The sequence below is a fragment of the Mesorhizobium sp. WSM4871 genome (assembly GCF_055811295.1).
Window position 1 is genome coordinate 53,920 of the sequence record NZ_JBVVPU010000008.1, and the last position, 55,756, is coordinate 109,675.

The following is a 55,756-nucleotide window of genomic DNA, read 5'->3' on the forward strand; positions in this document are numbered from 1 at the left end:
CCGCCGCCGGAGCGCTATGAGGGATGCCGAATTGCAGCCTGATCCGGCGAGAACGACGAAACGCTCCTGATTTGACACTTCAGAGTCCAAACAAGATGAAGGCCCGGCCCGGCGAGGTCACGGCGGTGCTGCGCCGTATTCTCGCTGAAAACAGCCGTGACTATTACTGGTCGTATGCCATTGCCATCGTCTGCTCGCTGATCGTTTCGGGCACGACCGCCTTCACGGCCTGGATCATGGCTCCGATGGTCAACGAGATTTTCTATGAACGCCGCGGCGACGCGATCGTTTGGATCTGCGCCGGCTTCATGGGAGCCTTCATGCTGCGCGGCTTCGCCGGCTACGGCCAGGCGGTGGCGCTGGCCAAGATCGGCAACAATCTGGTGGCGCGCTACCAGAAGCGCATATTCGGTCATCTAATGAAGCTCGGGGTCGGCTTCTTCAACGACACGCGTTCGGGCCGGCTCGCCGCGCAGGTCAATGAGAACGTCGGCGGTATCCGCGACCTGTTGTCATTGACGTTGACATCGATCACGCGCGACGCGGTGACGCTGGTCGGTCTTCTCGGCGTGATGATCTATCAAGATCCGGTATTGTCACTCAGTTCGCTGCTGATCGGACCGCCGCTGATCTGGGCCGTTGTCTACCTTACCCGTCGCGTACGCAGGATCACCCGGGAATCCGTGCTGATCAACTCCCAGCTGATCGGGGCCGTGCAGGAAGCCACGCAAGGCATCGCCATCGTCAAGGCCTTCACGATGGAGGAGGAACTGGCGCGTCGCATTGGCCTCATGGCCGACACTGCCGAGCAACGGAGCAACAAGATCGCCCGCGTCTCGGAACGGCTGTCGCCGATTTCCGACATGCTAGCCGGGCTCGCCGTTACGGCCGTCATCGCCTATTCCGGCTACAGGGCGCTGATCCTCGGACAGCCGCCAGGCGCGGTCTTTTCCTTCATCACCGCGCTTATTCTGGCCTACGATCCGGCGCGGCGCCTGGCACGCATGCAGGTTGGCATGGAGCGGGCGCTGGTCAACGCCCGCATGATATACGAACTGCTCGACACCGAGCCGCATCAGGGCGACGCGGTCGGCGCGGTCGAGGCGAAAATCACCACTGGCGAGGTGCGTTTCAACAATATTTCGTTCGGCTATGCCGCAGATGCGCCGGTGATCAGAAATCTTAGCTTCGTCGCTGCCGCCGGCAAGGTGACGGCCATCGTCGGCGCGTCCGGCGCCGGCAAGTCGACGCTGGTGGCGCTTTTGCAGCGTTTCTACGACGTCGACAGCGGCACCATCGAGATCGACGGCCAGAACATCAAAGAAGTGACCAAGCAGTCGCTGCGCGGCTCCATCGCCTATGTCTCGCAGGCGCCCTATCTGTTCGAGGGCACCATCCGTGACAATATCCGCTACGGCCGGCCGAGCGCCACCGACGCCGAGGTCGAACGCGCGGCGCAACAGGCCGCGGCCGACGATTTCATCCGCCTGCAGCCGAATGGCTATGACACGCCGGTCGGCGAAAACGGCGTGACGCTGTCAGGCGGCCAGCGCCAGCGCGTATCGATCGCCCGCGCCATCGTGCGCAACGCACCGATCCTGCTGCTCGACGAGGCGACCTCGGCGCTCGACAATGAGGCGGAAGCGCGCGTCCAGCAGGCACTGACCCAGGTGATGGAAGGGCGCACAACCATCGTGATCGCGCACCGGCTGTCGACGGTGGTCAATGCCGACCAGATCATCGTGCTGGAAGAGGGCCGGCTGGTCGAACAGGGCACGCACGCCGCGCTGATGGCCGACCCGCACAGCGTCTATGCCCGCTTCCACCGGGTACAGGGCAACAAGGGGCTGGGGCTTGTCGACGACGCCAAGCCTATCCAAAATGCCAAGTCCATCCAAACTCCGGTGCCGCAACCACCGGTGCGACGCGCAAAGAAGGCGGTCGGGAGAATCTTATGAGCGGCATGTCTCCTAATGATACAAGCGATATGGGCCTAGTGGTGGTGGGTGCCGCCGGCCGCATGGGCCAGGCGTTGATCCGCGCCATCCACACGATCCCGGGCGCGCGCGTCGCCGGCGCTGTCGAGCGGTCCGGTTCAGCCTATCTCGGCAGGGATGCCGGCGAGCTTGCCGGCATCGGCATCATCAATGTGACGATCGGCGACGATCCGCTGCCGGCCTTCGCCAAGGCCGACGGCGTGCTCGATTTCACGACGCCGGCGGCAACAGTCGAATTCGCCGGCTACGCGGCGCAGGCGCGCATCGCCCATGTCATCGGCACCACAGGCTGCTCGGATGACGACAATGCCAGGATCGCAGCGGCGGCGCGCCACGCGACGATCGTCAAATCGGGCAATATGAGCCTTGGCGTCAATCTTCTGGCGGTGCTGGTCGAGCAGGCGGCGCGCGCGCTCGACGCCGACGATTTCGACATCGAGATCCTGGAAATGCACCACCGTCACAAGGTCGACGCACCGTCGGGGACGGCGCTGCTGCTCGGCGAAGCGGCGGCGGCCGGACGCGGCATTCAACTTGCCGGCAACGATGTCCGGTCACGCGACGGTCACACCGGCGTGCGAAAGGCCGGCTCGATCGGCTTTGCCACGCTGCGCGGCGGCTCGGTGGTCGGCGATCACTCCGTGATACTGGCCGGCACCGGCGAGCGTATCACGCTTGCCCATCATGCCGAGGACCGGGCGATCTTCGCCCGCGGCGCGGTCAAGGCCGCGCTTTGGGCGCGTGGCAAGAAGCCCGGACTCTATTCGATGCGGGACGTGCTCGGGCTCGCCTGAGAAATCCAGAACCATTTGTCTTTACGCAATTCCGGACGGAAGACCGCTACACACTTTTCCCGGAATTGCTCAAACCTGAAGGAGCAGAAATGTCGAGAACTCTCGTGCTCGTGCGGCATGGCCAGAGCGAATGGAACCTGAAGAACCTGTTCACCGGCTGGCGCGACGTCGACCTGACCGAGCAGGGCCACAAGGAGGCCAAGGAGGCCGGCGCGAAGCTTAGGGCACGCGGCCTGAAATTCGACATCGCCTTCACCTCGGCGCTGATCCGGGCGCAAAAGACCTGCCAGCACATTCTCGACGCGGTCGGCCAGAGCGAGCTCGAGACCATCCGCGACCAGGCGCTGAACGAACGCGATTATGGCGACCTCTCCGGCCTCAACAAGGACGACGCGCGCAAGAAATGGGGCGAGGAGCAGGTGCATGTCTGGCGCCGCTCCTACGACGTGCCGCCGCCCGGCGGCGAAAGCCTGAAGGACACCGGCGCGCGCGTCTGGCCCTATTATCTGCACGACCTGCAGCCGCATGTGCTGCGCGGCGAGACCGTGCTGGTGGCGGCGCATGGCAATTCGCTGCGCGCGCTGATCATGGCGCTGGACGGCAAATCGGGCGAGGAGATCGTCAAGCTGGAACTCGGCACCGGCGTGCCGATCGTCTACAAGCTCAATGCCGATTCGACGGTGGCGTCGAAGGAAGTGCTGGAGAGCTGAGCGCGATCAGGCTGGAACCCTGCATTCAAAAAATGCGCGTTGACACTCATCGTTTGCCCGCTTAATGAGCGCGCACCAGCCCAGATGGCGGAATTGGTAGACGCGCACGGTTCAGGTCCGTGTGCCGCAAGGCGTGGAGGTTCGAGTCCTCTTCTGGGCACCAAATTCCCGTTTCGGACCGTTCGATACGGTTCAGAAGCCCAAAAAAGCCCGGTTCGCCCGGGCTTTTTTGTTGCCTGATTCCAGGGTCGTCCGCACCAGGCTTTGCCGTTGGCGGTTGCAATCTTCCCTTACGGCATATTTGTCACAGATCGATTTTGATCGGTTTATCCACAACCTCCGATATTGATCCTGTGTTTTCGCTGTCGCTAATGTGCCGCCCATTGCGTGATTTGGCGGGGAACAGGGCAAGCCACGCGATGTCGCCGGCTACTTTTCAGTGGTCAGCGCGGCGGACCTGAGCTTGGCCCTGCGGCTGGCAGACTACACTACAGCCGCAGGGCCTTGACCAGCGATCTTGGTGGGGGGCGCCGGCCGCCGACCATGTACTGAGAGAAACTGGAGCCGAAACATCTGAATGAAGTACGCCGGCTGAACACTGCTGACGCAGAGAGCTGGATTCTGCTTACGCAGGGGAATGACCCGAAATGGGTCAACAAAGTTGGCACCGCAATTGCATCTCTGGGCTTGGGGCCTGGGGTGGAGGGCTCGTCGCTTCGCGAATGACCGACGAGCCCTCTCTGATTGTCGGCGCTGCGGCATCCGCCGCTTTGCTTGGAGATCAATAATGCCAAAATTCGTTGTCGAAGAAATACACGGTAGTACGGTCACAGCGTGCCAAAGCATTGTTGCGCCCTCGGCGTTCAAAGCCGCCGCCAATGCGACTGGTCGCCTGGTGACGCTATGGTCCGGCGAGCCGGCTTGCGTGCGCGTCACTGAATTCGGGATGAGCCGCTCGTTCACCTACGCTTATTGCGGCTCTTTTTAGGGTGGGTTGCTGACAGCCACCAGCACGCCAGCGCCGGGCGCGCCCGCGAATCCAGATGTACTGCTAGAGCCGGATAGCGCTCAGGATTTCTCCTGGTCCGCAAATCCTGGCAGGGATTTGTGCAAAGTGAGCTGAACCGCGTTGAAGAACTGTCGGACTTCATGGCGCGCGGCTTCGGCTTCATAGCCTCGCTCGAGCGCGACCGAGAGCAGGTGGCTGGCTGTTTCGCGCCAGAATGCGGCTGCGTCCTCGCCGTGAAGCCGGTCGATGGTGTTGGCGATGAGCCGCACAGTGGAAACCTCTCGACTGATCGGGAACGCGACAACTGACATTGACGAAATAATCCTGGCGCCATGAATCGAGAATTAATCTTCGATACAAGGCGTACCGCCAAAATTGGAAACGGATCGTTAAGGCCGCGCATGGCGATGCCCGGACAGGGCGCTGTCAGCGGTGGGCTTTCTTCTTTGCTTCATGTTCTGGTGAGTATGCGCTGCGCGAAAGCCGCCCGCCGCCTGCAAGCGGCGGGCTTCTCCTCCTCCCACGCTAAGGTCAATCCAATCTTGACGATCTTGCGTGCGCCTGGATCAACGGGAACGGCGCGATGGACGCCATCATCTTCACACCAAGCCTATCCCAAACTTGAGACAGCCTTGAACGTTCCCTGGGTTAGCCTTCAGTCCATCCCGAACCCGTCTTTCATGGGACTTAAGTCCAGCCTGTCGCGCGCAAAGGGCGGGAGGATGGCGCCACCCGGAACTGCAACTGCTCATCCTCGTTGCTCACTGCAAGTTACGGGAGGAGCCCACCTATGGACAAGAGTGTTTACCAAGCCCGCTGGCTACTGATGCCGATCGTCGCTGTCTCCATGACGTTCCTGGCGATTGGCATGCTCGTTAACTGAGGGCCGATTTCAATGGTATCTGCGCAGCTACGTCCCTTCCTGCGCCGATAGGGTTCGCACCGCCATGCCGCAGCGGCGGTGCGAACCCTCAATTGCCGCGCGCCTTGCGATCAACATTCGGACGATGCAGGGTCGGGACGCGCTGAACGGACGGCAAGCGCTAAATCCGACCGGACATCGAAATGAAGTACGCCGGCTGAATATCCCTTGGGAACATTAGAGACCTCTAACGGTTCGAGTTATGGCCGGTAGTGCCCCTACACTTCCTGCCAGGATCGGGTCACAGACCTGATCGAGCCCGCGCTTCTCCGCCGGAAGCGCGGGCTCACTGTTTTGGTTTGAATGGACTTGCCGGCGCGCCTTCCGACACCTTCGGCCCTTTAGGCGCCATGTCGGACCTAAGGCCCAATCAAGCCCGGCAAAGGTCCTACCGCGTCAGGACCAAAGCCCAAGTTGGGAACATCGTCGGCAAGGGCACGTTCGCCTCCAGGTGTCCGCATCAACGCCATCGTTCAGAAAGCGAGCCACGAGTGATGCAAACAGCGGTGGGCTCGCGTCAAGGAGAGAGAACCATGAGAATCCCCCTTTCGACTTCACTTGCAGGCCTTTTGCTTCTGGCGGGCGTCGGTGCGGTTGCCGCACAGGACGTAATCATCGAGCCTGGGCAGGAAACGGTTGTACGCGAATACGTGAAGAAGCAGCCGCTCGCCTCGGTCAAGATACCCGGGGTGGAACTGAACATAGGATCCCCCATTCCCGATACAGTCGAGCTGCATGAAGTGCCGAACGTGAAATATCGCTATGTCGTTGTTGACGACCGGACCGTCCTGGTCGATCCCGGCACGCGCAAGATTGTGAAGGTCTTGCAGTGAGATGACCGTGCAGCGAAATAACGCCACCGCCGCCCCTTCCGGGGCGGCGGTGGACTTAGCCTCAGGAGACCAAGATGCCTTATGATTTGATGGAGGCCATGTTCGAACGGAGGAATGAGGGCGCCCACATTTCGGGCGTGTACGATGTCCGCCGCAAGCAGAAGGCCAACCTTGCGCCTCGCAGACTGGGCGAGGCGATCCAGTTTGTGGCGTTAGCCGCACCCGAGCGCTACGTCGTGCGATCCGCCACCGTGGCCTTCGGCGAAAGTGCGGACGACAGCCTGCGCGCAAACGAATGCGCAAGGATCTGGGCCAAATACGGAATGTCGCTTCTGGATAGAATCTGAAGCCGACATCACATGCTGGCACTGCTTCACTTGTTGGCAGCACCAACTGTTCTAAATTTCGAGACACCCCAAGCTGGGGACGCTAGGATACGGCCGGGTGAAGCTCGGACATCAATTGAACCGTGCGGTACGTTGAGAATTTCTATCAGCGGTGGAGCAGGCTTTCGCTGGCCTTGCAGTTCCTCATTGCCGGCGGCATCGCTCTCCTGGCTGCAATGCTGATGGTAGGCTTGTGGGTGACATCGCAGATCAGGGAAGCCGTTATCCGCAATTCCGCCGGCACCACCGCACTTTACGTCGACAGCGTGATTGCGCCGCTTCTGCCGGACATGCGCAAGAACGAAGCGCTTAGCGACAGCGTCAAACGAGCGCTTGACGAGACGTTGGACCAGGGTGCGCTTGGAAAAAAGCTGGTCTCGTTCAACCTGTGGGGTCGTGATGGCAAGATACTCTACTCCAAAGACCCACGGTTGATCGGCCGGGTGTTCGAGCCGAGCGCGAACCTGTTACGCGCTTTCGGGGGAGATGTATTTGCCGAATTCGACAGGCTGGACGACAGCGAGCGGCAGCAGAAGGGAACGACTTCGCGTCTGCTTGAGATTTACAATCCGGTGCGCGAGCCATGGTCGGGCGATGTGGTAGCCGTTTCGGAATTTTATGAAGTCGCCGACGAGTTCCAGAAAACCCTGAACGCGGCCCTGTGGTCGAGCTGGCTTGTCGTGGGAGGAGCGACGGCGGCGGCGCTGGCAATGTTGTCGGGCATCGTGCTTCGCGGCAGCCGCACAATTCACAGGCAGCGCCTGGCGCTTGAAGCAAAAATAGCTGAACTTCAAGAGCTGCTGTCGCAAAACTCGAAGTTGCGCCATCGCGTGCAGCGCGCCTCGCGGCGTGCCACGGCGATCAACGAGCGCTACTTGCGTCGCATTGGCGCCGATCTCCACGACGGGCCAGCTCAGCTTGTCGCACTGGCGGCGCTTCGGGTGGACAGCCTTCACCTGGTCGATCCTGCCGCGCCGTCGAAAGATCGCAAAGCAGAAATCGCGGACATTCATCACACGCTGGACGAGGCAATGCGCGAGATACGCGCCATCTGCAACGGCCTTGTGCTTCCACAGATCGAAACCGCGGCAGTTGGGGACATATTGCGGCTTGCCGTTACCGAGCACCAGCGCCGGACGGCGTCCTCGGTATCGCTCACCCTTCCTGCCAGGCTCCCGGAACTCGGAACATCCGAAAAGATCAGCATCTATCGTTTCGCCCAGGAGGGTTTGAACAACGCATGGCGCCACGCCAACGGCAAGGACCAGGCGGTCAACGCCTCGATGACGGGCGGCAAGCTCCAGATTGAAGTCTCGGATGGCGGCTCCGGCTTCGATCTGGCATCAAGCGAAGGGCTCGGACTTGCCGGGCTGAGGGAGCGAATAGAAAGCATCGGGGGCCGTTTCGAAACCTCTTCCAGCAGCAAGGGTACGCGGTTGACCGTCACCCTATCGATCGAGGAACAACAATGAGCGCTGTCGTTCGCATCACTATTGTTGACGACCATCCGCTTTTTCGCGAAGGCGTCGCACGCAGCCTCCGTGAAATCGGTGGCTTCGAAATCGCCGGTGAAGGAGCCACCGCTGCGGATGCCGAAAGGCTCGCCCGGATCGAGCAGCCGGACGTAATGCTGCTCGACATAAGCATGCCTGGCGGGGGACTGCAGGCCGCCGCGAACATTTTGGCAAAGTCCCCGAACCAGAAGATCGTGATTCTTACCGTATCGGAGGCAAATGCCGACCTGGCACTCGCGCTCAAGACAGGTGTTCGTGGCTATGTTCTAAAAGGGGTCCGCTCGAGTTCATTGGCCGAGATATTGAAAAGCATTGCTGCCGGAGAAAAATACATCCCGCCTACGCTTTCGGCTCAATTGTTGAATGAACTGATCCAGCCCGAAACCCGGAAGGTCGATCTCATTGGGCAACTCTCGGACCGTGAATTTGGAATATTGTCGCTGGTAGCGGAGGGATTGAGCAACAAAGAAGCCGCCAAGAGGCTCGCGCTCCAGGAAAAGACGATCAAACATCACATGACGCGTATTCTCGCAAAACTTAAAGTTCGCAATCGCACAGAGGCCGCGCTTTTAATGCATGAGTCCAGGAACAGGCCGGTTGACATGATGCACCAGCCTGCCCCGTGAATTGCGGTTGGTGTACCGACAGGCTCCCGAACGGGCAGACATCAAAATGCTTTTAACCGCTTCACGTCGGAAGCTTTTACGGCGCGATCGATAATGGTGCGGCCGAGCGCGTCCTTCATTCTGAACCGTCCAGCCTCGACTCTCTCGCTGATACCGTCTGGATGGACAACCTCGATAGCGTTGCCCTGAACCGTCACCCTGTCGCCGGTCGCCGGATTTACCTTGGTTTCCCCGCCGCTCTTGCCGGCGCTGCTTCCATCGTCGCCGCCATCGTCGCTGTCACCGCTGTCATTGCCGTTGGAGTTGCCATTGCCGCTATTCCCGCTCCCGCTGTTGCCGTTTCCGCTATTGCCGTTTCCGCTATTACCTTTGCCATTGCCGCCTGCGCCGCCCTTTGCGTAAGCAGCAGCGGGTCCAATCTTAGGAAAGGTTGAGTGGTCGAGTTCAACAATGCAGGGCACGAATGTCAGCATCGCTCCCAGCGAAGCAGGAGCGATGAACCGGCAAAGCCAACGTAATGAGGGAACGGGCATTTTGCTTCTCCCTGTGATGAGCACGGAAGCACAATCGGACCGCCGGCTTCATGCCCATAGTAATTGGCTAATCTAGCGCTGGAACTTTGTCACCGGTCCCTATACGCCATCTGGACGCTTGTATAGGAAATCCGTCAAACGTTAAAATCAACTTGAAACGCCCTTTCTTCCGGCTTTGTTCCTCGCCGGAGATCCTTCCGGCATTCCAACCCCGAATAGTCAGACCTTGGTCGTAGCTTGATATGCCCAGAAGTCCGAGACCGTCGGTCTAAAGGCCCGGTGCGGGAACGCTCCCGTGAGACTGGCGTTACGGGCTCTGTTTAAGCGATGGCCCTATGGACGAGAAAATGTGGCAGTCCTCCTATGTCAACACTGGCAATGGCCTGGGCACCGCGATTGCCGTGCTCGTGGTCGGGCTCATGGCGATCGGTGTTGTGTTCCTGATTCTAGGTGGTGCGCTCTACCTGAATCAATGACCGACGGGCGCCCGCTCTCGACCGTGCCTGCCCGAGCCGTTCTTACCCAAGACAGCATCCCGGCGAGGTGAGTCTGTATGAATTGCGGATGCAGAGCCCTCGGCAGGGCCTGAAACGATCACCGCAGGCAAACTGCTTGCATCATGGAGGAACCAGAGGGGTGGACGACCAGCGACGCAAACGGTGAGCAGGGTCTATGATTCTCGTTTCGACGCCGCCAGCGGCGTCAGAGCCCTTTTGTCAGCAGGGGTGCCTCGAGAGAGCATTACCGTGTTCTGGCCTCCGGATGATGAAGCAGGAATCGTTTCGGCCATCTCCGTCGTGGGAGCGGCCTTTGGCGCCTCGATTGGTCTGCTTGCAGCCATGTCGCTGGCGGTCTATGGCGCGATCCCGTTCGAAGGAGGATGGCTGGCAATGGCGGTTGTCGGTGGCGTGGTCTGCGGAGGCTTTGCGGGTGGGGTTCTCGGCACGTTCGCCGATGCCCCAAAGGAACCCGGCGAAAAGAGCTCCCCTCAAAGCATCGTCCTGGTTGTTGCAGAAGTCGAGGAACAAATCGCGGCGGAGTGCGGCGTCTGCCTTGGCACCGCGATACCCCGGGCGGAATATTCACGACAGTCGGTATTTTCGTAAAGTCGGGCAGCGCCGCCGCGGCGGCCACGGGCGGTGACAGGGATATGGGCGACGCCAAAGGCCCGCCAACTTTGTCATGGTGTGCCGCCGCGCTTTCGGGCCTGCACGATTTTCGCCACTCGCAGCATCGCTCCTCGATGCGGTCCGACCAGTTCGATAAGCATCAGCGCCTCGTTCATGGTGACCCCGGTCTCTCGGGCGAGCGCGTCCGCCTGAAGCTCCTTCTGGCGATCAAGGTCGGCCCTTTCGTTGTCCATGCCCGCCGCCTTCCCGCGATGAAACCCGCCAGGCATGTTCCCAACAAATTATGTCAGGTACATTTCCGTTACCTAATATAATCCCGCAGATTGGATCGTGTTCCGCGCGTGCCTTCCATGCGTTTGAGGTTCGCCGAGCTGTTGACGCCGACCTGGTCGGGATGGGACCGCCGCCCTCACCCCAGCCCGATCCTTTCCGCTCCCTGCCGGAACAGCGCCTCGGCGTCCGATTGCCGCCCGCCGGCGTCAAGCAGCATGTCGCTTTCCTGCCGCCGAATGGATAATGTCGCGAAACAACGGGGCGGCGATCCATGACAGCTATCTTGCTCGGAGGGGTCGTATTTCTCTGCCTCTCCGGTACGGCGTCGATCGGGATGCTGTTGCGTGCCTATCTGCCTGACCATCATCTGAGCGCCGACTCCAGGGATGTGATCAAGCTGGCAACGGCGGTGGTCGGAACCTTGTCTGCACTCGCACTCGGGCTCCTGATCGCCTCCGCCAATGCCAACCATAACAGCGCCGAAACGGAGTTGAGGACGTCTGTTGCCCGCCTGGTGCTGCTTGATCGCGTCATGGCGCATTACGGCCCGGAGACTGAAAAGGCACGCGGGCTGCTTAGAAGGCTGGTCGAGGTCCGGTTGCGCGATGTCTGGGGCGATCCGAACGATGCCGACCAGTCGCGCAATGCGGCGGCTGATGAAGCAGGCATCGAGCCTGTACAAGACGAACTGCGGGGCCTGCAGCCGCTGACCGATGCTCAACGGTCGCTGCAGGCGCGAGCCATCCAGGTCGGCGGGCAGATCGCCGAGGGCCATTGGCTGTTGATCGAAACGCGCGGTGAAGGGCTCCCCTGGCCATTTCTTGCGATTCTGGTCTTCTGGCTGGGCTTGCTCTTCTTCACCTTCGGTCTGTTGGCGCCGGTCAATACGACCGTCATCTGCACGCTGCTTGTTTGCGCGCTTTCAGTTGCCGGCGCGGTTTTCCTGATCGTCGACATGTCCCATCCTTACCTTGGATTCATCCACGTTTCGGATAGCCCGCTGCGCGATGCGCTTCAGCGCATAGGACGGTAGCGACATCCTCGAGTGCCTTCCGACCGGGACACGGTCAAGCACTCCGCCTCAGCCCAGCCCGATCCTTCTCGCCCCCTGCCGGAACAGCGCCTCGGCGTCGGGTTCGAAGCGGAAGGTGCCGATGAAATCGTCGGCGCAGTAGCTTGGGTGAGTCTTGCGCAGCGCGGCGGCGAAATTTCGGGCCTCGTCCTGCCGTCCGGCCAGCGCCAGGCAATGCGCGGCGATGGCCAGGATGATGACGTGGGCGTTGGGGCGGGCGGCGGCCTTCAGCGCCCACTCGGCCGCCTCGTCGAACTGGCCGAGCCGGGCAAGCGCCATGGCGCGGGAGCCGAGCATGCCGAACAGCAGCGGATCGAAGGGGCTCAAGTGCCTGGAATGATCGGACGAGCCGATCGCCGATTTCGGGTCGCCCGACTGGGAATGCACGAAGGAGAGCGCGTAGTGGCCGAGCGCGAAGTTGGGGCTGAGATCTACCGCCCGTTCCAGTTCGATCAGCGAGCCGTCCTGCTCGCCGCGCAGCCACAGCGCCCGGCCCATGGCCCAGTGCGCGGCCGGGTTGTGATCGTCGACCAGAAGGCTTTGCCCGGCCGCCTCGAAGGCCAGCGCGCTTTCCTGATCGCGATCGCCCCAGCGCTGGAAGGCGCTTTGCCAATGGGTGAAGGACAGGCCGGCATAGGCGCGGGCGAAAGTCGGATCGAGCTTCAAGGCCATGTCGAAGAAATGCCGGGCCTGCTCGTTCTCCGTGCGGGTGAAGCGGTACATATGCCAGAGGCCGCGATGGTAGGCCTCCCAGGCGTTGAGCGAGTTCGGCGCCTTCAGCATGGCGCGGTTGCGCTCGACCGTCTCGATCTCGTTCGAGATCGACGAAACGATGGCGTTGCCGATCTCGTCCAGCACGGCAAAGATGTCGTCGGGCCGGCGCTCGAACGTCTCGGCCCAGACGATCCTGGCGGTGCGCACCTCGACGAGCTCGATGCTGACGACGACGCGGCCCGGCTGGCTGCGCACCGCGCCGGTTGCGACATAGTCGACGTTGAGCCGCCGGCCGGCATCCTCCGGCGCAATGTTCCTTTCCGCCAGCGCGAAGACCGAGCCTCGCGCGATGACGAAGAAATCCCTGAGCTTGGCCAGGCGGGTGATGATGTCGTGGGTGAAGCCATCGGCCACGCCTCCACGAGGAGAGCCGATGCCGGCTTCCTCGACAAACGGCATCACCGCCAGCGAAGCCCGGCGCAACGGGACGGCATCGGGTTCGGTGAGCGCGACCGGGGGCGACAAACTCACCATCGAGCGCGCGCAGGGCGTGGCTACCGACGGCCGTTCCCTGATCGCCCGCCAGGCGTTGCGGACAGGAGCAAAATCCAGATCCTCGGACTGGAAGAGCAGTGCCGCGGCGGCAAGATGCTCCTCGCAGGCGCCGATCTGGCCGCGCCTGGCCAGATTTTCCAGCAATGCGACATGCGCGCGCCCATCGAAGGGCGCCAGCGCAAGCCATTTCTCGATATGGGCGGACATGCTTGCCGAGCCCGCCGGGAGATTGGTGACGAGATGCTCCAGAATGGCGGCATGGCATGAGGAGAAGCGCCGGCGCTGCGCGGTCACCCAGCTCATGAAATACGGGCTGCGGTCGATCTCCAGGCCTTCGAGGAAATCACCGGCGAACTGTCCGGACAAGGTTTGCAGCTGCTCCAGATCGAGTGTCTCGACGCCCTTGGCGGCGGCTGAGGCAATGTCGATCGCGTCGACGAAAATGCCGCCGAGATCAAGCGCGACCGTGTCGCCCGAGGTCTCGACCCTGGCGGGGTCGTCGAGAATGCCTCTGAGCTTGCTCAGGCACCAGCGAAGCTCACCCCTCGGGTCGTTCGGCACATCCCACAGAAGTTCGCACAGGCGGCTGCGGCTCACGGGATGCGGGGCCAGCGCCAGATAGGCGAAAAGAGCGCGCAGCTTGCGCGACGCCGGAAGCTGCACCGTGGCGCCGTCGCGGACGACGGTCAGCGGCCCGAACAGGCGCACGCTAAGCCCTGGCGTGCCGCCATCCAGGCTCGATCGAGTGGATTCCACGTGCGTTTCCACGCCTGCTCCCACGCTGGCCGTCGGCCGCTATTCTATCACCGAAAGCGACAAGGCGCACCCGGCGGCGAATTTCCGCGCCGGACGCGACCGTTGTCGACTTGGCCCGGCCGCATTGCCGGCAAGTCGAGGAAGTGTAGCGCGGCAAGGTCTCGAAATCTCGCCGCCCAGTCCGCCGGTCTGTAACCGGGGCGTGACCACGAACCATGACAACAAGATCGAGGAGATCAACATGTTGCATAAACAGAAAATCAGAACCACGGCCGGCCGCGGCCGCCTGTTCGACAGCATTCTCGACACGGTCGGCGATACGCCGGTGATCCGGATCAACAATCTCGGCCCGGCCCATGCGACGATCTATGTGAAGGCCGAATTCTTCAACCCGGCGGCCTCGGTGAAGGACCGGCTGGCGCTCAACATCATCGAGGAGGGCGAGCGCAGCGGCGCGCTGAAGCCGGGACAGACCGTCGTCGAGGCGACCAGCGGCAACACCGGTATCGGGCTGGCCATGGTCTGCGCGCAGAAGGGTTATCCGCTGGTGGTGACGATGGCCGACAGTTTTTCCGTCGAACGGCGCAAGCTGATGCGCATGCTGGGCGCCAAGGTGGTGCTGACGCCGCGTGCCCAGAAAGGCTTCGGCATGTACAAGAAGGCGGTGGAACTGGCGGAAGCCAATGGCTGGTTCCTGGCCCGTCAGTTCGAGACCAAGGCCAATGCCGCCATCCACGAGGCGACGACGGCGCGCGAGATCATCAACGATTTCGCCGGCGCGCGGCTCGACTGCTTCGTCACCGGTTATGGGACCGGCGGCACGGTGGTCGGCGTCGGGCGCGTGCTGCGGCGCGAGCGGCCGGAGACGCGGATCGTGCTGGCCGAGCCGGCCAACGCGCAGCTCATCGGCAGCGGCACGGCGCAGGAGCGCGGCGCCGGCGGCGCGCCCGCCGCCAGCCACCCGGCCTTCGAGCCGCACCCGATCCAGGGCTGGACCCCCGATTTCATCCCCAACGTGCTGCAGGAGGCGATCGACGCCAGCCTCTATGACGAGGTGATGCCCATTCCCGGCCCGGAAGGCATGAAATGGGCCAAGGCGCTGGCGCAGAAGGAAGGCATCTTCACCGGTATTTCCGGCGGCGCCACCTTCGCTGTGGCGCTTCAGGTGGCTGAGAAGGCAGCGCCCGGTTCGGTGATCCTGTGCATGCTGCCCGACACCGGCGAGCGCTACATGACGACGCCGCTGTTCGACGGCATCGAGGCCGAGATGGACGCCGAGGAGATTGCGCTTTCGCAGTCGACGCCCGGCTGCCAGTTTCCGGCGTGACGGCGACATATAGGGAGCGACCTGCATGGACACGCCGTCTGGATTCGCCGCCACGACCGCCGAGGAAACGCTTGACCCCTCGGACTGGGCCGATGTGCAGGTCCTGTCGCATCGGATCGTCGACGATGCCGTCGCCTACCTGCGCGATGTCAGAGAGCGGCCGGTGTGGCGGGAGATGCCTGGAGATGTGAGGGACTTCTTCACCGCGTCCCTGCCGCAATCGCCAACGCCGCTGACGGATGTCTATGACGACGTCGTCGAAAGACTGATGGCCTATCCGATGGGCAACATCCATCCGCGCTTCTGGGCCTGGTACATGGGGTCGAGCAATTTCACCGGCGCTCTCGGTGATTTCCTGGCGGCGATCCAGGGCTCCAATCTCGGCGGCGGCAACCATGCCGCCGCCCTGATGGACAGCCAGGTCGTCGACTGGCTGAAGCAGATGCTGGGCTTTCCCCAGTCCGCCAGCGGCACGCTGGTCAGCGGCGGCTCGATGGCCAACATCATCGGGCTGACCGTGGCGCGCAACGCCAAGGCCGGCGTCGACGTGCGCGAGTATGGCGTCGCGGCAATCGCCAAGCCGTTGCGTTTCTATGGCTCGGACCAGCTGCATTCCTGCCACCGAAAGGCGATGGAAGCGCTCGGCCTCGGCAACCGGGCGCTGCGGCGCATCCCGACCGATGCCGGATTGCGGATGGACATCGACGCGTTGCGCAAGGCGATCGCCGAGGACCGCAAGGCAGGCTTCAAGCCGGCCTGCGTCATCGGCACGGCAGGCACCGTCAACACCGGCGCGATCGACGATCTGCAAGCGCTGGCAAGGCTGGCCGCGGAAGAGGACCTCTGGTTCCATGTCGACGGCTGCATCGGCGCCCTGATCGCCATTGCGCCGGAAAATGCGCCTCTCGTCGCCGGCATCGAACGCGCCAACTCGATCGCGCTCGATCCGCACAAATGGCTGCACGCGCCGTTCGAGGTCGGCTGCGCCCTGGTCAGGGACGGCGCCTCGCACCGCGATACGTTTGCGGTGACGCCGGAATATCTGGAATCGACGCCACGCGGGCTCGCCTCCGGACAATGGCTGCATGATTACGGGCTGCAGACGTCACGCGGTTTTCGCGCACTGAAAGTGTGGATGGCGCTGAAGGAGCACGGTGTCGAAAAATTCGGCCGGCTGATCGACCAGAACATCGCCCAGAGCCACATTCTCGCCGGGCTGATCGAGGCCGAGCCGACGCTCGAGCTGACGGCGCCGACCAGCATCAATATCGTCTGCTTTCGCTATCGCGGCGACGGGCTGGCGGGCGACGAGTTGACAGGTGAGGCGCTGAAGGCGCTCAACACCGAGATCATGCTGAGGCTGCAGGAGGAAGGCATCGCCGCCCTTTCGGACACCACGGTGCACGGCCAGCATTGCCTCAGGGTGGCGATCAACAATCACCGGACCCGGCGCGAGGACCTGGACCTGCTGGTGCGGGAAACGGTTCGACTCGGGCGGGAGATTTCGAAGTCGGGCGCCGCCGGCTAAGGATCCCCAACCAAGCAATCGCCTCCGAAGCTGCCGGGCATCTCCCCCTTGCGGGCAGGGCAATCGCAGATGAAAAGCCAAGGCTTTCGCTTTACGATGGACCCCCACCCCTAGCCCCTCCCCACAAGGGGGAGGGGAACTTCCGTGGCGCTAACCTCGGCAAATTGTCTCTCTTTCGGCGCCAAAGAGGGAAGTAAAGACGCGCGGCAGCGTTCCCTCCCCCTTGTGGGGAGGGTTAGGGTGGGGGTCCTCTTCACAAAAAATCCATCTGCGATTGCCCTGCCCGCAAGGGGGAGATCGGCTGTCTTTTCTGCTTTCGCCAATCACCAACGCGCGACAAATCACGCCTCGATCCAGACCGTCTCGAAATGCTGCTCGAGCGACTGGTGCTGCTCGCAGCCATGCACGCCCTTGCGATAGGTGCGGAAGACCGAGCGCCAGTAGGGCTGGATGATGATGCCGGAATCGCGCAGGTTCTGCTCGATCTTGGCCATGATCTCCTTGCGGGCGGCGGCATCGGGGGTGGCCAGCGCCTTGTCGAGAAGAGCGTCGAATTCCGGATTGGCGTAGGCGCTTTCGTTCCAGGCCGCGCCCGATTTATAGGCAAGCGCCAGCACCTGGACGCCGAGCGGCCGGCCGAGCCATTCGGTGCAGGAGAAGGGGTATTTGCTCCAGTCGTTCCAGAAGGTCGCCGCCGGCAGCACGGTGCGCTTGACCTTCAGCCCGGCCTCGCGCATCTGCGCGGCAATCGCATCGCCGCTCGTCTTCTGCCAGTCGACATCGACCGAGATGAGGTCGAATTCATGATCGGCCTTGCCGGCCTCGTCGAGCAGCTTCTTGGCCTCGTCGACCTTGCGCACGGCCGGCCCGATATCGGCATATTCGGCGTGCATCGGCCCGACATGGTGGTTTTCCGCCGGCTTGCCCCGATTGTCGATGCCAAGCATCAGCACCGCTGAATTGTCGACCGCGAGCTGGGCGGCGCGCCGCACCTTGACGTCGTCATAGGGCGGATTGCCGACATTGAAGCGCGCGACCAGGGTCGAGCCGGTGGCAAGTTCCGAATTCTGAAGCTCCATCTGTTCGGTCTGCGACACCGTATCGGCGGCGGTTTCGTGGTTGGTGTCGATCTCGCCCGATTCGAAGGCCGACAGCATGGCATTGGGATCGGAGCCGTAGTCGACCCATTTGATGCCGTCGAGGTAGAAGTCGCCCTTCCACCACGGCTTGTCCTTGCGGCGGACCTCGGCGCCGGTCTCGGCGTCCCACGACACCAGTTCGCAAGGTCCGGTGGTGATCGCCAGCGCCTTCAGCGGATCGTCGCCACCCTCGTAGGAGCGATGCATGATCAGTCCGGGATAGTCGGCCACGCCGGCGATCAGCGAAATGTCGGGCTTCGGCAGATTGAGCTTGATGGTGAAGTCGTCGATGCGCTCGATGCCGCCATCGACGGCTTTCTTGGTGTCGGGGTTGATCAGCGCGCCCAGCCGCGCGGCGACCGAATTGCCGGCGACGGAAGCATCGCACCAGCGCGTGACGTTGTGGACGACATCGTCGGCGTTGAAGGCGTCGCCGTTCGACCAGGTGATGCCCTTGCGGACATGCAGCGTCAGCGTCTTGGCGTCATCGCTCGTCTCCCAGCTCTCGAGCAGCCACGGCTCGAAGGTGAAATCGCGGTTCCAGCGGACCAGATATTCGTTGCACTGGCGGGCGATGTTGGACATTTCGACGCCGTCGAAGGTGCGCGGATCCTTGAAGCCTTTGACGTTCATGGCGACGCGCAGCACGCCGCCGCGCTTCGGCTCCTGCGCCCTGGCCGGAGAGGGCGCCAGGCCGCCCAGCGCCAGCGCGCCGGCGGCGCTGACGCCAAGGGCTGCCATGGTGGCGAGATATTCGCGCCGGTTCATCTGGCCCTTCTTGAACCCGTCGGCGACAGGTTCGGCCTGCGGATGCAATGACCTGCCGGTCAACATGAACTTCATCGTCGTTCCCCTGTTGTTGGGCGCCCCGGCCGACCGGCAGACGCGGGGGACGGGTGCGATCGCCGGAGCGCCATTGCCTGGGAGGGATGATAGGGCGGGCTGCCGCGAGGGAGTGTTCGGACTTCCGCAGTTCTTATGCGCCGTTCCGCAAACGGAAGGTCCCCTCACCCGGATTGCCGACCAAATTGCGAAGGGCAATTCGGGGTAATCCGACCTCTCCCCGAGGGGAGAGGAGGTTGCCAGCGTTGATGCCAGCCTCTTCTCCCAGCGGGGAGAAGGTGGACGCGAAGCGGCCGGACGAGGGGGCCTTGGCGACCTCAGTAGGGCCAGTCGCCTTTGCCCAAGGCTGCGACCGCCGCGACGATGCGGGCGAAGGCTTGGCCGGCCCGCGGCACGGTCTTTCGGGCGCGCAGGAAACTGTGCACCAGGCGCGGCTCCTCGCGCCACCAGGCGCGGCCGCCGGCGGCAAGAATGCGGTCGCGATAAGCCTCGCCGTCGGACGACAGCGGATCGCATTCGGCGGTGAGGATGAAGGTCGGCGGCAGGCCGGAGAAATTGCTGTCTAGGAGCGGCGAAAAGGTCGGATCGTCGGGCGACTGCGTCTTGGCGGAGCGGACGTTGCGGTAGAACTCGATATCACTGAGCGTCAGCAGCGGCGCTTGCGCGTGCTCGACATAGGAGCCGGTGCTCTCATCGCCGCCGAGGCCGGGATAGATCAGCACCTGGCCGATCGCCTGGCGAGAGTGGTTGCGCGAGGCCTGCGCCACCCCTGCGGCAAGATTGCCGCCGGCGCTTTCGCCGCAGAGCACGATCGGCAGGTCTGACGTCGCAGCGGCCCATTCGAACACGGTCAGCGCGTCGTCGAAGGCGGCCGGATGCAAATGCTCGGGCGCCAGCCGGTAGTCGACTGAGAGCACGTCAAAACCGGTGCCGGCGCAGATCTCGGCGCAGATGTCGTCATGGCTGTCGAGCCCGCCGAGGATGAAGCCACCGCCGTGATAATAAACGACGATCGCCTGTGGCGTCCCGCCCGCCATCCGGTAGCGCCGGACCGGGATCGCGTGGTCGCCGGCGGCAACCGTGCCATCGCTGGCCTCGACCCCGGCCGGATAGGCTTCGCGGAACGCCCGGCACATCGCGTCATAAACCGCGCGCTGCCTGTTGATCGGCAGGCCGGAAATCTCGGGCGGGTACCAGCCATTGATCCGGTCAATGTAGTCCCAGAGCTCGGGATCGAGCCGGGTGGCGTATTTCTCCCGGCCGGTCTTTCCGGAGCGATCGACGTCAATGGCCATCGCAGTCCGCACAGTATCAGAGCTCGGCATAGAGCCGGGCCGCATTTTCGTAAGTGAAGCGCAAAGGCACCGAGCCTTCGACCTGCCAGGCGGCTACGCTTTCGCCGGAGAGCAGCCGGCAGGCGCCCTCGGTGTCGGTGACCGCGCCGCCATAGAGCCGGTTGGCAAGGTTGAGGACGGCGGTCTGGTGCATGGCCGCGCTGCCGCTGCCGCAGGCGTCCTTGACCAGAAGCACGCGAAAGCCCGATGCGACCGCGTCCCTGACGGTGGCGTCGATGCAGGCCTCGGTCCAGACCCCGGCGACGACCAGCCATTCGACGCCACGCGCCTTGAGCTCGCCCGCCGCGGGGCCGCTGCGGAAGGCGCTGGCCTCGGCCTTGATCCGCAAGATTTCGCCGGCCATCGGCGCGACCTCGTGACAGATCGCGGTCAGCGGGTCGTCCTTGTCGGAGAAGGCCGACTTGCCATCGGCCTCGACCGGGTGGAACGGCCGGTGCTGGGCGCCGAGGTCGACGATATAGGCCCAGTGCCAGAGCGGCACGCTATTGGCCCGCGCCGCCGCCTGCAGGCGCTGGACATTGGCGAGGATTTTCTCATAGCCGTCGACGAGATAGCGCTGGTCCTGCCGGTGCTCCTCCTGGAGATCGATGAAGACGGCGGCCACGGCGCCGCGTTTGATGGAGAGGGGCGTTTTCATGCGGATGCGCCTGGGTTGCGGGCCAACGCTGTTCCTTGCAGCGAGCCGGCGCAAGCCGTGGAGATTGGCTGAAGCGTCCCCACCTTCGTCATCCCAGGGCGAAGCAGGAGCGAAGCTCCGTCGCGGAGACCCTGGGATCCATGCCGTGACCTTGGCCGTGGAGTGCAGGGGAGCAGAACCTGCATCGTTGCGTCGCCTTGATGTAACGGCATGGATCCTGGGGTCTGCGCCGCGTCGCTGCGCTCCTTGCTTCGCCCCAGGATGACGAAACGATGGGCGTCCGCGCTCGTCCCCAAGAGATACGCAACCCGCATCAAACCTGTTTCTCCAGAAAATCGTCCTCATAGGGGAAGCGCGACAGAAGCTCGGTGCCGGTTTCGGTGATCAGTATCTCGTCCTCCAGCTTGACGCCTTCGCGGCCGCCCTTCTCACCGATATAGCTCTCGACGCTGACCACCATGCCGGGAACGATGATACCATCGCGGCCATAGGTCTCGTAGTCCATGGCATGGGCAATGAACGGCGTCTCGCCATGCATGCCGACACCATGCATGACCGAGGTATAGCGCTGGTCGACAAAACGATCGGGAATCTTCCAGGCCTTTTCGGCGATCTCGCGAAACGCCATGCCAGGCCTGACGATCCCGATGTTGTGCTGAACCTGGTCATGCGCCATGCGGTAGAGCGATTTCTGATAATCGGTCGGCTTGCCCGGCCCGCAACGGAAGGTGCGCGAGAAGTCGGAATAATAGCCGTAGCAGCCGATCGTGTCGGTATCGAGCGCCAAAAGCTCGCCGGGCCTGATCTTGCGCCCGCTCGCCTCGTTGAACCAGGGATTGGTGCGCTGGCCGGAGGTGAGCAGCCGGGTTTCGATGAACTCGCCGCCCTGGCGGATCACCTCGCCATACATGATGGCGAACAGGTCGTTTTCGGACACGCCGGGCTTGATCGCCTCGCGTACCGCCGAGACGGCGGCTTCCGCACCTGCCATCGACACTTGCAGGCATTTCACTTCCTCGGGCGTCTTGACCGCGCGCACCGCGAGGATCTCGCCCTGGCAATCCCTGACCTCGCAGCCGCGCTTTTCCAAGGCGAGGGCCTGCAAATGGCTGCAGCGGTCGAGCCCGAGCTTCATCGAACCGCCGCCGTGCTGCTTGAGAAGTTCGGCGATCTCGTCGGCGAAGGGACCGGCGGTTTCGTCGTCGCGGCCCGATACGGAAGACCAGACCAGCTTGGAGGGCCGCGCCTCGTCGATCGTGTCGAGCACCATGGAGACATGATAGCTCTGCGGATATTCGAACAGCACGATCGGCCCAACGGTCGGGATGAAGAAGTAGCGCGTCGAGTTGCGCAGGAAATAGCCGAACATGTTGCGCGAGCCGGTGGCGTAGCGCTGGTTGTAGGGGTCGAACAGGACGACACCGCCATAGCCGGCCTCGCGCATCCAGGCGCGCAGTTTGGCCAGCCGCCCCTTGCGCAGTGCGTCGGCGTCGATGAAGGACGGTTCGGTGTCCGACAGCCACATGCCGCCTGCCGGGTCGGCCGCCGCGGGGTGGCGCATGCGGTCTTTGAAATCCACATCCTCGGTGCTGTCGGGATCGAAAACGACGATGCTCATGGGCGCCTCCTGGAAGCCCTGAACATAGTCGCGCATCATGAGGAGCTTGTGCGGAACACCGCAGATGTCGTGCGGAATACCGCAGCTGCTTTACCTTCCGGCAAGGTCGGTGACTGGCCGTAAGCCCCCACGCGTTCGTCATCCTAGGGCGGAGCAACGCGAAGCGGAGCGCAGACCCTGGGATCCATGCCGTGATATCCGCCGAAGAACGCAGCGGGTCAAAGTGGCTGATCGAGGAACGAATGCGGGATAGGTGATGTTCGATTCTGGTCCGCCTTCGTATGCCACAGATGTCACGGCATGGATCCCAGGGTCTGCGCTGCGTCGCTTCGCTCCTTGCTTCGCCCTGGGATGACGAAGGGAGAGATGTTGCGGCCAATCTCCAAGGTTTGCGACTATTCAGGCGCTCCTAATGCCGCCGCATAACCTTCGGCGCATGTCCATGCTCCTCGCGAAACGCCCGCGCAAAGCTCGACATCGAGGCAAACCCGCAGGCCAGCGCCACGTCGCGCACCATCAGCTTGGAGTGCGCCAGGAGATCGGCGGCGCGCTTCAGCCTGAGGCGGCGGTAGTAGCCGTTGGGCGAGATACTGAGCTCAGCGCGGAAATTCCGCTCGAGTTTGTCGGAGGAGACGCCGAGCCTGGCGGCAAGGTCGGTCATGCCGAGCCGCTCCTCCACCGCATCCTCCATGATGGCGATGGCCGACAGCACCAGTTCGTTGCGGACGCCGGTGCGCAGGCGCAGCGGCATCAGCTTGCGGTCGACGCTCGAGCGAAGCGGGCTGTGCACGAACCACTCGGCGATGCCGGCGGCAAGCTCGGCGCCATAGTCCGATGCAATGATCTCCAGCATCATGTCGAGGCTGCCGACGCCGCCGGCCGAGGTGAAGCGCTTGCGGTCGATGACGTAGAGATCGCGCCTCAGCTCGATATCGGGAAAGGCCTCGGTGAAGGCGGCCTGGCTGGTCCAGTGCAAGGTGCAGGCATGGCCGTCGAGCAGGCCGGCACGAGCGAGAAAGAACGCGGCATCCGCCACCGCGCCGATATGGGCGCCGCCGCGCAGGCTCCTGCGGATCCAGTTCACCGCGTCCTCGGCGACGAGATGATCGGCGTCGCCGCCCGAGCAGACGACGATGCGGTCGACTTTCGGCGCATCGCCGGCGGAAAAGCCCGGCTGGATGACGACGCCGTTCGAGGCCTCGACCGCGCCGCTGTCGGCGCCGACGATGATCCAGCGATAGCAATTTTTCTTCGCCAGCACATTGGCGGCGCGCAACGGCTCAATGACCGAGCTGAACGCCATCATCGGGAAGCCGGGGAAGACGAGCACGGCGAAGGTGAGGGGGGCTTCGGTGGCCGGTGGTTGGTCGCGTTGTCGGTTGTTCATAGCTTCCGGAGCCAGGCAGCAAGGTGGATCAAGAAGCTACAATTCTGCCAGATGGCGCCAAGGTCAACGGGACAGCGAGCAATCGCCACTCCTTGGCGATCCTTCACGCCCCCCTCTGTCCTGCCGGACATCTCCCCCTCAAGGGGGGAGATTGGCCGTCATCTCTGCCTTCGCCAATCTCCAACGCTGACAGAGGAGCGAGACGGCGAGGCTGCCAATCTCCCCCCTTGAGGGGGAGATGCCCGGTAGGGCAGAGGGGGGCGCTGTCCCGCTGTCGTCTCAATCAACCCCTCAGCGCCTGATCCAAATCCGCAATCAGATCGTCACCATCCTCGATCCCCGCCGACAGGCGCACGAGCGAATCTGAAATCCCGATCTCCGCCCGCTTCCCGGCCGGGATCGAGCCGTGCGTCATCAGTGCCGGATGCTCGATCAGGCTCTCGACGCCGCCGAGGCTCTCGGCCAGCGTGAACAATTGCGTGCGTTCGAGGAAGCGTTTTGTGCCGGCAAGGTCGCGGTCGAGGTCGACGGAGATCATGCCGCCGAAGGCGTGCATCTGCTGCACGGCGATGGCGTGCTGCGGGTGGCTGGCGAGGCCGGGATAGATGACGCGGCGCACATCCTTGCGGGTCTCCAGCCATTGCGCGATCTTCAGGCCGTTCGTGGAATGGCGCTCCATCCTGAGCGCCAGCGTCTTGATGCCGCGCAGCGCCAGAAAGCTGTCGAACGGGCCGGAGATGGCGCCGACGGCGTTCTGCAGGAATCTCAGGCGGTCGGCCAGGTCCTTGTTGTCGCCGACGACCGCGACGCCGCCGACCATGTCGGAATGGCCGTTGAGGTATTTCGTCGTCGAGTGGACGACGATGTCGATGCCGAGCTCCAGCGGCCGTTGCAGATAGGGGCTGCAGAAGGTGTTGTCGGCGACCGAGACAAGGTTTTTGCGTTTCGCCAGTGCCGCCACGCCTTCGAGGTCGACGATGCGCAGCAGCGGGTTGGTCGGCGTCTCGACCCAGAGCAGTTTCGTCTCCGGGCGGATCGCCGCCTCGACCGCGGCAAGATCGGTGAAGTCGACGAAGCTGACCTGCAAATTGGCGGAGCGCTTGCGCACCCGTTCCATCAGGCGGAAGGAGCCGCCATAAATATCGTCAGTGGCGACGACATGGGCGCCGGAATCGAACAGTTCGAGCACCGTGGCGATCGCCGCCAGGCCCGAGGCGAAAGCGAAGGCGGCGGTGCCGCTTTCGAGATCGGCGACGGCGCGCTCGAAGGCGAAGCGGGTCGGGTTCTGGCTGCGGGCATATTCGAAACCCTTGTGCACGCCGGGCGACTGCTGGCCGTAGGTCGAGGTGGCGTAGATCGGCACCATCACCGCGCCGGTCAGCGGGTCGTGGCTCTGGCCGCCATGGATGGTGCGCGTCGAAAAGGCCAGGCGGTTCCGGCCCGATACGGTTGCTTTGATGGTCATCGGGCGCGCCTCAGATGGTTGATCAGGTCGATGCGGGTTATCAGGCCGACGAATTCGTCGCCGTCGAAGATGATGGCGACCTCGTTGCGGTCGAAGACCGGCAGCAGCGCGTCCAGCGTCTGGCTGGCCTGCAGCGTGTGCAGATTGGAGGTCATGGCGGTGCGGACCGGAGCCTTGAAGCGGTCCCAGCGGCTGTCATAGGGGCCGTCGACATGGGCGAGGATATCGCTTTCGTCGACGATGCCGACCAGCTTGCCCTGGTCCAGCACCGGCAGTTGCGAAACATCCGAGCGGCGCATGCGGCCATAGGCGTTGAGCAGGCTTTCCTCCGGCCCGACAAACACCGTGTCGCCGGTGCGGTGCGAGCGCATCACCAGGTCGCGTAGATCGCCATGCTGCTCCTGCTCGGCCAGGCCCTGCTCGGCCAGCCAGAAATCGTCGAACACCTTCGACAGATATTTGTTGCCGCTGTCGCAGACGAAGGTGACGACGCGCTTGGGCGTCGTCTGCTCGCGGCAGTAGCGCAGCGCCGCCGACAGCAGCGTGCCGGACGACGAGCCGGCGAGGATGCCTTCTTTCGACAGCAGGTCGCGCACCGCCAGCATGCTCTGCTTGTCGGTGATGGAGTAGGCCTTTTTCACCAGCGACAGATCGGCATTGGGCGGGACGAAATCCTCGCCGATGCCTTCCACGGTCCAGCTGCCGGCCTCTTCCATCTTGCCGGTCTTGATCAGCGGCGCCAGCACCGAGCCGACCGGATCGGCCAGCACCATTTCGGTCTTCGGCGACACCTTGGCGAAGTAGCGGCCCAGACCGGTCAGCGTGCCGCCGGAGCCGACGCCGACGACGACCGCGTCGACATCGCCTTCGAGCTGTTGAAATATCTCGGGACCAGTGGTGGTCTCGTGCGCCAGCGGGTTGGCCGGGTTGGCGAACTGGTTGGCGTAGAAGGCGCCGGGCAGTTCGGCGGCGATCTTTTCGGCCATGTCCTGATAATATTCGGCATGGCCCTTGCCGACATCGGAGCGTGTCATGCGCACCTCGGCGCCGAGCGCGCGCAGATGCTGGATCTTCTCACGCGACATCTTGTCGGGCACGACCAGGATGATGCGGTAGCCCTTGGGAATGCCGACCTGGGCCAGCCCAAGGCCGGTGTTGCCGGCCGTCGCCTCGACGATGGTGCCGCCGCGTTTGAGCTTGCCCTGTTTTTCGGCGGCGGCGATCATCGACAGCGCGATGCGGTCCTTGATCGAGCCGCCGGGATTCTGGCTTTCGAGCTTGATGAACAGCCGGCACTTGCCGGTGTCGAATCTGGTCAGCTCGACGACCGGCGTCTGGCCGATCAGGTCGAGGACCGAGGCATAGGGCGGCCGCAGGCGCTGCAGGCCAGCGTCGGGTGCGGCGGTCTTGTGCTCGCTCATATCAGATGCTCCGTGGTAACAGGCGAGCGACCGCCTCTGGCGAGGTGGTCAGCCTATCGTCTTTTCCAGCCGTTTGCAGTCTGAAAGAAGATAGATCGTGCCAATCGACCGGCGAGATGCGGAATGAAATTCCGCTTGTTGGTCACGGCACGCAGGTCAGGCAACCGACTTCCCGACCGGTTCACGGGCGTCAACGATTCGCCCAGACCAGCCCCACCAGGCCGACAAGCGCTGTGACGATACCGGCATAAAGCCATTGCGACTGGCCGGTCATGAAGCTGCCCTGGACGAGGCCCGCGCCTTGCAGCGACCACACCACGCCGGCGGCGACCACCAGCAGCGCCAGCAGGTTCTTGATCAATTTTGTCATTATCAATCTCCTTGCCCAGTCAATCCTGGCTCTGCCGATCGCGTCGCCATGACCGCGATGATATTGCTAAGGAAGCGATCCGAACGCGTTCGTCTACACTTATGTTCCGGCGTGCGATCTTGCTGAAGACATCTGCGATATCGGTCCGGATATCAGCTTAGACTCGCGCCCAGACGACGGAAATCTCTGACAGACTGTTTCGCAGCGACTCCAAACGTGTGCTCTTGCCACGGAACTGCCGGATGCTTGCCGCATTTCCTGCCTTATTCGCCACCTAACGGCGCGGTTCTGTCAACGGAGCCTTCCCAAATGAAGAAGAACAACAAGACCGCGCTTGTCGCGGTGACGATAGCGGCTGGCCTGATGGTCGGTGCATCCATCTCGCCGGCCGCCGCCCAGTGCGGCCGCGCCTCCTGGTACGCGCTGCATTCCAAAACCGCTTCCGGCGAGCGCATGAACCCCTCGGCGCTGACCGCGGCGCATCGCAGCCTGCCCTTCGGCACCAGGCTGAAGGTGACCAACCGCAACAATGGCCGCAGTGTCGTCGTGCGCATCAACGATCGCGGCCCCTTCATCAAGGGGCGTGTGCTCGACCTGTCGAAGGGCGCCGCCAGCCGGCTCGGCTTCATCGGTTCGGGTCATACGTCCGTGTGCATGGCACGCGTCTGAGCCTGCCTGGAAATTCTACTCCGGCGGCGAAGCAGATTCCCGCCGGACACGACTCCCTGTTTTCGCAGGCGCACATTGAGCCGGCTCTGGCTGTCGAGCGCTGATTCCCAAGGCATTGGCAGAAAGAAGTGCATAGATCACGGCGCCTGACGTATTGCATTGCAGCAATTTGTTGCTAACCTCCCGCAGACATTTCAGGGTTCGGCGCTGCCCGTCGTCCTCTTGGTGCAGCGAGCGGGGTTCCCGATGTTCTACCAGCTCTATGAACTGAACCACGCCGCCCTGCAGCCGGCGCGGCTTTATGCCGATGCGGTGCGCCTGCTCTACACTAACCCGCTCAATCCGTTTTCACACACGCATTGGGGCCGTTCGGTCGCGGCGGCGGCCGAATTGTTCGAACGCACCACGCGCCGCTACTCCAAGCCGCGCTTCGGCCTGGCGCAGACGGTGGTCGACTGGAAGAATGTCGAGGTCAGCGAAAAGACCGTCTGGTCGCGGCCTTTCTGCAATCTGGTCCGTTTCGAGCGGGCCGTTCCGGCGGGCCGCAAGCCCGACCCGAAGCTGCTGATCGTGGCGCCGATGTCCGGCCACTACGCGACGCTTCTGCGCGGCACGGTCGAGGCGATGCTGCCCCATGCCGATGTGCATATCACCGACTGGGTCGATGCCCGCATGGTGCCGCTCAGCGAGGGCAGCTTCGACCTCGACGACTATATCGATTACATCGTCGACATGCTGCATGCGCTGGGGCCCGACACCCATGTCATGGCGGTGTGCCAGCCTTCCGTGCCGGTGCTGGCGGCGGTGGCGCTGATGGAGACGCGCGGCGACCCGTTCGTTCCCTCGACGATGACGCTGATGGGCGGGCCGATCGACACGCGCCGCAATCCGACCGCCGTCAACCTTCTGGCCGAGGAAAAGGGCATCGACTGGTTCCGCGACAACGTCATCCTGCAGGCGCCCTGGCCGGTGCCGGGCTTCGGCCGCGAGGTCTATCCCGGCTTCCTGCAGCTCTCGGGCTTCATGAGCATGAATCTCGACCGCCACATCATCGCCCACAAGGACTTCTTCATGCACCTGGTGAAGCATGATGGCGACAATGCCGAGAAGCACCGCGATTTCTACGACGAGTATCTGGCGGTGATGGACCTGACGGCGGAGTTCTACCTGCAGACCGTCGACACCGTATTCGTCCGCCATGCCCTGCCCAAGGGCGAGATGACGCATCGCGGCGTGGCGATCGATCCGTCCGATATCCACAATGTCGCCCTGTTCACGGTCGAGGGCGAGAATGACGATATTTCCGGCCTCGGCCAGACGAAGGCCGCGCACGATCTGTGCGTCAATATCCCCGCGGACAGGCACGCCCACTACATGCAGCCGGCGGTCGGCCATTACGGCGTCTTCAACGGCTCGCGCTTCCGCTCCGAAATCGTGCCGCGCATCGTCGACTTCATCACCAGCTATGGCCGCCAGACCCGCGTTGCGGTGAAACCCAGGCTGGTGCGCGCCGCCAAGCGCTAGGGAAGGGGTGGTAGGCCGAAGGGGGTAGGCTGTTGCACAATAGCCGCTTTTTCGGCCCTGCCGGTAACCATGTCGAAATTCTCGCCGTTTGCATAATTGACACGGAGTGTAAATCGCCCTTAACGTTTCGTTAACAACAAGGGACGAGCGGGGACAATGATTTCCTCAAGGGTGGCGCGAAAGCTGTGCCGGTACGTCGTAGCCGGGCTGGCGATTTCGGGAGGTTGGGCGACGGCGGCTCTGGCGGCCAGTCCAATGGTGACGGGTGGCCCGACATCGCAACCGATCGGTCATTACGACTTCTGCAAGGCCAATCCGGGCGAGTGTTCGATCCGCCCGGCCGATCTCGATCCCGCCGCGATGACCAACTCGCTCTGGCGCAAGTTGATCGGCGTCAACGACAGGATCAACGCCGCCGTCAAGCCGGAGAGCGACTTCGACATCTACGGCAAGGATGAGGTCTGGGCCTATCCCGACAAGGGTGTCGGCGACTGTGAGGACTATGTCCTGGAAAAGCGCCGCGAGCTAAACCGCCTCGGCGTGTCGTTCGCCGACCTGCTGATAACCGTCGTGCGCAAGCCCGACGGCGAGGGCCACGCGGTGCTGACGGTGCGAACCACCAAGGGCGACTACGTCCTCGACAATCTGTCCACCAAGGTTCTGTCCTGGGACCAGACCGGCTACCGCTTCCTCAAGCGGCAGGCGATCGACAACACCGGCCGCTGGGTCTCGATCCGTGGTGGCCAGCAGGTTCTGGTCGGCGCGGTTCAGTAGCTTTCAGCTATCTGGTGGCATTGGTAGCGATCCTTCCCACCCCCCTTGCGGCCGGGCTTATCGCAAGTAGAAAGCCGCGGCTTTCGCTCTACGATGTACCCCCGCCCCTAACCCCTCCCCACAAGGGGGAGGGAGACTCCCGTTGGCGCTGACCTCGGCAAATTGCCTGTCTTTCAGCGCCAAGGAGGAAGTAAAGGCACGCGGCAGCGTTCCCTCCCCCTTGTGGGGAGGGTTAGGGTGGGGGTCCTCCTTCGCAAGAATCCAAATGCGACTGCGCTGCCGCAGTGGTCCGGCAGGACAGAGGGGCTGTCCCATCGCCCTCAAGAAATTTCGCACTCTCCGTGAACCAAATCATCCTGGCCAGCGACACATGGCCGTAGATGAAAACACAACCCACGGAGAATTCAGATGACTGCACTTTTGCGAAATGCACTTCTCGCCGCCGTCGCGGTATCGTCGCTGGCCGGATCCGCTTTGGCCGACCAGACCATCCCCAGCTGTGGCAAGACCTCGACCAACGAGCTGTGGAGCGGCCGCTGTTGCGGTGACGGCGACTCGAACTGCCTGGGCGGTGGAAACGGCGGTGGCAACCATGGCGGCCGCGGCGGCCAGGCCGGCGCAAAGTAATCTCGCCACATGCCCGCCGGCTCCCCGCCGGCGGGCATCGCTTTATAGTGGAGCCGGCGCCCTTGGAGCAGCCTACGGCCGTCGGCCCAGTGCCGCGCGGATCGATGCGGTGATGCGGCGAAGCTCGGCCTCGTCCAGTTTTTCGATGTTCTCGGCCAGGAGGTTGGCAAGCTCGGTGGCGGCGGGCGTCAGGCCCGACGTGTCGAGCTTCACCCGCGGGTGCGAGCTCTCGGCCAGCCGGGCCAATTCCTCGGCATCGTCCCAGATGATGTTGAAATAGCCGATGATCTTCTGGATCAGCGTCCAGGTCGGCGCGCCGCGGCGGCCATGCTCCAGCGCCGACAGATAGGCGGCGCTGACGCCGATCGCCTCGGCCATGGCCTTCTGGCTGACGCCGCGTTCACCACGCAATTGCCGCAGCTTCTCGCCGAACGGGGTCACAGTCGCGTCCTCAAGGGGCCTCTCCTCTTGTTTTTGCGCAATTTCCTAGGGAAAGCACTACGAGCTTTTCCCGGGAAAACCGCTTCACACTTTTCCTGGAATTGCTTAGCGCAGCCGCCGCAAGCGGACATAGAGCGCGCCGGAGCCGCCATGATTGCGCGCCGCGTGGTCGTGGCTGGAGACGAGCGGCCTGAAAGCGGGTGTCGACAGCCAGGCCGGCACGGCGCGCCGCAACACGCCGTCGCCGCCCGAGGACGACCCCTTGCCGGTGATGACCAGCACATAGCGGACGCCGCCGGCATGCGCCCGGTGCAGGAAGGAGAACAGCAGCGAATAGGCTTCCTCCTGGGTCAGGCCATGCAGGTCGACGCGGCCTTCGATGGGCAACCGGCCCTTGGACAGTTTGTCCAGCGTCGGTTCGTCGAGCGCATGCGAAACATGCTGCGTTTTCGGCTTTGCGGCACCTGCCGGACTGGCGGCGGCCTGGATCGCTTGCGATGGTGTCGGCCCCGCCTCGGTAGCAATGTCGGGAATATCGACGGCAAGCTTGCCCTTCAGCGGCTTGGCCGTGCGCGCCACCAGGTTCCACAGCACCCGGTCGTCCTCGCTCAGCCTGTCGGTGCGCCTGGTCATCGTACGGACCCAACAAGCGAGCGCGGGATCAGCGCGTAAAAGTCGGCCGCGTTGCGGACGACGCCCGCGATCTCGCCGGCGGCATCGCCCGACCCGGCGAAGAGGTCGCCCCGCGCGGGTCCGGTGATGGCCGAGCCGGTGTCCTGCGCGATCATCAGCCGCCGGAACGGTTTTGCGTCGAAAGCCGTCAGCGATGGCGCGTCGATGTAGAAGGGCGTGCCGAATGTATGGAGCAGGCGGTCGACCGCGACCGAACGGCCCGGCGTCAGCGGCACCTTGGCGGCGGCGATCGGGCCGAGCTCCGGGTCGTCGACGGTTGCCTCGCGGAAGAAGATATAGGAGCGGTTCTGCCACAGGATCTCGTCGACGCGGTCCGGATGCGCCTCGAACCAGGCGCGGATCGACTGCATCGTCACCTTTTCCAGCGGGATTTCGCCTGACGCAGCCAGGATCTTGCCCGCTCCGGTAAAGCGCTGGCCGGATTTGGCGGTGTAGGTGACGCGGCAAAGCCGGCCGTCGGTCATTTTCAGCCGCGCGGATCCTTGCACATGAATGAAGAAAGCGTCGACCTTGTCGGCGAGCCAGGCGATTTCCAGGGCCTTGCCATTCAGCGCACCGCGTTCGATCTCGCCGCGGTCGAAATATTCGACCGGTCCGCCCGGCGTGCCGCGGCCGAAGGCGAGATAGGGATCCATGCCGGAAGGCCGGTTGGCGTCGTCGATGTCGATGAGATCGGCCGGGCGGGATAGCAGCGGCACGACAAATCGCCCGGTGCGGACCGGCGAGGCTTCGACCACGGGTTCGTAGAAGCCGGTGACGAGGCCGGCGCCGCCATCCTCGGCCCGGATATGCGCGGGAACAAAATGGCGTTCGAAGAAGCCCCTCGCCTCCTTCCGATCTGAAAATGGCAACCGATTTGCCGGCGAAACGGTGCGCGCGTCCGCATAGGCCTGGGCGAAGGCGCTGAAATCGACGCCAAGGGCGCCGGAGCGATAGGGCCTGGTCAGGACATGGAAGGCGGAACGGCGAAAGGCGGCAAAAGCCTGGAGATGGTCGTCCTCGGCCCAGCCGGGCAGCTCATCGAACGTTTTTTCGCTGAAAGCCTGAGATAGCGGCACGACAGGCCTCGCAGCTGACCTCTCATGCATGTCGTCATCCCAAAACCGCTGCGCACCCTCGGGTCAAGCCCGTGGGCAAGCTTTTCTGGGCGACATGCTTCTTTGCCTGATGCATGTCGTTAACCCCAAAAACCGCTGCGCACTTTTGGGCGACATGCATTGGAATCAATCTTCTTCCTCGGTGGCGACGAGCTTCCAGTTCGGATCGCGCGAGCGCGTGTCGCGGGCGAAGGTCCAGACATCCTTGACCTCGGCGACGGTCTCGGGATCGCCGTCGATGACCGCGCCGGCCTTGTCGCGGGTCGCGGAAATCAGTTCGCTGACGATGCGCAGCGTAATATGCGCTTCGCCGCCCTTCATCTCGGCCGAAACGATGTCGGCCTTGTCGATGCCGACGAAGGAGGACTGGATCTTTTCCGATTTAGCCTCGCGCTCGCCGATGGCCGCGACAAAACCGTCATAGACGTCGCGCGACAACAGGTTCTTCAGCGTCTTGCGGTCGCCGTCGGCATAGGCCATGACGATCATCTCGTAAGCCATCTTGGCGCCGTCGACGAAGGTCTTCGGCTCGAAAGCCGGATCATTGTCCTTGATCGTGCGCAGGCCCTTGTTGAGATCGGTGTCGGGCTTGGCGAAGGCGTCGATCGCGGCATAGATGTCGTCCGCCGGCTCTCCCGGCGCCCGCTTGCGCGGCAGCGAGACCACGTTCTCGGGCTTCTGGGCGGCGTCCTTGTCGCCCGTGCGGCTTGCCGTATAGGGGTCGAAAGGCGGGCGCTCGCTGCCGGTGCGGCGGCCGAGCACGTTGCGCAGCTGGAAAAAGATCACCACCGCCGCGATCAGAAAGAAAATCGTGCCGAAGTCGAAGAATCCCATATCTTCCGCCAATCAATCCCTGCTCCGGCCGGACCGCGCGCCAAGCAAGAGCGGCGGTCGCATAGCGTTCAACATCCAAAGCATATAGAACGCAAGCTGCAATCATTCAAATCAAAGGCAGGCATACCTATCTAAAAGGTCCAGTGCCAGCGGCGATTGCTCGCCGGCCGGCAAAACTTGGAAACGATCGGTCAAGACTTGCGCATTTCGCTGCTTCCCCTCTTCCTGCTTGCGCTCCCTCTGCTGGAGATCGCAGGCTTCGTCGTTGTAGGCCGCCAGGTCGGCGCGCTGGCGACGGTCGGACTGGTGCTGGCTTCGAGCGTGGCGGGCATGCTGCTGCTCAGGCACCAGGGGTTTGGCGTCATGGCGCGCGTGCGCGCCGAAATGGACGCCGGACGCGACCCAAGCCGCCAGCTCGCGCATGGCGCCATGATCGTGCTGGCCGCCATCCTGCTCATCATCCCCGGCTTCATTACCGATATTTTCGCCGTTCTGCTGCTGCTGCCAATGGTTCGCGATCTGGCCTGGCGGCTGCTGAAAGGCCGCGTCGTGGTGGCCACCGATTTCGGCGCCGGCGGGTTCCGGACCCGGCCCCGCGACAAGGTCATCGATCTGGACGATGGCGATTATTCGCGCGGCGACGATTACACGCGTGGCCCCGATCATAATTCTCCGTGGCGCCGCCTCAAGGACGAATAGCGCCCGCAAAACTTGTCTTGTCATGCCGGCCATGGTAGCGAACGCCCGATTTCAATCCGGCGGCAATGCCGCCGAGGCAAAAGGACAACGGCTAATGGCCAGCAATGACGACGCGCCGACCGGCGCGGCCAATGGCAATGGCAACACGGCGCAGCCCTCGCTCAACGTGCTCGCCCAGTATGTGAAGGATCTTTCCTTCGAAAGCCCCGGCGCGCCGAATTCGCTGCGCGGCCGCGACAAGGCCCCCGGCATCGCCATCAACGTCAATGTCAACGCCAACCCGCTTTCCGACAAGCAGTTCGACGTCAATCTGTCGCTGAACGCCAAGGCGTCCTTCGACCAGGAAGTGCTGTTCAATGTCGAGCTGGTCTATGGCGGCGTGTTCGCCATCAGCGGCTTCCCGCAGGAACATATGCTGCCGATCCTGTTCATCGAATGCCCGCGGCTCCTGTTCCCGTTCGCCAGGCAGATCATCGCCGAGGCGACGCGCAATGGCGGCTTCCCGCCGCTGATGCTCGACCCGATCGATTTCGCGCAGATGTTCCAGCAGAAGCTGGCCGAGGACCAAGCCGCCGGCAAGGTCCAGGTAAGCTGAGGCTGATTGCCCGGTAGCGTTTGAAAGCCCGGCTCCGCGCCGGGCTTTTTTGTTGGAGATGCTGGCGGGACAGAGGGGGGCGCGAAGGATCGCTACCTCAGCCCGCCCCAACCCTCAACCACAGCGCCTTTTCGCCCAGCGAACCCACCATCCCGGCATGGGCGGCGCGCTCGGCGTCGGTCAGGCGCGGCGGCAGGGCGATCGGCCTGGCCGCAATGGAGATGTCGATGTCGGCGACTTCGCCCGCGCCGTTGACCTGCACCGCCACGCTATCCAGGATAAGTGCTGCCTGCTTGCCGCCGATGAGCTCGATATAGACCTCGGCCAGCAATTCCGAATCGAGCAGCGCGCCGTGCTTGGTGCGGCGGCCATTGTCGATGCCGTAGCGCCGGCACAGCGCGTCCAGCGAATTGGGACCCATCGGATGCCTGCGGCGCGCCAGCGCCAGCGTGTCGACGACAAGGCCCGGATCGATGGCCGGGTGGCCGAGCCGGCCGAATTCGAGGTTGAGGAAGCCGATATCGAACGTCGCGTTGTGGGCGACCAGCTTGGCGCCGTCGATGAAGGCGAGGAATTCCTCGGCGATGTCGCTGAAGGTCGGCTTGCCCTGGAGGTCGGCGGCGCTGATGCCGTGCACCGCCTGCGCTTCCGCATGGATCGGGCGTCCCTGCGGATTGATATAGTGATGGAAGGTGCGGCCGGTCGGAAAACGGTTGACCAGTTCGACGCCGCCAAGCTCGATGACGCGGTCCTCGCGGGAATCGAGACCGGTGGTTTCCGTATCGAAGATGATCTCGCGCATCGAATCAGTCCGTCCTGAACGAGCAGAATCATACACCAGAACAAAATGGCAATGGGAAAGCTGGCGTCACGAGCCCGACTTATCCCCGGTCAGTTCGGCGATAATCGCATTCACCGACGCCCGCGCGGCGTCGAAGCCCTGGCTGGTATCGACGATGAAATCGGCCTGCCGGCGTTTTTCGGCGTCGGGAACCTGCTTGGCCAGGATCGCCGCCAGCTTGGCCTCGCTCATGCCCGGCCGCGCCAGAACGCGGGCGCGCTGGATGTCGGCCGGCGCGGTGACGACCACCACCTTGTCGACCCGGCCCCGCCCGCCGGTCTCGAACAGCAGCGGGATATCGAGAACCACAAGCGGCGCGCCGGCGGCGCGATTCGCGGCCAGGAAGGCATCGGCATCGGCCCGCACCAGCGGATGGACGATCGCTTCCAGCCGTTTCAGCGCCGCTGCATCGCCGAGCACGTGCCCGGCCAGCTTCGCGCGGTCGACCGCACCGGAAACCGTGGTGCCGGGAAACGCGGCCTCGACCAGCGGCGCGGCCTTGCCGGCATAGAGGCGGTGCACCGCCTCGTCGGAATCGTGCACCGGCACGCCTGCCTCGGCAAACATCTTTGCCGTCGTCGATTTGCCCATGCCGATCGATCCGGTGAGGCCGAGCACGATCATTTGGCACCGATATCGGCCAGGATGATCCGCCTGAGCTCGGCGGTGACTTCAGGCCGCACGCCGAACCAGCGCTCGAAGCCGGGCACGGCCTGGTGCAGCAGCATGCCGAGCCCGTCGACCGTCTTCAGGCCACGCGCCCGGGCGGCAGCCAGAAGCGGCGTCTCCAGCGGCACATAGACGATGTCGGTGACGAGCGCATGGGCCGGCAATGCCGCCGGGTCGGCGGAAAGGCCTTCATTGCCATGCATGCCAAGCGCCGTGGTGTTGATGAGCAGGCCGGCATCGGTCAGCAACTCGCCTGTCGCCGCCACGCCATGCGCGGACACGCCGCTGCCGAAGCGATGGCTGAGTTCCTCAGCCCTCGCCAGCGTCCGGTTGACGATGCGGATGTCGCTGACGCCGCGCTCGATCAGCGCATGGATGACCGCACGCGACGCGCCGCCGGCGCCGAGCACCACGGCCGGGCCATTGGAAGCCCAGCCCGGCGCATGCTCGTCGAGATTGGCGGCGAAGCCGTGGCCGTCGGTATTGCCGCCCCACAGGGTGCCGTCGTCGAACCACAGCGTGTTGACCGCGCCGATCGCATCGGCCGCATCATCGCGACGCGAGACAAGCGCAAAGGCCGCTTCCTTGTGCGGAATGGTGACGTTGCCGCCCCGGTAGCCGTTTGCCGCGAGTGTTTGCACGAATTCGGCGAAGTCGGCCGGCGCGACATCGATCGCCCGGTAGCTGCCGTCGATGCCGTATTTGGCCAGCCAGTGGCCGTGGATCTTCGGCGACCTCGAATGCGCGATCGGATGACCGGTGACGAAGGCTTTTTTCGAACCCTCAGCCATCGATGGCTCCGAGCTCGCGCAGCTTCGCCAGCACCGGCAGCAGCGGCAGGCCGATAATGGTGAAATAGTCGCCCTCGATTTTTTCGAAAAGCTGAATACCCTCGCCCTCGATCTGATAGGCGCCGACACTGGCCAGCGCCTTGGCGCCGACGCGCGCCAGATGGCGGCCGATGAAGGCCGGATCGAGTTTTCGCATGGTCAGGCTGGCGACGCCGACATGACGCCACAGTACCTCGCCGTCACGGGCAAGCACCGCGGCGCTGTTCAACTGATGGGTCTTGCCGGAGAGAGCCAGCAAATGGTGCCGCGCGCCCTCCATGTCGGCCGGCTTGTGGAATATTTCATCGCCCAGCGACAGCGTCTGGTCGCAGCCGAGCACCAGGGCGCCGGGCCTGCGTTCGCTGACCTCGGTGGCCTTGGCCTCGGCAAGCACCAGGGCGACATCCTCCGGCGAAATGCCGCTGTCCTGCAACGGCGCTTCCAGCGCCCGCTCATCGACCTCTGCCCGGACTGCCTCGATGGCGACGCCGGCATTGACGAGCATCACCTTGCGGAACGGACTGCCCGAAGCGAGGATGATTGTTTCGGTCATGATTTTTCGCTCCCCTCGTTGGTTTTGCCGCAGGACCGTTGCATCCTATGGTCACCGTAACGGCATGGATCCTAGGGTCTTCGCGACGTCGCTTCGCTCCTGCTCCGCCCTAGGATGACGAAGGCATGGGGGCTTTGACCAATCGCAAATGTCTGAGACTGGCACTTGCGTCGCAAGACAGAGCCTGATTGCGAAACCCTTCGAGATTGGCCGAAACAATCCTCGCTTCGTCATCCTAGGGCGGAGCAAGGAGCGAAGCGACGTAGCAGAGACCCTAGGATCCATGCCGTGACCTTCGATCTTCGCAGCGTTGAATGATTTGGCGGCCCTCTGGCTCTTTTGCCTCATTATCTGTTCTTCCCCCGCAGGGCAACGATCGCCGCCGCCGTTTCCTCGATTGAGCGGCGGCTAACATCGATCATCGGCCAGCCATGCCGGGTGCAGATCTGGCGGGCATAGGCAAGCTCCTCGTTGATCGCGGCGCGGTCGACATAGTCGGTCGGCTCATAGGAAGTGGTGTTGGACAGGATGCGGTTCTGGCGAACCTGCGAGATGCGCTCGGCGGTAGCGATCAGCCCGACGATCAGCGGCGTCCTGGCATTGACCAGGCTTTCCGGCACCGGCACGCCAAGCACGATCGGAATGTTGGCGGTCTTGATGCCGCGATTGGCGAGATAGATGCTGGTCGGCGTCTTGGACGTGCGTGAGATGCCGATCAGCACGATGTCGGCATCATCCATATTGGCCGGCAGCTGGCCGTCATCATGCTCCATGGTGAAATTGAGCGCATCGATGCGGCGAAAATAGTCGGCGTCGAGAACATGCTGGGCTCCGACGCGGCGGCCGGCCGGGGTGCCGAGATAGGATTGGAACACGGTCAGCACCGGCTCCAGCACCGAGACGCAAGGCAGGCCCATGGTGGCGCAGCGCTCGTCGATGCCGCGGGCGAGCTTCTGGTCGACGACGGTATAGAGGATGATGCCCGGCTCCTCCTCGATATCCTCGAACACCTTCGCCACCTGCTTTTCGGTGCGGATCAGCGGATAGATATGCTCGATGGCGCGCGCGTCCTTGTATTGCGCCGACGCGGCGCGGCCGGCGGCAAGCAGCGTTTCGCCGGTGGCATCGGAAATCAAATGGAGGTGAAAGAAGCTCTGCGGTTTGTTCACAGGGGTCATTCCAGGCTGTGGGCCGGTGTGGATAAGGCTGGACGGAAAGAGCGACCGGCCGGCGGCGACTGTATCAGATGGCAGTTTGTCCACAATTCGATGCGCTGTCGACTTCGCCGGGCCGCTGGGGACAAATCCGTGGACGAGTGTTTTTGCCTTTGTGTCATCCACAGGGCCGTTTTCCCTGGGTCGGCGATAAGCCGTTGACTCCAGTGGGCGATTCCCGGCCTTCCACAAAGTTCTACAATCCCGATGGAGAAGCACGCGACAATATGCTGGCTGGCCTTTGCCGGGGTAAAGCGGGACAGGTGACAACCACCACAACCAACAGACTCTTAGAATCAGAAGATTCTTAGAAATAGAATATTTGATTTATAGAGAAGCCTGGAGAGGCGAGCGCTGAATGCCTGAAAACCGCATCATGCTGGACGTGCTGGAGGGCAAGACGGTGTCGCCGCCGCCGCTCTGGATGATGCGTCAGGCCGGCCGCTACCTGCCGGAATACCGGGAGACGCGCAAACGCGCCGGCTCGTTCCTCGATCTTTGCTACAATCCCGATCTTGCCGTCGAGGTTACGATGCAGCCGATCGAGCGCTTCGGGTTCGACGCCTCGATCCTGTTTTCCGATATCCTCGTCGTGCCGCATGCGCTGGGCCGCGACGTGCGCTTCGAGGAAGGCCGCGGCCCGCTGCTGACGCCAATCTCGGCTGCGGAGATTTCGGCTCTCGATGGCGAAACGTTTCACGTGAATCTCGAACCGGTCTACGAGGCGGTGCGCCGGTTGCGCGCGAAATTGCCTGGAGAGACGACGCTGATCGGCTTCTGCGGCGCGCCGTGGACGGTGGCGACCTATATGATTGCCGGCCACGGGACGCCCGACCAGGCGCCGGCGCGGCTGTTCGCCTATCGCGAGACGGCGGCTTTCTCTCGACTGCTGAAAGTGCTGGCCGATCATTCCGCCGCCTACCTCATTCGCCAGATCGAGGCCGGCGCCGATGTGGTGCAAATCTTCGACTCCTGGTCCGGCGTGCTCGACGAGGGGTCCTTCGAACTGTTCTGCGTTGAACCGGTGGCCGAGATCGTCAGGCAGGTTCGAGCCGTTCATCCCGATGTTCCGATCATCGGCTTTCCCAAGGGCGCCGGCGATCACTACCGCAGCTATCGGCAGAAGACCGGTGTGACCGGCCTTGGCCTCGACTGGACCGTGCCGCTGACAGCGGCGCGAGAGTTGCAGCGAGATGGCGCCGTCCAGGGCAATCTCGATCCGCTGCGGCTGGTGGTCGGCGGCAAGGCGCTTGCCGAGGGCGTAGAAGCGATCCTGAAGGCGTTGGGCAAGGGGCCGCTGATCTTCAACCTCGGCCATGGCATCACGCCGGAGACGCCGCTGGCGCATGTCGAGCAGATGGTGAAGCTGGTGAGGAGCGCATCATGACGATGATGGGCAAAGGCAATGCTGATGGTGGCGGAGCGGCGATGCGCCGGGCGGCGATCGCGATTGCCCTCTTCCTGGTGCTGGCCGGGCTGCTGTTCTTGTTCGGGCCGGAAGATTTCTATCCATGGGCGAAGGCGATCCATATGATTGCCGTCATTTCGTGGATGGCGGGCATGCTCTATCTGCCGCGGCTGCTGGTCTATCATGCCGATGCGCAGAAGGGTTCGGTGCAGTCGGAAACCTTCAAGGTGATGGAGCGCCGCCTGCTGCGCGGCATCATCAATCCGGCCATGATCATCACCTGGGCGCTTGGCCTCTGGCTTGCCTGGAAGGGCTTCGGTTTCCACGGCGGCTGGCTGCATGCCAAGATCGCGGCGGTGGTTGGCCTCTCCGCCGTTCACGGCTATCTGGCGGGCGCCGTGCGCAAATTCGCCGAGGATCGCAACGAAAAACCGGCGAGGCACTGGCGGATCGTCAATGAGATCCCCACATTGCTGATGATCGTCATTGTCGTGCTGGTTATCGTGAAGCCGTTCTGACGCAGAATGGCGCTGCTGGTGTGACCAGCAAAAGGCGGCTTGCTCTTTCACCCGACCGACGATAAAAGACGGGTCTTCCTTCCCGTCATGCGCCGCCCCTTCATCGCTTTCGGCCGCGCCCGGCATTTGTCGCATCCCGCCGATCTTTTTCCCAAATCCGATTCAGAGTCCGTCTATGCAAGAAATGAAACTCACCGAGTTCAAGAACAAGAAACCACCAGAGCTGATCGCTTATGCCGAATCGCTCGAGGTCGAGAACGCCAGCGTCATGCGCAAGCAGGAGCTGATGTTCGCCATCCTGAAGAAGCTGGCAGCGCAGGAGATCGAGATCATCGGCGACGGCGTCGTCGAGGTGCTGCAGGACGGCTTCGGCTTCCTGCGCTCGGCCAATGCCAATTATCTGCCGGGTCCCGACGATATCTATATCTCGCCTTCGCAGATCCGCCGCTTTTCGCTGAAGACCGGCGATACCGTCGAAGGGCCGATCCGCAGCCCGAAGGAAGGCGAACGCTATTTCGCCCTGCTCAAGGTCAACACCATCAATTTCGATGACCCCGAGAAGATTCGCCACAAGATCCACTTCGATAATCTGACACCGCTTTATCCGACCAAACGGCTGAAGATGGAGATCGACAATCCGACCAGCAAGGACATCTCGGCGCGCGTCATCGACCTGGTGGCGCCGATCGGCAAGGGCCAGCGCGCGTTGATCAACGCGCAGCCGCGCACCGGCAAGACCGTGCTGATGCAGAACATCGCGCACTCGATCACGGCCAACCATCCGGAATGCTACCTCATCGTGCTTCTGATCGACGAGCGGCCGGAGGAAGTGACCGACATGCAGCGCTCGGTGAAGGGAGAGGTGATCTCCTCGACCTTCGACGAGCCGGCGGTGCGCCACGTGCAGGTCGCCGAAATGGTGATCGAGAAGGCCAAGCGCCTGGTCGAGCATGGCCGTGACGTCGTCATCCTGCTCGATTCGATCACGCGGCTGGGCCGCGCCTACAACACCGTGGTGCCGTCATCGGGCAAGGTGCTGACCGGCGGTGTCGACGCCAATGCGCTGCAGCGGCCGAAGCGCTTCTTTGGTGCTGCCCGCAACATCGAGGAAGGCGGTTCGCTGACCATCATCGCCACCGCGCTGATCGACACCGGCAGCCGCATGGACGAAGTCATCTTCGAAGAGTTCAAGGGCACCGGCAACTGCGAAATCCAGCTCGACCGCAAGGTGGCGGACAAGCGCATCTACCCGGCCATGGACATCCTGAAGTCCGGCACCCGCAAGGAAGACCTTCTGGTCTCCAGGCAGGACCTGCAGAAGGTCTTCGTGCTGCGCCGGATTCTCGCGCCGATGGGAACGACCGACGCGATCGAGTTCCTGATCGACAAGCTGAAGCAGACCAAGACGAATGCGGATTTCTTCGATTCGATGAATACGTGATTGGTTGGTCGGCCACCCCGCGCCTTCGTCATCCTCGGGCCTGACCCGAGGATCGATGCCGTCAGGTTTGCCGGAGAAAACAGCGGAGCAGAATCTGCCCGTTGCAGCGCTCGAAAGTCACGGCATGGATCCCAGGGTCTCCGCGACGTCGCTTCGCTTCTGCTTCGCCCTGGGATGACGAATGCTATCTTCGCCGCAATAACCCTTCCAACTCTTCGGCTTCCCTCACCACCGGCAAACAGACCTGCCCCGTGCACAACCAGGCGCCGGGCTTGTCGGTTGGCGGCAGAACGCCGCCGGGCAATGTTGGCCGATTCGTGTCCGCACCCATGGCCACAACGATATCCACCCGGCGCGGGTCTGGATTTCGATTCGCAACCGGAACAAGCGTTGGATTCACGGGGCTGTCGACGATCACCAGCTTCAATGGTTCGAGTGCCGAAGCGCAGGCGTTGACGATGCCGGCCTGGCCATGGGCCTGGTGGGCCGCGCGGCCGGCCGCGTGTTCGGCGATTGTCCACGCCCTCTCCTGCAGGTCGAGATCTCCGGTGACCGAAGACAGCCGGACCAGAGCCTCGATGATCTGGCCGGTGGCCGAAGGAATGGCTTCGTCGACATCGCCCCGGATGCGGATCGGCACATCGGTGCTGTCCGACGCGGTCAGATAGTAGCCGGTCTTGTTCTCGTCCTGATGCCAGTGGTCGAGTTGTTCGATGAATTGCCTTGCCCGATCGACGTAGTTCGAGTTGCCTGTGGCCTCGAACAGCGCAATCGCGGCGTTGGTCATGGCGGCATAATCGCTCGACAGAGCCGGAAACAGCTTCCTGGCGCCGAGCATCGAATGTGGCAGTCGCTTGTCCTGCCCGGCATTGGCGATATGGGCGAAAGCAATCTCAGCCGCTTCGGTCCAGTCGGGCCGGTCCAAGGATCGCCCCGCCTCGGCCAAGGCTGTGATCATCAAGCCGTTCCAGTCGGTCAGGGCCTTGCCGTCACGCCCGGGTCGGACGCGGTATTCTCTCTTTGCCAGCAACTTCTCCTTCAATGGAAGAAGAAGGTCGCGATCGGCCACGCTTTGCGCCTGCTGGGTCGCTGTCTGGTGGAGGATCGGCTTGCCCTCCCAGCCATGCGGGCCGGAAAGCGTGAAGTATTTGAAAAACAGGGCTGATTCGTCGCCGAGGACGGTTTCGATCTCATCCCTGCCCCAGGTGTAGAAAAGCCCCTCCTCGCCGTCGCTATCGGCATCGAGGCTGGCGGCGAAGGCGCCGCCCTCGACGCGCATCTCGCGCAGCAGCCAGCCTACTGTCTCTTCGATTCGCACCCGGAACAAATCATTGCCCGATGGCGCATAGGCCCAGTTGCACTGGCGGATCAGCTGGGCGTTGTCGTAGAGCATCTTTTCGAAATGCGGCACCAGCCATTCGGCGTCGGTGGAATAGCGGCTCAGGCCGCCGCCGATATGGTCATAGATGCCGCCAGCCAGCATTTTTTCGAGGCTGGTGAGGACGGCGTCGCGATGGGAGGCGGCGCCGTCGCGCAGCCAGGACAGCCAGAGCGTCTGCATAAACGGCGCATTGGGGAATTTTGGCGCGCCGCGCAGGCCGCCCAGATCGCTGTCGATGATGCCGTCGATGCCGCTGGCGAGGTCTTCCAGCGTAGCGCGGTCGAGCGCGGCCTTGGCATGGCCACCGGCCAGCCGCGCCTCGACATGATTGGTCAGGCCGTCGGCGCTCTGGTTGAGGCTCGGCCGCTTGTCGCGCCAGGCCTTGTCGACCGCTTCCATCACCTGGATGAAGCCGGGGCGGCCGTAGCGTGCCTCGCGCGGAAAATAGGTGCCGCCCCAGAAGGGTTTGCCGTCTGGGGTCAGGAACATGGTCAGCGGCCAGCCGCCCTGCTCGCCCATCGAGGACAGCGCGGCCATATAGATCTGGTCGATGTCGGGCCGCTCCTCGCGGTCGACCTTGATATTGACGAAGAGACGGTTCATGACGGCGGCGACGTCGTCGTTCTCGAAGCTCTCATGCGCCATGACGTGGCACCAGTGGCAGGCGGCGTAGCCGACGGAGAGCAGGATCGGCCGGTCCAGCGCCCTGGCTTCGGCAAGGGCCGCGGGCGACCAGGCCCGCCAATGCACCGGATTGCCGCTGTGCTGCTGCAGATAGGGGCTGGCTTCTTCGGCGAGCAGATTTTGCGCGGGCAACGTCACGAGGCAACTCGGTTTGGTGGGACGGTTCTCCGGGAAGCTAGGGCGGTTAAATAGAGCGGGCAAATGATTTCAGGCGATTCCATTGTTGCTCTTTCCAGCGGCCGCCTGCCCGCCGGCATTGGCGTGATCCGCATTTCGGGTGCGCAGACTCGATTCGTTATCGAAACGATTGCCGGCGGTATGGTTAAGGATCGCGTCGCGTCGCTGCGCAAGCTGCGGGCAGCGGATGGAACCTTGCTCGATACCGGATTGGTGGTCTTCTTCCCGGCTCCGAACAGCTTTACCGGCGAGGATGTCGCCGAGTTCCATGTTCATGGCGGACGGGCTGTCGCGGTTAGAATGCTGGAGACGATCACGGGCTTCGACGGCGTCAGGCATGCCGAGCCCGGCGAATTCACCCGGCGCGCCTTTCTCAACGGCAAGGTCGACCTGGTCGAGACCGAGGCGCTGGCCGATCTGGTCAACGCCGAGACCGAGGCACAAAGGCGCTTTGCGGTGCAAAATGCCGAAGGCGCGCAGAGCGAACTCTATCTCGGTTGGCGCCGGCGGCTCATCCATGCGCGCGCGATGATCGAAGCCGAGATCGACTTCGCCGACGAAGACGATGTGCCCGGTTCCGTGGCGGACATGGTGTGGACGGATGTCAGGGCGATGGTCGACGACATCGGCCGCCATGTCGAAGGGTTCCGGGCCGCCGAAATTATCCGCGACGGGTTCGAAGTCGTCATCCTCGGGGCGCCGAATGCCGGGAAATCCAGCCTGTTCAACGCGTTGGCCCGGCGCGAGGCAGCGATCGTCACCGATGAGCCCGGCACGACCCGCGATCTGCTTGAAGTGGTGCTGGATCTCAGTGGCGTGCGGGTCAGGGTCACCGATACGGCCGGTCTGCGCGAAGCGCCGGGCAAGGTCGAGGCGATCGGCATCGAGAAGGCGCGGGCCAAGGCGCATGGCGCCGATCTCTTGCTGGTGCTGGAGGACATGGCCGATCCGGTTCCAGTCGGCGCGATACCGACCGACGCGCCGGTGTTAAGGATTGGAACAAAGGCTGACTTGATCGAGCCGCAGTTGCTGGCGGCGGATTATGATGCTGCGATTTCGGTCAGGGATGGCACAGGTGTGCCGGAGTTGCTGGCAGAGATCGGACGTCGCGCCGCGGCGGAAATCGGTCAAGCGGGCGATGTCCTGCCGTCGCGGCTGCGGCATGTCGAACTTCTCAACGAGACCAGGCGCTTTCTGCTGGCAGCGTTGACCGAGGACGGGCGCGGGCAGGAGTTGCGGGCGGAGGAGTTGCGCCTGGCGGCGGATCGGCTTGGACGAATCGTCGGGTCGGTTGACGTCGAGGATTTGCTGGATGTGATCTTTTCGCAGTTCTGCATTGGGAAATGACTCACGTGAAACATTGCAGAGCGGCGGCGGTGATTCACGTGAAACATTCGGGGCGGGCGCCCCCTGTCATTTCCTAGGGCGGAGCGAACGCGAAGCGGAGCGCAGACCCCAGGATCCATGCCGTGCCCTCAGCCGAAGGATGCAGCGGTTCGGAATGGTCTCTGTCGCAGCACACCCTTGTCGTTGAACTGACGCGCGGAAAAAGTACTTGATTCGGGCAGGCCTTCGTTTGCCATCGATGTCGCGGCATGGATCCTAGGGTCTGCGCTGCGTCGCTTCGCTCCTTGCTTCGCCCTAGGATGACGAAGTTCAAGAGGTATCGCCTCGTTTGCATTGTTTCACGTGAAACGGCTTTGCCTGCGTCCTTGACAGCAGGCGCTCTCGGGCACATGTGTCGACCACTCTGAAGCTGGAGCACTGGAATGACCGATCGCTATGATGTGGTTGTGGTGGGCGGCGGCCATGCGGGCTGCGAGGCGGCCAGTGCGGCCGCGCGCGCTGGGGCGCGGACTGCCCTGGTGACGCTGCGCTTCGACACGATCGGCGTCATGTCCTGCAATCCGGCCATCGGCGGCCTCGGCAAGGGCCATCTGGTCCGCGAGATCGACGCCATGGACGGGCTGATGGGCCGTGTCGCCGATGCTGCCGGCATCCAGTTCCGCCTGCTCAATCGCCGCAAGGGACCAGCGGTGCGCGGGCCGCGCACCCAGGCCGATCGCAAGCTTTATCGCCTTGCCATGCAAGCAGCGATTCGGCAGCAGAACGATCTCGACGTGGTCGAGGGCGAGGTGCTGGATTTCGCAATCGACGATGGGCGCATAGCGGCGGTGCTGCTGGCCGATGGTCGCCGGCTCAGCTGCGGCGCCGTGGTGCTGACCACCGGAACCTTCCTGCGCGGGCTGATCCATATCGGCGAGAATAAGATCGTCGCCGGCCGCATGAACGAACAGGCGAGCCTCGGCCTTTCAGCCACCATGGCACGCGCGGGCTTCAAGCTCGGGCGGCTGAAGACAGGCACGCCGCCGCGGCTTGACGGCCGCACCATCGACTGGGCCTCGCTGGAGAGCCAGGCGGCGGATGATGATCCCGTGCCGTTCTCGTTGATGACTGATCGTATCGAGAATCCGCAGATCCACTGCGGCATCACGCGCACGACGACCGCTACGCACGAGCTGATTCGCGCCAATCTCGGCCGCTCCGCCATGTACTCCGGCTCGATTGAAGGCGTCGGGCCGCGTTACTGCCCATCCATCGAGGACAAGATCGTCAAGTTCGGCGACCGAGAGGGCCACCAGATATTCCTCGAGCCCGAGGGGCTGGACGACGACACCGTCTACCCGAACGGCATTTCGACCTCGCTGCCCGAGGATGTGCAGCTCGACATATTGAAGACCATTCCCGGCCTGGAGCGCGCAACCATGCTGCAGCCCGGCTACGCCATCGAATATGATCATGTCGATCCGCGCGAGCTCGCGCCGACGCTGGAGACGAAGCGGATCGGCGGATTGTTCCTGGCCGGGCAGATCAACGGCACGACTGGGTATGAAGAGGCCGGGGCGCAAGGCTTGCTGGCTGGCCTGAATGCCGCCCGCAAGGCGCCGGCCAGCGACCAGGTCGTGCTCAGCCGCACCGAGGCCTATATCGGCGTGATGGTCGACGATCTGACCAGCCGCGGCATCAGCGAACCCTATCGCATGTTCACCTCGCGAGCGGAGTTCCGGCTGTCGCTTCGGGCGGACAATGCCGATGAGCGGCTGACGCCGCTGGCCATGAAGCTCGGAATCGCTTCGCGGGAACGCACACAGCGGTTCGCTGAAGTCGTGCAGGATCTGGAGACGGCGCGGGCGCTGGCACTTGGCATGAGCATGACGCCCAACGAGGCGGCGCGCCATGGCTTGGAGATCAACAAGGACGGCGTGCGCCGCTCGGCTTATGAACTGCTGGCTTATCCCGGCGTCGACGTCGCCTGGCTGACGCGGATCGCGCCCGAGTTCGGCGCGATCGATGCCAAGACGGCGGAACGCCTTGAAACGGAGGCGAAATATTCCGTTTACCTTGACCGGCAGCAGGCGGACGTCACGCAGATCCGGCATGAGGAGAGCCGGCTGATCCCGGCTTCGCTCGACTTCGCCGCGGTGCCTGGCCTGTCGAACGAGCTGAAGCAGAAGATGCTGGCTCGCCAGCCGCGCTCCATTGCGGATGCACAACGCATGGAAGGGATGACGCCGGCGGCCCTCGCGATCATCGTTGCGCATGTCCGCAACGCCGAGGGGTCCCTGCAAAAGAATGCGCAAAGGGATGTTGCGTGAGCGCTGCGTCCTGGGCGAGCCTGCAAGAGGCAGCCGGCCCGGTTTCACGTGAAACATTCGATCGTTTGGTCGCGTTCGAAGGGGTGTTCCAGAAGTGGAATCGCAGCATAAATCTTGCCGCGCCTTCGACGATGAACGATGTCTGGGGCCGTCACATCCTCGACAGCGCCCAGCTCGCTCGAATCGCGCCCGAGGCGAAGAGCTGGGTCGATCTCGGCTCGGGCGGCGGTTTTCCCGGCCTGGTTCTTGCCTTTCTGCTTGCCGAGCGCGATGGCGCCAGCATCGATCTCGTTGAAAGCAATCGGAAAAAAGCGTCCTTCCTGCAGACGGTCGTCGGGCAGTTCAACCTGCCGGCGCGGGTCACCGCGCTCCGCATCGATGACAGCTATCCTATTGTTCCGACACCGGAAATCGTCACGGCCAGGGCGCTGGCGCCGCTCCCCATGCTGCTCGACCTGGCATCACCCTGGCTGACCAAGGGCGCGCGCGGCCTGTTCCACAAAGGCCGGGATTACCGCGCCGAAGTGGCAGAAAGCACTCAACGATGGTCCTTCGATCTGGTAGAACATGCCAGTGTGACCGACGCCCATGGCGTCATCCTCGAACTGTCTGGCTTGCGGCCCCTCTGACTTGCGATTCCCTTTGACTGGCGACCTCGGAATGAATTTCTGGCATAGACCCATGATGAAGAACGGCCCTCGAATCATCACCGTAGCCAACCAGAAGGGCGGGGTCGGCAAGACGACGACCGCCATCAATCTGGCTACCGCGCTGGCGGCGATCGGCGAAAAGGTGCTGATCGTCGACCTCGATCCGCAAGGCAATGCCTCGACGGGCCTTGGCATCGACCGCAAGGACCGCACCGTGTCGTCCTATGACGTGCTGACCGGCGAGCTCGATCTCGAAGCAGCGGCGATCCCGACTGCCGTGCCCGGCCTGTCGATCGTGCCGTCGACGCTCGACCTGCTCGGCATCGAGATGGAGATCGCTTCCGCGCCCGACCGGGTGCTCAAGCTGCGCAACGCGCTGCGCGCGGCGAGCGAGCGTGGCGCGCCCTTCGGCTATGTGCTGATAGACTGCCCGCCTTCGCTCAATCTTTTGACTTTGAATTCAATGGCGGCAGCCGATTCTGTTCTTGTTCCGCTGCAATGCGAGTTCTTCGCGCTGGAAGGCCTCAGTCAGCTGCTCGAAACGGTCGAGCAGGTGCGCCGCACGATCAATCCGGATCTGATCATCCAGGGCATCGTGCTGACCATGTATGACGGCCGCAACAATCTCGCCAACCAGGTGGTGCAGGATGTCCGGGCGCATATGGGCGACAAGGTCTACGAGACCATCATCCCGCGTAATGTTAGGGTGTCCGAGGCGCCGTCCTACGGCAAGCCGGCGATCCTCTACGATCTCAAATGCTCCGGCAGCCAGGCCTATCTGCAGCTTGCCTCGGAAGTGATCCGCCGCGAGCGCAAATTGCGCGCAGCGTAAAGGGTTACCCGGTTTTGCTACAGCGATACGAAAGAAGCCGATTCGATACCGAAACGATCTGGACGGACGATGACTGAAGACCTTTCAAGAAAAAGACTGGGGCGGGGACTTGCGGCGCTGATCGGCGAGATCGATCGCCCGGCAGCGGTGGAAAAGCAGGGCATGAGCGCCGACGGCAAGGTGCCGATTGAGTTCATCAGCCCCAATCCGAAAAACCCGCGCCGGCATTTCGGCGATGCCGAGCTGACCGATCTTGCGCAATCGATCCGCGAACATGGCGTGGTGCAGCCGGTGGTGGCGCGGCCGTCGCCCTCGCAGCCCGGCCGCTACGAGATCATCGCCGGCGAGCGGCGCTGGCGCGCGGCACAGCGCGCCGGCCTGACCGAGATCCCGATCATCGTGCGCGATGTCAACGACCGCACGGCGCTGGAACTGGCGATCATCGAAAACGTCCAGCGCGCCGACCTCAATCCGGTCGAGGAGGCGCAGGGCTATCAGCAATTGATCGACGACCACGGCTACACCCAGGCCGATCTCGGCAATGTCATCGGCAAGAGCCGCAGCCATGTCGCCAACACGCTGCGGCTGTTGAAGCTGCCCGAGGTGATCCGCGACATGCTTGTCGATGGCGCGCTTTCAGCCGGCCATGCTCGCACGCTGGTGACTGCGGAAGACCCGGCAGGCCTTGCCAAGCGGATCGTCGAGGACGGGCTTTCGGTGCGCCAGGCCGAGGCGCTGGCGCAGGCGCCGGCCGGCGCGCCAGCCGCGCCAAGGAAGGCCGAACCGGCGCAAAAGGATGCCGACACGCTGGCGCTGGAGAAGCTGATGACCGATACGACCGGCATGATCGTGTCGATCGAGCACAAGGGGAAGGGTGGGGTGCTGCACGTCTCGTACCGGACGCTGGAGCAGCTTGACGAATTGTGCCGACGGTTGAAGCAGGAGCGGTAGATCGTTGAAGGATCATGATATTTAGCCGGCAAATAAAGTTCTGGCTTAGGATTAATTCCTCGCGCCAATAAGAAGGGTCGGCCACCGCGTCGGCCCTTTTCTTTGAGATGTTGGCGGTTGGCGAAATCGCTGAAGCTGTCAATCTCCCCCCTCGAGGGGGAGATGGCCGGCAGGCCAGAAGGGGTCGTCTCACATCAAGCGCCGGCGCCTTGCCGAAGCGAAGAAAGTGTCGGCGCTTCACGCGCGGCGACCCCCTCTGTCGCCTTCGGCGACATCTCCCCCTCGAGGGGGGAGATCATCCGCGCTGCGCCAGCCTTGCGCTCTCCACAGCAATGCCGAGCAGGGCCTGCCGCGCGAGCGCGACCGACAAATCCGGCCGCCGCCTTGTTTGCAGCACGGCAGTCTGCAGCCGGTTCAGGGCGCGGCCGAGCGCATCGCTGTTCCAGCGTTCGAGTGCCCGCTCGACCAGTTTGCGCCGCGAGAAAAAAACCGGCGGGCGGGCCCCGGCGACGACCGAGGCAGCGTTACGGCCGCCGGAGTCCATCTGGCCGCGCATGGCCTGCATCGCCTGCAATTGCCGCATCGCCGACGACAGCACTAGGAAGGGCTGGCCGCCGGACTGGCAATGGCGGGTGAAGGCAGTGTCGAAGTCGCCGATCTTGCCTTCAAGCACGGCATCGACGGCGTCGTCGAAAGAAGCGCCTGAGACATCGCCCGATGTCGCCTTGACGTCGTCGAGGCTGATTTCCTTCTGGCCATGGGCATAGAGCACGAGCTTTTCGATCTCGCCGCGCGAGGCCAGCCGGTCGCCGCCGAGGTTGCGGCGCAGCGCCTGCCTTGCGTCGAGCGCCATCGACATGCCGGCCTTGCGCAACTCGTCGTCGATGACCCCATCGATGTCCCTGGCCTCATCGGCGTAGCAAGGCAGGGCCATAGCGTTGTCGGCTGCCTCGACGATCGAGCGCAGGCCGACGCCCTTCTTCAGGTCGCCGGCTTCGATGAGAATAATCGCATCCCGCGCGGGCTCCGTGACAAGCGCCTTGACGTCGTCGGCCAGAGCCTTCTGGCCGCTGGCATTGCGTACCCAGAGCAAGCGTCGATCCGAAAACATCGGCACGGTGCAGGCCTCGTCGAGCAGGCGGCCCTCATCGCGGTCGATCTCCGAACCGTCGAGCCTGACCACCGAGAACGGATCGTCGAGCGGCAGGCCGGTCTTGCCAGCGAAGGCCTTGGCGCGCTCGGCGACAAGCCCGCGATCGGGACCGTAGATCAGGACGATCGAGACGCGCGGGTCGGGCTTCGCGAGCCAGGAATCGACCTCGTATGCTTTCTTCTGTGCCATGGGGGATGGTTAGCATGGTGTGGGCGCTGGGTGAACGGCTCTTCCCTTCTCCCCATGTGGGAGAAGGTGGATCGGCGCGCAGCGCCGAGACGGATGAGGGGTGTTGGACGGAGCGCCGTTGGTGCCAAGCTGGAGCACCCCTCATCCGTCGCCTTCGGCGACACCTTCTCCCACAAGGGGAGAAGGGCCCGCGTGACAACCCGCCGCTGCCAATTGTCTCTTCTGGCGGAAAAGCTCGCGCAACCTTTGCCCAAATTGCGCGCTGCGGCGGAAGTTAGACAGGAAATTACGAGCGCTTGTCTTCATCTTACGCCGCAGTGGGTCGGCTGCCGGACCGAGGCTCTTCGGCAGCATTTCAATCGCCCCAACGAATTGGCACTGGTCTGGCGGTGTGCGAAGATCGGGCAACATTGGAGGACGAAGGTCATGGCCGATGCTGGAATGTTGCGCTTCCATGTGCCGGAACCGGAAGTGCGGCCGGGCGGGACGCCGGATTTCTCCAATGTGACGATACCCAAGGCCGGCTCGGTGCCGCGCCCCGAAATCGATGTCGATCCGCGCACCATCCGCGACATGGCGTTTTCGATCATCCGTGTCCTAAACCGCAACGGCGAGGCCGTCGGCCCCTGGGCCGACCTGCTTTCCGACGACGAGCTGCTGGAGGGGTTGCGCCACATGATGACGCTGCGCAGCTTCGACGCACGCATGCAAATGGCGCAGCGCCAGGGCAAGACCTCGTTCTACATGCAGCACCTTGGCGAAGAGGCAGTGAGCTGCGCCTTCCGCAAGGCGCTGGCGCCGGGCGACATGAATTTTCCGACCTATCGGCAAGCCGGCCTGCTCATCGCCGACGGCTATCCGATGGTGACGATGATGAACCAGATCTATTCGAACGAGGCCGATCCGCTGAAGGGACGGCAACTGCCGATCATGTACTCGTCGAAGGAACACGGCTTCTTCTCGATCTCCGGCAATTTGGCGACGCAATATATCCAGGCGGTCGGCTGGGCGATGGCTTCGGCGATCTCCAATGATTCACGCATCGCCGCCGCCTGGATCGGCGACGGTTCGACGGCCGAGTCCGACTTCCATGCAGCCCTGGTGTTCGCCTCGACCTACAAGGCGCCGGTCGTGCTCAACGTCGTCAACAACCAATGGGCGATCTCGACCTTCCAGGGCATTGCGCGTGGCGGCTCCGGTACCTTCGCCGCGCGCGGCCTCGGCTTCGGCATCCCTTCGCTGCGCGTCGACGGCAATGATTATCTTGCCGTGCATGCGGTGGCCAAATGGGCGGCGGAGCGGGCGCGCAGCAATCTCGGGCCGACGCTGGTCGAATATGTGACCTACCGCGTCGGCGCGCATTCGAGCTCCGACGATCCTTCCGCCTACCGGCCGAAAGCAGAGTCCGACGCCTGGCCGCTGGGCGACCCGATCGTGCGCTTGAAGAACCACCTCATCCAGCGCGGCGTCTGGTCGGACGAGCGCCACGCCCAGGCCGAAGCGGAGATCCTCGAAACGGTAATCGCGGCGCAAAGGGAGGCCGAACGCCACGGCACGCTGCATGCCGGCGGCAAGCCGTCGGCGCGCGACATGTTCGAAGGCGTCTATGCCGAGATGCCGCCGCATCTGAGGCGCCAGCGCCAACAGGCAGGGGTCTGACCATGCCAAGACGGACGATGATCGAGGCGATCCGCGACGCCATGGACGTGTCGATGGCGCGCGACGAACGCGTTATCGTCTATGGCGAGGATGTCGGCTTTTTCGGCGGCGTCTTCCGCTGCACACAAGGCCTGCAGGCGAAATACGGCAAGAGCCGCTGCTTCGACGCGCCGATCAGCGAGGCCGGCATTGTCGGCTCGGCCATCGGTATGGCGGCCTACGGCCTGAAGCCTTGCGTCGAGGTGCAGTTTGCCGACTATGTTTATCCGGCCTACGACCAGATCGTCTCGGAGGCGGCGCGGCTGCGCTACCGCTCGAACGGCGATTTCACCTGCCCGATCGTGGTGCGCATGCCGACCGGCGGCGGCATCTTCGGAGGCCAGACCCACAGCCAGAGCCCGGAGGCGCTGTTCACCCATGTCTCCGGCCTGAAGGTCGTGGTGCCATCCAATCCGCATGACGCCAAGGGCCTGCTGATTTCGGCGATCGAGGATCCCGACCCGGTGATCTTCCTGGAGCCGAAGCGGCTCTATAACGGTCCCTTCGACGGTCACCACGACCGCCCGGTGACGCCGTGGTCCAAGCATGAGCTCGGCGAGGTCGCCGAGGGTCATTACACGGTGCCGCTCGGCAAGGCGGTCATCCGCCGGCCGGGCGCTGCCGTCACCGTGCTTGCCTATGGCACGATGGTCTATGTCGCCGAAGCCGCCGCCGCCGAGACCGGCATCGATGCCGAAATCATCGATCTCAGGACCTTGTTGCCGCTCGATCTCGACACAATAGTCGCCTCGGTGAAGAAAACCGGGCGCTGCGTGGTCGTGCACGAGGCGACGCTGACCTCCGGCTTCGGCGCCGAGCTGTCGGCGCTGGTGCAGGAGAATTGTTTCTATCACCTCCAAGCGCCGGTGGCGCGGGTCGCCGGCTGGGACACGCCCTATCCGCATGCGCAGGAATGGGACTATTTCCCCGGGCCCGCCAGGGTCGGCCGCGCCTTGCTTGAAACGATGGAGGCCTAGCGTGGGCGAGCATGTCATCAAGCTGCCGGATGTCGGCGAAGGCGTCGCCGAGGCGGAACTGGTCGAATGGCACGTCAAGGTCGGCGATCTCGTGCGCGAGGACGCGGTGCTGGCCGCTGTCATGACCGACAAGGCGACCGTCGAGATTCCCTCGCCGGTCGATGGCGAGATCCTGTGGCTCGGCGCGGAGATCGGCGACACGGTGGCGATCGGCTCGCCGATCGTGCGGCTGAAAGTGGCGGGCGAGGGCAATGTCAGCGCGGGCGAGACGGCTTCTGACCAAACCCGGCGCCGTACCCCCACCCCTAGCCCCTCCCCACAAGGGGGAGGGGGACGCGCTTCGGCTGCCGAAGCCGAGACCAAACCAGCCTCGCCTTCGGTCGCAAGAGCCTCGGCGCGCGGAAGTGAGCCGGCGTCAGAATCCCCCTCCCCCTTGTGGGGAGGGGTTAGGGGTGGGGGTACGGCGCCGACCTCCGGCGCGCCGCGTCCCGAAGGCGAAAAGCCGCTGGCCTCGCCCGCCATCCGGCTGCGAGCCAAGGAGGCCGGCATCGATCTCAGGCAGGTCGCGGGCAGCGGCCCGGCAGGCCGCATAAGCCACGAGGATATCGACGCCTTCCTGGCGCGGGGACCGCAGGTCGCCAGGACATCCGGGCTTGCCCGCAACGACGGCGTCGAGGACATCAAGGTGATCGGGTTGAGGCGCAAGATCGCCGAGAAGATGGCGCTCGCCAAATCGCGCATTGCGCACATCACCTATGTCGAGGAGATCGACGTCACCGCGCTGGAGGAACTGCGCGCCGCGCTCAACAAGGAGAAACGGCCGGCCGGTGCGGAAAGGCCGAAGCTGACGCTGCTGCCGTTCCTGATGCGGGCCATGGTCAAGGCGATCGCCGACCAGCCCCAGCTCAACGCGCTGTTCGACGACGAGGCCGGCATCATCCACCAGCATGGCGGCGTCCATATCGGCATTGCCGCGCAGACGCCGTCGGGACTGGTCGTACCGGTGGTCAGGCATGCCGAGGCGCGCGACATCTGGGATTGCGCCGCCGAGCTCAACCGGCTGGCCG

At 63.6% G+C, this 55,756-nt stretch carries 53 protein-coding genes and 1 tRNA gene (1 of these 54 cut by a window edge); 31 read left to right on the forward strand and 23 right to left on the reverse strand.

All coding sequences use genetic code 11. From position 1 onward, the window contains the following. Positions 1-95 precede the first annotated feature (95 nt). From AC0L2H_RS17420 to AC0L2H_RS17440, 5 genes are all read left to right on the forward strand, one after another. Entirely contained in the window at positions 96-1,958 is a 1,863-nt protein-coding gene (locus AC0L2H_RS17420) for an ABC transporter ATP-binding protein (protein ID WP_473591354.1), read from the forward strand. Then, on the forward strand, positions 1,955-2,791 hold the full coding sequence (dapB, locus tag AC0L2H_RS17425) for a 4-hydroxy-tetrahydrodipicolinate reductase (RefSeq protein ID WP_473591355.1): 837 nt from the start codon (positions 1,955-1,957) through the stop codon (positions 2,789-2,791). Before AC0L2H_RS17420 ends, dapB begins: the two co-directional genes overlap by 4 nt. 89 nt (positions 2,792-2,880) lie before the next feature. Beyond that, positions 2,881-3,501 (forward strand): 2,3-bisphosphoglycerate-dependent phosphoglycerate mutase, encoded by a 621-nt coding sequence (locus AC0L2H_RS17430; protein ID WP_473591356.1) that lies wholly within the window; start codon positions 2,881-2,883, stop codon positions 3,499-3,501. A 78-nt stretch (positions 3,502-3,579) separates the two neighbouring features. Then, positions 3,580-3,664 (forward strand) — tRNA-Leu (locus tag AC0L2H_RS17435). A gap of 624 nt (positions 3,665-4,288) precedes the next feature. Then, entirely contained in the window at positions 4,289-4,489 is a 201-nt protein-coding gene (locus AC0L2H_RS17440; RefSeq protein WP_473591357.1) for a hypothetical protein, read from the forward strand. A gap of 80 nt (positions 4,490-4,569) precedes the next feature. Here the strand turns inward: AC0L2H_RS17440 and AC0L2H_RS17445 are convergent, their stop codons facing one another. After that, positions 4,570-4,821, reverse strand: coding sequence for a DUF6074 family protein (locus AC0L2H_RS17445; protein ID WP_473591358.1), 252 nt, complete (start codon positions 4,819-4,821; stop codon positions 4,570-4,572). Between the two features lie 1,144 nt (positions 4,822-5,965). Between AC0L2H_RS17445 and AC0L2H_RS17450 the strand changes: the two genes are divergently transcribed. From AC0L2H_RS17450 to AC0L2H_RS17465, 4 genes are all read left to right on the forward strand, one after another. After that, positions 5,966-6,265: a DUF1236 domain-containing protein gene (locus AC0L2H_RS17450; RefSeq protein ID WP_473591359.1), complete on the forward strand. Its 300-nt coding sequence runs from the start codon at positions 5,966-5,968 to the stop codon at positions 6,263-6,265. 74 nt (positions 6,266-6,339) lie between these two features. Continuing rightward, complete coding sequence (locus AC0L2H_RS17455; RefSeq protein WP_473591360.1) at positions 6,340-6,612, forward strand: hypothetical protein; 273 nt, start codon at positions 6,340-6,342, stop codon at positions 6,610-6,612. Between the two features lie 173 nt (positions 6,613-6,785). Further along, positions 6,786-8,123, forward strand: coding sequence for a sensor histidine kinase (locus AC0L2H_RS17460; protein ID WP_473591613.1), 1,338 nt, complete (start codon positions 6,786-6,788; stop codon positions 8,121-8,123). Beyond that, a complete protein-coding gene (locus AC0L2H_RS17465; RefSeq protein WP_107651857.1) occupies positions 8,120-8,791 on the forward strand; it encodes a response regulator in 672 nt (223 codons plus the stop codon). The genes AC0L2H_RS17460 and AC0L2H_RS17465 overlap by 4 nt, the downstream gene beginning before the upstream one ends. Positions 8,792-8,832: 41 nt before the next feature. Here AC0L2H_RS17465 and AC0L2H_RS17470 read toward each other — a convergent pair whose 3' ends face one another. After that, positions 8,833-9,324 (reverse strand): hypothetical protein, encoded by a 492-nt coding sequence (locus AC0L2H_RS17470; RefSeq protein WP_473591361.1) that lies wholly within the window; start codon positions 9,322-9,324, stop codon positions 8,833-8,835. 335 nt (positions 9,325-9,659) lie between these two features. Between AC0L2H_RS17470 and AC0L2H_RS17475 the strand changes: the two genes are divergently transcribed. Next, positions 9,660-9,800 carry a hypothetical protein gene (locus AC0L2H_RS17475; RefSeq protein WP_473591362.1) on the forward strand — a complete coding sequence of 47 codons (141 nt, stop codon included), beginning with the start codon at positions 9,660-9,662 and terminating at the stop codon, positions 9,798-9,800. Between the two features lie 183 nt (positions 9,801-9,983). Further along, positions 9,984-10,430 carry a hypothetical protein gene (locus AC0L2H_RS17480; protein ID WP_473591363.1) on the forward strand — a complete coding sequence of 149 codons (447 nt, stop codon included), beginning with the start codon at positions 9,984-9,986 and terminating at the stop codon, positions 10,428-10,430. 74 nt (positions 10,431-10,504) lie between these two features. On the opposite strand, the gene AC0L2H_RS17485 is transcribed toward AC0L2H_RS17480, so the two are convergent. Next, complete coding sequence (locus AC0L2H_RS17485; RefSeq protein WP_473591364.1) at positions 10,505-10,687, reverse strand: hypothetical protein; 183 nt, start codon at positions 10,685-10,687, stop codon at positions 10,505-10,507. A 311-nt stretch (positions 10,688-10,998) separates the two neighbouring features. Between AC0L2H_RS17485 and AC0L2H_RS17490 the strand changes: the two genes are divergently transcribed. Further along, the gene (locus tag AC0L2H_RS17490; RefSeq protein ID WP_473591365.1) at positions 10,999-11,760 is read left to right on the forward strand and encodes a bestrophin-like domain; all 762 of its coding nucleotides are present in this window, start codon (positions 10,999-11,001) and stop codon (positions 11,758-11,760) included. 48 nt (positions 11,761-11,808) lie between these two features. Here AC0L2H_RS17490 and AC0L2H_RS17495 read toward each other — a convergent pair whose 3' ends face one another. Then, positions 11,809-13,824 carry a transcriptional regulator gene (locus AC0L2H_RS17495; protein ID WP_473591366.1) on the reverse strand — a complete coding sequence of 672 codons (2,016 nt, stop codon included), beginning with the start codon at positions 13,822-13,824 and terminating at the stop codon, positions 11,809-11,811. A gap of 241 nt (positions 13,825-14,065) precedes the next feature. Here AC0L2H_RS17495 and AC0L2H_RS17500 point away from each other — a divergent pair, with 241 nt between their 5' ends. Continuing rightward, positions 14,066-15,151 (forward strand): PLP-dependent cysteine synthase family protein, encoded by a 1,086-nt coding sequence (locus AC0L2H_RS17500; protein WP_473591367.1) that lies wholly within the window; start codon positions 14,066-14,068, stop codon positions 15,149-15,151. 25 nt (positions 15,152-15,176) lie between these two features. Beyond that, the gene (locus tag AC0L2H_RS17505; RefSeq protein WP_473591368.1) at positions 15,177-16,679 is read left to right on the forward strand and encodes a pyridoxal phosphate-dependent decarboxylase family protein; all 1,503 of its coding nucleotides are present in this window, start codon (positions 15,177-15,179) and stop codon (positions 16,677-16,679) included. Positions 16,680-17,020: 341 nt separating this feature from the next. On the opposite strand, the gene AC0L2H_RS17510 is transcribed toward AC0L2H_RS17505, so the two are convergent. The 8 genes from AC0L2H_RS17510 to AC0L2H_RS17545 all read right to left on the reverse strand — a co-directional run bounded on the left by AC0L2H_RS17510 (position 17,021) and on the right by AC0L2H_RS17545 (position 26,914). Then, a complete protein-coding gene (locus AC0L2H_RS17510; RefSeq protein WP_473591369.1) occupies positions 17,021-18,661 on the reverse strand; it encodes an ABC transporter substrate-binding protein in 1,641 nt (546 codons plus the stop codon). A 317-nt stretch (positions 18,662-18,978) separates the two neighbouring features. Then, a complete protein-coding gene (locus tag AC0L2H_RS17515; protein ID WP_473591370.1) occupies positions 18,979-19,956 on the reverse strand; it encodes an alpha/beta hydrolase in 978 nt (325 codons plus the stop codon). 16 nt (positions 19,957-19,972) lie between these two features. Continuing rightward, positions 19,973-20,653: an isochorismatase family protein gene (locus AC0L2H_RS17520; protein WP_473591371.1), complete on the reverse strand. Its 681-nt coding sequence runs from the start codon at positions 20,651-20,653 to the stop codon at positions 19,973-19,975. 313 nt (positions 20,654-20,966) lie between these two features. Then, positions 20,967-22,271, reverse strand: coding sequence for a M24 family metallopeptidase (locus tag AC0L2H_RS17525; protein WP_473591372.1), 1,305 nt, complete (start codon positions 22,269-22,271; stop codon positions 20,967-20,969). A 409-nt stretch (positions 22,272-22,680) separates the two neighbouring features. Next, the gene (locus AC0L2H_RS17530) at positions 22,681-23,658 is read right to left on the reverse strand and encodes a GlxA family transcriptional regulator (protein WP_473591373.1); all 978 of its coding nucleotides are present in this window, start codon (positions 23,656-23,658) and stop codon (positions 22,681-22,683) included. Between the two features lie 283 nt (positions 23,659-23,941). Beyond that, positions 23,942-25,123, reverse strand: coding sequence for a trans-sulfuration enzyme family protein (locus AC0L2H_RS17535; RefSeq protein ID WP_473591374.1), 1,182 nt, complete (start codon positions 25,121-25,123; stop codon positions 23,942-23,944). Continuing rightward, positions 25,120-26,544 carry a pyridoxal-phosphate dependent enzyme gene (locus AC0L2H_RS17540; protein WP_473591375.1) on the reverse strand — a complete coding sequence of 475 codons (1,425 nt, stop codon included), beginning with the start codon at positions 26,542-26,544 and terminating at the stop codon, positions 25,120-25,122. Before AC0L2H_RS17540 ends, AC0L2H_RS17535 begins: the two co-directional genes overlap by 4 nt. Before the next feature lie 190 nt (positions 26,545-26,734). Beyond that, the gene (locus tag AC0L2H_RS17545; protein ID WP_473591376.1) at positions 26,735-26,914 is read right to left on the reverse strand and encodes a hypothetical protein; all 180 of its coding nucleotides are present in this window, start codon (positions 26,912-26,914) and stop codon (positions 26,735-26,737) included. Between the two features lie 309 nt (positions 26,915-27,223). Between AC0L2H_RS17545 and AC0L2H_RS17550 the strand changes: the two genes are divergently transcribed. From AC0L2H_RS17550 to AC0L2H_RS17565, 4 genes are all read left to right on the forward strand, one after another. Further along, entirely contained in the window at positions 27,224-27,583 is a 360-nt protein-coding gene (locus tag AC0L2H_RS17550) for a septal ring lytic transglycosylase RlpA family protein (protein ID WP_473591377.1), read from the forward strand. 246 nt (positions 27,584-27,829) lie between these two features. After that, a complete protein-coding gene (locus AC0L2H_RS17555; RefSeq protein ID WP_473591378.1) occupies positions 27,830-29,107 on the forward strand; it encodes a polyhydroxyalkanoate depolymerase in 1,278 nt (425 codons plus the stop codon). Positions 29,108-29,263: 156 nt separating this feature from the next. Then, positions 29,264-29,881, forward strand: coding sequence for a transglutaminase-like cysteine peptidase (locus AC0L2H_RS17560; protein WP_473591379.1), 618 nt, complete (start codon positions 29,264-29,266; stop codon positions 29,879-29,881). A gap of 408 nt (positions 29,882-30,289) precedes the next feature. Beyond that, entirely contained in the window at positions 30,290-30,508 is a 219-nt protein-coding gene (locus AC0L2H_RS17565; RefSeq protein ID WP_473591380.1) for a hypothetical protein, read from the forward strand. A 72-nt stretch (positions 30,509-30,580) separates the two neighbouring features. Here the strand turns inward: AC0L2H_RS17565 and AC0L2H_RS17570 are convergent, their stop codons facing one another. The 4 genes from AC0L2H_RS17570 to AC0L2H_RS17585 form a co-directional block, all read right to left on the reverse strand. Further along, on the reverse strand, positions 30,581-30,949 hold the full coding sequence (locus AC0L2H_RS17570; RefSeq protein ID WP_107651873.1) for a helix-turn-helix domain-containing protein: 369 nt from the start codon (positions 30,947-30,949) through the stop codon (positions 30,581-30,583). A gap of 105 nt (positions 30,950-31,054) precedes the next feature. Beyond that, the gene (locus AC0L2H_RS17575; protein WP_473591381.1) at positions 31,055-31,582 is read right to left on the reverse strand and encodes a Smr/MutS family protein; all 528 of its coding nucleotides are present in this window, start codon (positions 31,580-31,582) and stop codon (positions 31,055-31,057) included. After that, a complete protein-coding gene (gene mltA, locus AC0L2H_RS17580) occupies positions 31,579-32,730 on the reverse strand; it encodes a murein transglycosylase A (protein ID WP_473591382.1) in 1,152 nt (383 codons plus the stop codon). The genes AC0L2H_RS17575 and mltA overlap by 4 nt, the downstream gene beginning before the upstream one ends. 135 nt (positions 32,731-32,865) lie before the next feature. Next, positions 32,866-33,573 (reverse strand): Tim44/TimA family putative adaptor protein, encoded by a 708-nt coding sequence (locus AC0L2H_RS17585; protein ID WP_473591383.1) that lies wholly within the window; start codon positions 33,571-33,573, stop codon positions 32,866-32,868. Between the two features lie 198 nt (positions 33,574-33,771). Here AC0L2H_RS17585 and AC0L2H_RS17590 point away from each other — a divergent pair, with 198 nt between their 5' ends. Beyond that, positions 33,772-34,272: an FxsA family protein gene (locus AC0L2H_RS17590; protein ID WP_473591384.1), complete on the forward strand. Its 501-nt coding sequence runs from the start codon at positions 33,772-33,774 to the stop codon at positions 34,270-34,272. 94 nt (positions 34,273-34,366) lie between these two features. Beyond that, positions 34,367-34,867 (forward strand): protein-export chaperone SecB, encoded by a 501-nt coding sequence (secB, locus tag AC0L2H_RS17595; protein WP_473591385.1) that lies wholly within the window; start codon positions 34,367-34,369, stop codon positions 34,865-34,867. 97 nt (positions 34,868-34,964) lie between these two features. On the opposite strand, the gene dnaQ is transcribed toward secB, so the two are convergent. The 5 genes from dnaQ to AC0L2H_RS17620 form a co-directional block, all read right to left on the reverse strand. Beyond that, positions 34,965-35,669, reverse strand: coding sequence for a DNA polymerase III subunit epsilon (dnaQ, locus tag AC0L2H_RS17600; RefSeq protein ID WP_473591386.1), 705 nt, complete (start codon positions 35,667-35,669; stop codon positions 34,965-34,967). Positions 35,670-35,735: 66 nt separating this feature from the next. Beyond that, entirely contained in the window at positions 35,736-36,332 is a 597-nt protein-coding gene (coaE, locus tag AC0L2H_RS17605) for a dephospho-CoA kinase (RefSeq protein WP_473591387.1), read from the reverse strand. Continuing rightward, complete coding sequence (locus tag AC0L2H_RS17610) at positions 36,329-37,168, reverse strand: shikimate dehydrogenase (RefSeq protein WP_473591388.1); 840 nt, start codon at positions 37,166-37,168, stop codon at positions 36,329-36,331. Before AC0L2H_RS17610 ends, coaE begins: the two co-directional genes overlap by 4 nt. Then, the gene (locus tag AC0L2H_RS17615; protein ID WP_473591389.1) at positions 37,161-37,760 is read right to left on the reverse strand and encodes a Maf-like protein; all 600 of its coding nucleotides are present in this window, start codon (positions 37,758-37,760) and stop codon (positions 37,161-37,163) included. Before AC0L2H_RS17615 ends, AC0L2H_RS17610 begins: the two co-directional genes overlap by 8 nt. Before the next feature lie 347 nt (positions 37,761-38,107). Continuing rightward, a complete protein-coding gene (locus tag AC0L2H_RS17620; RefSeq protein ID WP_473591390.1) occupies positions 38,108-39,022 on the reverse strand; it encodes a pyruvate, water dikinase regulatory protein in 915 nt (304 codons plus the stop codon). Positions 39,023-39,332: 310 nt separating this feature from the next. Between AC0L2H_RS17620 and hemE the strand changes: the two genes are divergently transcribed. From hemE to rho, 3 genes are all read left to right on the forward strand, one after another. Next, positions 39,333-40,361, forward strand: a complete 1,029-nt coding sequence (gene hemE, locus AC0L2H_RS17625) for a uroporphyrinogen decarboxylase (protein WP_473591391.1) — start codon at positions 39,333-39,335, stop codon at positions 40,359-40,361. 2 nt (positions 40,362-40,363) lie between these two features. Beyond that, the gene (gene hemJ, locus AC0L2H_RS17630; RefSeq protein ID WP_473591614.1) at positions 40,364-40,900 is read left to right on the forward strand and encodes a protoporphyrinogen oxidase HemJ; all 537 of its coding nucleotides are present in this window, start codon (positions 40,364-40,366) and stop codon (positions 40,898-40,900) included. Positions 40,901-41,075: 175 nt separating this feature from the next. Next, positions 41,076-42,341, forward strand: a complete 1,266-nt coding sequence (rho, locus tag AC0L2H_RS17635) for a transcription termination factor Rho (protein ID WP_473591392.1) — start codon at positions 41,076-41,078, stop codon at positions 42,339-42,341. A 184-nt stretch (positions 42,342-42,525) separates the two neighbouring features. On the opposite strand, the gene AC0L2H_RS17640 is transcribed toward rho, so the two are convergent. Continuing rightward, positions 42,526-44,544 (reverse strand): thioredoxin domain-containing protein, encoded by a 2,019-nt coding sequence (locus AC0L2H_RS17640; protein ID WP_473591393.1) that lies wholly within the window; start codon positions 44,542-44,544, stop codon positions 42,526-42,528. A gap of 63 nt (positions 44,545-44,607) precedes the next feature. Here AC0L2H_RS17640 and mnmE point away from each other — a divergent pair, with 63 nt between their 5' ends. The 5 genes from mnmE to AC0L2H_RS17665 all read left to right on the forward strand — a co-directional run bounded on the left by mnmE (position 44,608) and on the right by AC0L2H_RS17665 (position 50,672). Further along, on the forward strand, positions 44,608-45,930 hold the full coding sequence (gene mnmE / locus AC0L2H_RS17645) for a tRNA uridine-5-carboxymethylaminomethyl(34) synthesis GTPase MnmE (protein ID WP_473591394.1): 1,323 nt from the start codon (positions 44,608-44,610) through the stop codon (positions 45,928-45,930). A 422-nt stretch (positions 45,931-46,352) separates the two neighbouring features. Beyond that, positions 46,353-48,239, forward strand: coding sequence for a tRNA uridine-5-carboxymethylaminomethyl(34) synthesis enzyme MnmG (gene mnmG / locus AC0L2H_RS17650; RefSeq protein ID WP_473591395.1), 1,887 nt, complete (start codon positions 46,353-46,355; stop codon positions 48,237-48,239). Next, entirely contained in the window at positions 48,236-48,868 is a 633-nt protein-coding gene (gene rsmG / locus AC0L2H_RS17655; protein WP_473591396.1) for a 16S rRNA (guanine(527)-N(7))-methyltransferase RsmG, read from the forward strand. The genes mnmG and rsmG overlap by 4 nt, the downstream gene beginning before the upstream one ends. Positions 48,869-48,920: 52 nt before the next feature. Continuing rightward, on the forward strand, positions 48,921-49,721 hold the full coding sequence (locus AC0L2H_RS17660; RefSeq protein ID WP_097576920.1) for a ParA family protein: 801 nt from the start codon (positions 48,921-48,923) through the stop codon (positions 49,719-49,721). A gap of 69 nt (positions 49,722-49,790) precedes the next feature. Further along, positions 49,791-50,672: a ParB/RepB/Spo0J family partition protein gene (locus AC0L2H_RS17665; protein ID WP_473591397.1), complete on the forward strand. Its 882-nt coding sequence runs from the start codon at positions 49,791-49,793 to the stop codon at positions 50,670-50,672. Between the two features lie 295 nt (positions 50,673-50,967). On the opposite strand, the gene holA is transcribed toward AC0L2H_RS17665, so the two are convergent. Beyond that, the gene (gene holA, locus AC0L2H_RS17670; protein ID WP_473591398.1) at positions 50,968-52,014 is read right to left on the reverse strand and encodes a DNA polymerase III subunit delta; all 1,047 of its coding nucleotides are present in this window, start codon (positions 52,012-52,014) and stop codon (positions 50,968-50,970) included. Between the two features lie 426 nt (positions 52,015-52,440). Between holA and AC0L2H_RS17675 the strand changes: the two genes are divergently transcribed. The 3 genes in view from AC0L2H_RS17675 to AC0L2H_RS17685 are tightly spaced (at most 2 nt apart) and all read left to right on the forward strand, a layout consistent with a single transcriptional unit that may run on beyond the window. Next, positions 52,441-53,673 (forward strand): thiamine pyrophosphate-dependent enzyme, encoded by a 1,233-nt coding sequence (locus tag AC0L2H_RS17675; protein ID WP_473591399.1) that lies wholly within the window; start codon positions 52,441-52,443, stop codon positions 53,671-53,673. 2 nt (positions 53,674-53,675) lie between these two features. After that, positions 53,676-54,689 carry an alpha-ketoacid dehydrogenase subunit beta gene (locus AC0L2H_RS17680; protein WP_473591400.1) on the forward strand — a complete coding sequence of 338 codons (1,014 nt, stop codon included), beginning with the start codon at positions 53,676-53,678 and terminating at the stop codon, positions 54,687-54,689. Position 54,690: 1 nt separating this feature from the next. Further along, a protein-coding gene (locus AC0L2H_RS17685; protein ID WP_473591401.1) for a dihydrolipoamide acetyltransferase family protein crosses the window boundary here: on the forward strand, positions 54,691-55,756 show its 5' portion. The gene runs 305 nt beyond the window's last position; the window shows 1,066 of its 1,371 coding nt (coding positions 1-1,066); its start codon is at positions 54,691-54,693; its stop codon lies off the right edge, out of view.

Excerpts from the sequence above, each read along its gene's own strand:
- AC0L2H_RS17420 (WP_473591354.1), top strand. The coding sequence starts at position 96 with ATGAAGGCCCGGCCCGGCGAGGTCACGGCGGTGCTGCGCCGTATTCTC.
- dapB (WP_473591355.1), top strand. The coding sequence starts at position 1,955 with ATGAGCGGCATGTCTCCTAATGATACAAGCGATATGGGCCTAGTGGTG.
- AC0L2H_RS17430 (WP_473591356.1), top strand. The coding sequence starts at position 2,881 with ATGTCGAGAACTCTCGTGCTCGTGCGGCATGGCCAGAGCGAATGGAAC.
- AC0L2H_RS17440 (WP_473591357.1), top strand. The coding sequence starts at position 4,289 with ATGCCAAAATTCGTTGTCGAAGAAATACACGGTAGTACGGTCACAGCG.
- AC0L2H_RS17445 (WP_473591358.1), bottom strand. The coding sequence starts at position 4,821 with ATGTCAGTTGTCGCGTTCCCGATCAGTCGAGAGGTTTCCACTGTGCGG.
- AC0L2H_RS17450 (WP_473591359.1), top strand. The coding sequence starts at position 5,966 with ATGAGAATCCCCCTTTCGACTTCACTTGCAGGCCTTTTGCTTCTGGCG.
- AC0L2H_RS17455 (WP_473591360.1), top strand. The coding sequence starts at position 6,340 with ATGCCTTATGATTTGATGGAGGCCATGTTCGAACGGAGGAATGAGGGC.
- AC0L2H_RS17465 (WP_107651857.1), top strand. The coding sequence starts at position 8,120 with ATGAGCGCTGTCGTTCGCATCACTATTGTTGACGACCATCCGCTTTTT.
- AC0L2H_RS17470 (WP_473591361.1), bottom strand. The coding sequence starts at position 9,324 with ATGCCCGTTCCCTCATTACGTTGGCTTTGCCGGTTCATCGCTCCTGCT.
- AC0L2H_RS17475 (WP_473591362.1), top strand. The coding sequence starts at position 9,660 with ATGGACGAGAAAATGTGGCAGTCCTCCTATGTCAACACTGGCAATGGC.
- AC0L2H_RS17485 (WP_473591364.1), bottom strand. The coding sequence starts at position 10,687 with ATGGACAACGAAAGGGCCGACCTTGATCGCCAGAAGGAGCTTCAGGCG.
- AC0L2H_RS17490 (WP_473591365.1), top strand. The coding sequence starts at position 10,999 with ATGACAGCTATCTTGCTCGGAGGGGTCGTATTTCTCTGCCTCTCCGGT.
- AC0L2H_RS17500 (WP_473591367.1), top strand. The coding sequence starts at position 14,066 with ATGTTGCATAAACAGAAAATCAGAACCACGGCCGGCCGCGGCCGCCTG.
- AC0L2H_RS17505 (WP_473591368.1), top strand. The coding sequence starts at position 15,177 with ATGGACACGCCGTCTGGATTCGCCGCCACGACCGCCGAGGAAACGCTT.
- AC0L2H_RS17510 (WP_473591369.1), bottom strand. The coding sequence starts at position 18,661 with ATGAAGTTCATGTTGACCGGCAGGTCATTGCATCCGCAGGCCGAACCT.
- AC0L2H_RS17515 (WP_473591370.1), bottom strand. The coding sequence starts at position 19,956 with ATGGCCATTGACGTCGATCGCTCCGGAAAGACCGGCCGGGAGAAATAC.
- AC0L2H_RS17520 (WP_473591371.1), bottom strand. The coding sequence starts at position 20,653 with ATGAAAACGCCCCTCTCCATCAAACGCGGCGCCGTGGCCGCCGTCTTC.
- AC0L2H_RS17525 (WP_473591372.1), bottom strand. The coding sequence starts at position 22,271 with ATGAGCATCGTCGTTTTCGATCCCGACAGCACCGAGGATGTGGATTTC.
- AC0L2H_RS17530 (WP_473591373.1), bottom strand. The coding sequence starts at position 23,658 with ATGAACAACCGACAACGCGACCAACCACCGGCCACCGAAGCCCCCCTC.
- AC0L2H_RS17535 (WP_473591374.1), bottom strand. The coding sequence starts at position 25,123 with ATGACCATCAAAGCAACCGTATCGGGCCGGAACCGCCTGGCCTTTTCG.
- AC0L2H_RS17540 (WP_473591375.1), bottom strand. The coding sequence starts at position 26,544 with ATGAGCGAGCACAAGACCGCCGCACCCGACGCTGGCCTGCAGCGCCTG.
- AC0L2H_RS17545 (WP_473591376.1), bottom strand. The coding sequence starts at position 26,914 with ATGACAAAATTGATCAAGAACCTGCTGGCGCTGCTGGTGGTCGCCGCC.
- AC0L2H_RS17550 (WP_473591377.1), top strand. The coding sequence starts at position 27,224 with ATGAAGAAGAACAACAAGACCGCGCTTGTCGCGGTGACGATAGCGGCT.
- AC0L2H_RS17555 (WP_473591378.1), top strand. The coding sequence starts at position 27,830 with ATGTTCTACCAGCTCTATGAACTGAACCACGCCGCCCTGCAGCCGGCG.
- AC0L2H_RS17560 (WP_473591379.1), top strand. The coding sequence starts at position 29,264 with ATGATTTCCTCAAGGGTGGCGCGAAAGCTGTGCCGGTACGTCGTAGCC.
- AC0L2H_RS17565 (WP_473591380.1), top strand. The coding sequence starts at position 30,290 with ATGACTGCACTTTTGCGAAATGCACTTCTCGCCGCCGTCGCGGTATCG.
- AC0L2H_RS17575 (WP_473591381.1), bottom strand. The coding sequence starts at position 31,582 with ATGACCAGGCGCACCGACAGGCTGAGCGAGGACGACCGGGTGCTGTGG.
- mltA (WP_473591382.1), bottom strand. The coding sequence starts at position 32,730 with ATGCATGAGAGGTCAGCTGCGAGGCCTGTCGTGCCGCTATCTCAGGCT.
- AC0L2H_RS17585 (WP_473591383.1), bottom strand. The coding sequence starts at position 33,573 with ATGGGATTCTTCGACTTCGGCACGATTTTCTTTCTGATCGCGGCGGTG.
- secB (WP_473591385.1), top strand. The coding sequence starts at position 34,367 with ATGGCCAGCAATGACGACGCGCCGACCGGCGCGGCCAATGGCAATGGC.
- dnaQ (WP_473591386.1), bottom strand. The coding sequence starts at position 35,669 with ATGCGCGAGATCATCTTCGATACGGAAACCACCGGTCTCGATTCCCGC.
- coaE (WP_473591387.1), bottom strand. The coding sequence starts at position 36,332 with ATGATCGTGCTCGGCCTCACCGGATCGATCGGCATGGGCAAATCGACG.
- AC0L2H_RS17610 (WP_473591388.1), bottom strand. The coding sequence starts at position 37,168 with ATGGCTGAGGGTTCGAAAAAAGCCTTCGTCACCGGTCATCCGATCGCG.
- AC0L2H_RS17615 (WP_473591389.1), bottom strand. The coding sequence starts at position 37,760 with ATGACCGAAACAATCATCCTCGCTTCGGGCAGTCCGTTCCGCAAGGTG.
- hemE (WP_473591391.1), top strand. The coding sequence starts at position 39,333 with ATGCCTGAAAACCGCATCATGCTGGACGTGCTGGAGGGCAAGACGGTG.
- hemJ (WP_473591614.1), top strand. The coding sequence starts at position 40,364 with ATGATGGGCAAAGGCAATGCTGATGGTGGCGGAGCGGCGATGCGCCGG.
- rho (WP_473591392.1), top strand. The coding sequence starts at position 41,076 with ATGCAAGAAATGAAACTCACCGAGTTCAAGAACAAGAAACCACCAGAG.
- mnmE (WP_473591394.1), top strand. The coding sequence starts at position 44,608 with ATGATTTCAGGCGATTCCATTGTTGCTCTTTCCAGCGGCCGCCTGCCC.
- mnmG (WP_473591395.1), top strand. The coding sequence starts at position 46,353 with ATGACCGATCGCTATGATGTGGTTGTGGTGGGCGGCGGCCATGCGGGC.
- AC0L2H_RS17660 (WP_097576920.1), top strand. The coding sequence starts at position 48,921 with ATGATGAAGAACGGCCCTCGAATCATCACCGTAGCCAACCAGAAGGGC.
- AC0L2H_RS17665 (WP_473591397.1), top strand. The coding sequence starts at position 49,791 with ATGACTGAAGACCTTTCAAGAAAAAGACTGGGGCGGGGACTTGCGGCG.
- holA (WP_473591398.1), bottom strand. The coding sequence starts at position 52,014 with ATGGCACAGAAGAAAGCATACGAGGTCGATTCCTGGCTCGCGAAGCCC.
- AC0L2H_RS17675 (WP_473591399.1), top strand. The coding sequence starts at position 52,441 with ATGGCCGATGCTGGAATGTTGCGCTTCCATGTGCCGGAACCGGAAGTG.
- AC0L2H_RS17680 (WP_473591400.1), top strand. The coding sequence starts at position 53,676 with ATGCCAAGACGGACGATGATCGAGGCGATCCGCGACGCCATGGACGTG.